Annotated in this window: 52 protein-coding genes and 1 riboswitch (1 of these 53 cut by a window edge); of the genes, 9 read left to right on the top strand and 43 right to left on the bottom strand. The window is 27.5% G+C overall.

Annotated features, from left to right (window positions below):
* The 17 genes from NSA50_RS02940 to NSA50_RS02860 all read right to left on the bottom strand — a co-directional run.
* Window positions 1-5, bottom strand: the beginning of a protein-coding gene (locus NSA50_RS02940) for a DUF262 domain-containing protein (RefSeq protein ID WP_257442822.1). It extends 1,672 nt beyond the left edge of the window; the window shows 5 of its 1,677 coding nt (coding positions 1-5); the start codon lies at window positions 3-5; its stop codon lies off the left edge, out of view.
* 284 nt (window positions 6-289) lie between these two features.
* On the bottom strand, window positions 290-5,440 hold the full coding sequence (gene dptH / locus NSA50_RS02935; protein ID WP_257442820.1) for a DNA phosphorothioation-dependent restriction protein DptH: 5,151 nt from the start codon (window positions 5,438-5,440) through the stop codon (window positions 290-292).
* Window positions 5,421-6,839 carry a DNA phosphorothioation-dependent restriction protein DptG gene (gene dptG / locus NSA50_RS02930; protein ID WP_257442818.1) on the bottom strand — a complete coding sequence of 473 codons (1,419 nt, stop codon included), beginning with the start codon at window positions 6,837-6,839 and terminating at the stop codon, window positions 5,421-5,423. The genes dptH and dptG overlap by 20 nt, the downstream gene beginning before the upstream one ends.
* A gap of 2 nt (window positions 6,840-6,841) precedes the next feature.
* A complete protein-coding gene (gene dptF, locus NSA50_RS02925; protein WP_257442816.1) occupies window positions 6,842-9,196 on the bottom strand; it encodes a DNA phosphorothioation-dependent restriction protein DptF in 2,355 nt (784 codons plus the stop codon).
* Between the two features lie 388 nt (window positions 9,197-9,584).
* A complete protein-coding gene (locus tag NSA50_RS02920) occupies window positions 9,585-11,000 on the bottom strand; it encodes a family 43 glycosylhydrolase (RefSeq protein ID WP_257442815.1) in 1,416 nt (471 codons plus the stop codon).
* Between the two features lie 118 nt (window positions 11,001-11,118).
* A complete protein-coding gene (locus NSA50_RS02915; protein WP_257442812.1) occupies window positions 11,119-13,164 on the bottom strand; it encodes a right-handed parallel beta-helix repeat-containing protein in 2,046 nt (681 codons plus the stop codon).
* 134 nt (window positions 13,165-13,298) lie between these two features.
* A complete protein-coding gene (locus tag NSA50_RS02910; protein ID WP_257442810.1) occupies window positions 13,299-13,625 on the bottom strand; it encodes a DUF1904 domain-containing protein in 327 nt (108 codons plus the stop codon).
* A gap of 567 nt (window positions 13,626-14,192) precedes the next feature.
* Window positions 14,193-14,957, bottom strand: a complete 765-nt coding sequence (locus NSA50_RS02905; RefSeq protein ID WP_257442808.1) for an ABC transporter permease — start codon at window positions 14,955-14,957, stop codon at window positions 14,193-14,195.
* Window positions 14,958-15,719 carry an ABC transporter ATP-binding protein gene (locus NSA50_RS02900; protein ID WP_257442806.1) on the bottom strand — a complete coding sequence of 254 codons (762 nt, stop codon included), beginning with the start codon at window positions 15,717-15,719 and terminating at the stop codon, window positions 14,958-14,960.
* A 181-nt stretch (window positions 15,720-15,900) separates the two neighbouring features.
* Window positions 15,901-16,089 carry a cysteine-rich KTR domain-containing protein gene (locus tag NSA50_RS02895; RefSeq protein ID WP_195266402.1) on the bottom strand — a complete coding sequence of 63 codons (189 nt, stop codon included), beginning with the start codon at window positions 16,087-16,089 and terminating at the stop codon, window positions 15,901-15,903.
* 143 nt (window positions 16,090-16,232) lie between these two features.
* The gene (locus tag NSA50_RS02890; protein WP_195266404.1) at window positions 16,233-16,583 is read right to left on the bottom strand and encodes a DUF1048 domain-containing protein; all 351 of its coding nucleotides are present in this window, start codon (window positions 16,581-16,583) and stop codon (window positions 16,233-16,235) included.
* A 9-nt stretch (window positions 16,584-16,592) separates the two neighbouring features.
* Window positions 16,593-16,940: a DUF1048 domain-containing protein gene (locus NSA50_RS02885; RefSeq protein WP_195430222.1), complete on the bottom strand. Its 348-nt coding sequence runs from the start codon at window positions 16,938-16,940 to the stop codon at window positions 16,593-16,595.
* Complete coding sequence (locus tag NSA50_RS02880; protein WP_195266408.1) at window positions 16,937-17,263, bottom strand: PadR family transcriptional regulator; 327 nt, start codon at window positions 17,261-17,263, stop codon at window positions 16,937-16,939. Before NSA50_RS02880 ends, NSA50_RS02885 begins: the two co-directional genes overlap by 4 nt.
* 354 nt (window positions 17,264-17,617) lie before the next feature.
* The gene (gene uraA / locus NSA50_RS02875) at window positions 17,618-18,907 is read right to left on the bottom strand and encodes a uracil permease (protein WP_195430224.1); all 1,290 of its coding nucleotides are present in this window, start codon (window positions 18,905-18,907) and stop codon (window positions 17,618-17,620) included.
* 377 nt (window positions 18,908-19,284) lie between these two features.
* Window positions 19,285-20,526, bottom strand: a complete 1,242-nt coding sequence (locus NSA50_RS02870; RefSeq protein WP_257442802.1) for a hypothetical protein — start codon at window positions 20,524-20,526, stop codon at window positions 19,285-19,287.
* A 60-nt stretch (window positions 20,527-20,586) separates the two neighbouring features.
* On the bottom strand, window positions 20,587-21,900 hold the full coding sequence (locus NSA50_RS02865) for a sensor histidine kinase (RefSeq protein ID WP_257442800.1): 1,314 nt from the start codon (window positions 21,898-21,900) through the stop codon (window positions 20,587-20,589).
* 106 nt (window positions 21,901-22,006) lie between these two features.
* A complete protein-coding gene (locus NSA50_RS02860; protein WP_257442798.1) occupies window positions 22,007-22,711 on the bottom strand; it encodes a response regulator transcription factor in 705 nt (234 codons plus the stop codon).
* Window positions 22,712-23,367: 656 nt separating this feature from the next.
* Here NSA50_RS02860 and asrA point away from each other — a divergent pair.
* Genes asrA through asrC form a run of 3 tightly spaced genes read left to right on the top strand, consistent with a single transcriptional unit; the run spans window position 23,368 to window position 26,261 of the window.
* Window positions 23,368-24,399, top strand: coding sequence for an anaerobic sulfite reductase subunit AsrA (gene asrA / locus NSA50_RS02855; protein ID WP_257442796.1), 1,032 nt, complete (start codon window positions 23,368-23,370; stop codon window positions 24,397-24,399).
* A 1-nt stretch (window position 24,400) separates the two neighbouring features.
* Window positions 24,401-25,195 carry an anaerobic sulfite reductase subunit AsrB gene (asrB, locus tag NSA50_RS02850; RefSeq protein WP_195430234.1) on the top strand — a complete coding sequence of 265 codons (795 nt, stop codon included), beginning with the start codon at window positions 24,401-24,403 and terminating at the stop codon, window positions 25,193-25,195.
* Between the two features lie 13 nt (window positions 25,196-25,208).
* Window positions 25,209-26,261, top strand: coding sequence for a sulfite reductase subunit C (gene asrC, locus NSA50_RS02845; protein ID WP_195266414.1), 1,053 nt, complete (start codon window positions 25,209-25,211; stop codon window positions 26,259-26,261).
* Between the two features lie 562 nt (window positions 26,262-26,823).
* Here asrC and NSA50_RS02840 read toward each other — a convergent pair.
* From NSA50_RS02840 to hypB, 9 genes are all read right to left on the bottom strand, one after another.
* Window positions 26,824-28,239, bottom strand: a complete 1,416-nt coding sequence (locus NSA50_RS02840) for a DUF4179 domain-containing protein (protein WP_257442795.1) — start codon at window positions 28,237-28,239, stop codon at window positions 26,824-26,826.
* Between the two features lies 1 nt (window position 28,240).
* Window positions 28,241-28,759 carry a sigma-70 family RNA polymerase sigma factor gene (locus NSA50_RS02835; protein WP_257442793.1) on the bottom strand — a complete coding sequence of 173 codons (519 nt, stop codon included), beginning with the start codon at window positions 28,757-28,759 and terminating at the stop codon, window positions 28,241-28,243.
* 538 nt (window positions 28,760-29,297) lie between these two features.
* On the bottom strand, window positions 29,298-30,044 hold the full coding sequence (locus tag NSA50_RS02830) for an energy-coupling factor ABC transporter ATP-binding protein (RefSeq protein ID WP_257442792.1): 747 nt from the start codon (window positions 30,042-30,044) through the stop codon (window positions 29,298-29,300).
* A 9-nt stretch (window positions 30,045-30,053) separates the two neighbouring features.
* Window positions 30,054-30,854 (bottom strand): cobalt ECF transporter T component CbiQ, encoded by an 801-nt coding sequence (cbiQ, locus tag NSA50_RS02825; protein WP_257442791.1) that lies wholly within the window; start codon window positions 30,852-30,854, stop codon window positions 30,054-30,056.
* Window positions 30,851-31,852, bottom strand: a complete 1,002-nt coding sequence (locus tag NSA50_RS02820) for an energy-coupling factor ABC transporter permease (RefSeq protein ID WP_257442790.1) — start codon at window positions 31,850-31,852, stop codon at window positions 30,851-30,853. Before NSA50_RS02820 ends, cbiQ begins: the two co-directional genes overlap by 4 nt.
* A 79-nt stretch (window positions 31,853-31,931) precedes the next feature.
* Entirely contained in the window at window positions 31,932-32,912 is a 981-nt protein-coding gene (locus NSA50_RS02815) for a DUF5692 family protein (RefSeq protein WP_257442789.1), read from the bottom strand.
* 30 nt (window positions 32,913-32,942) lie between these two features.
* Window positions 32,943-33,284 carry a hydrogenase maturation nickel metallochaperone HypA/HybF gene (locus NSA50_RS02810; protein WP_195266426.1) on the bottom strand — a complete coding sequence of 114 codons (342 nt, stop codon included), beginning with the start codon at window positions 33,282-33,284 and terminating at the stop codon, window positions 32,943-32,945.
* A 38-nt stretch (window positions 33,285-33,322) separates the two neighbouring features.
* Entirely contained in the window at window positions 33,323-36,004 is a 2,682-nt protein-coding gene (locus NSA50_RS02805) for an FAD-dependent oxidoreductase (RefSeq protein ID WP_257442788.1), read from the bottom strand.
* A gap of 24 nt (window positions 36,005-36,028) precedes the next feature.
* Window positions 36,029-36,700: a hydrogenase nickel incorporation protein HypB gene (gene hypB / locus NSA50_RS02800; protein WP_257442786.1), complete on the bottom strand. Its 672-nt coding sequence runs from the start codon at window positions 36,698-36,700 to the stop codon at window positions 36,029-36,031.
* A 326-nt stretch (window positions 36,701-37,026) separates the two neighbouring features.
* Between hypB and NSA50_RS02795 the strand changes: the two genes are divergently transcribed.
* A complete protein-coding gene (locus tag NSA50_RS02795; RefSeq protein ID WP_306813893.1) occupies window positions 37,027-37,734 on the top strand; it encodes a FadR/GntR family transcriptional regulator in 708 nt (235 codons plus the stop codon).
* 114 nt (window positions 37,735-37,848) lie between these two features.
* Here the strand turns inward: NSA50_RS02795 and NSA50_RS02790 are convergent, their stop codons facing one another.
* The 4 genes from NSA50_RS02790 to NSA50_RS02775 all read right to left on the bottom strand — a co-directional run bounded on the left by NSA50_RS02790 (window position 37,849) and on the right by NSA50_RS02775 (window position 41,550).
* Window positions 37,849-39,267, bottom strand: coding sequence for a cellulase family glycosylhydrolase (locus NSA50_RS02790; protein ID WP_257442783.1), 1,419 nt, complete (start codon window positions 39,265-39,267; stop codon window positions 37,849-37,851).
* A gap of 400 nt (window positions 39,268-39,667) precedes the next feature.
* Window positions 39,668-39,838: a hypothetical protein gene (locus tag NSA50_RS02785; RefSeq protein WP_195430255.1), complete on the bottom strand. Its 171-nt coding sequence runs from the start codon at window positions 39,836-39,838 to the stop codon at window positions 39,668-39,670.
* A 55-nt stretch (window positions 39,839-39,893) separates the two neighbouring features.
* The gene (gene recA / locus NSA50_RS02780) at window positions 39,894-40,985 is read right to left on the bottom strand and encodes a recombinase RecA (protein WP_374940960.1); all 1,092 of its coding nucleotides are present in this window, start codon (window positions 40,983-40,985) and stop codon (window positions 39,894-39,896) included.
* A gap of 55 nt (window positions 40,986-41,040) precedes the next feature.
* Complete coding sequence (locus tag NSA50_RS02775; protein WP_195430257.1) at window positions 41,041-41,550, bottom strand: CarD family transcriptional regulator; 510 nt, start codon at window positions 41,548-41,550, stop codon at window positions 41,041-41,043.
* A 259-nt stretch (window positions 41,551-41,809) separates the two neighbouring features.
* Window positions 41,810-41,854: riboswitch (PreQ1 riboswitch) on the top strand.
* 329 nt (window positions 41,855-42,183) lie between these two features.
* Between NSA50_RS02775 and NSA50_RS02770 the strand changes: the two genes are divergently transcribed.
* The 3 genes from NSA50_RS02770 to NSA50_RS02760 are packed head-to-tail and all read left to right on the top strand — an operon-like array spanning window position 42,184 to window position 44,425.
* Window positions 42,184-43,158 carry a nucleoside hydrolase gene (locus NSA50_RS02770; protein WP_257442778.1) on the top strand — a complete coding sequence of 325 codons (975 nt, stop codon included), beginning with the start codon at window positions 42,184-42,186 and terminating at the stop codon, window positions 43,156-43,158.
* Between the two features lie 15 nt (window positions 43,159-43,173).
* Window positions 43,174-43,743 (top strand): ECF transporter S component, encoded by a 570-nt coding sequence (locus tag NSA50_RS02765; protein ID WP_195266441.1) that lies wholly within the window; start codon window positions 43,174-43,176, stop codon window positions 43,741-43,743.
* On the top strand, window positions 43,736-44,425 hold the full coding sequence (locus NSA50_RS02760) for a radical SAM protein (RefSeq protein ID WP_257442776.1): 690 nt from the start codon (window positions 43,736-43,738) through the stop codon (window positions 44,423-44,425). Before NSA50_RS02765 ends, NSA50_RS02760 begins: the two co-directional genes overlap by 8 nt.
* 192 nt (window positions 44,426-44,617) lie before the next feature.
* On the opposite strand, the gene NSA50_RS02755 is transcribed toward NSA50_RS02760, so the two are convergent.
* From NSA50_RS02755 to NSA50_RS02745, 3 genes are read right to left on the bottom strand one after another with little or no spacing between them, the layout of a single operon-like run.
* Window positions 44,618-45,835, bottom strand: a complete 1,218-nt coding sequence (locus NSA50_RS02755; protein WP_257442773.1) for a radical SAM/SPASM domain-containing protein — start codon at window positions 45,833-45,835, stop codon at window positions 44,618-44,620.
* Window positions 45,825-46,697 (bottom strand): class I SAM-dependent methyltransferase, encoded by an 873-nt coding sequence (locus tag NSA50_RS02750; RefSeq protein ID WP_257442770.1) that lies wholly within the window; start codon window positions 46,695-46,697, stop codon window positions 45,825-45,827. Before NSA50_RS02750 ends, NSA50_RS02755 begins: the two co-directional genes overlap by 11 nt.
* Before the next feature lie 11 nt (window positions 46,698-46,708).
* Window positions 46,709-47,287 (bottom strand): class I SAM-dependent methyltransferase, encoded by a 579-nt coding sequence (locus tag NSA50_RS02745; protein WP_257442768.1) that lies wholly within the window; start codon window positions 47,285-47,287, stop codon window positions 46,709-46,711.
* Between the two features lie 313 nt (window positions 47,288-47,600).
* On the opposite strand from NSA50_RS02745, the gene NSA50_RS02740 reads away from it, so the two are divergent.
* Window positions 47,601-47,831: a hypothetical protein gene (locus NSA50_RS02740; protein ID WP_257442766.1), complete on the top strand. Its 231-nt coding sequence runs from the start codon at window positions 47,601-47,603 to the stop codon at window positions 47,829-47,831.
* On the top strand, window positions 47,824-48,174 hold the full coding sequence (locus NSA50_RS02735; protein ID WP_195430276.1) for a DUF2085 domain-containing protein: 351 nt from the start codon (window positions 47,824-47,826) through the stop codon (window positions 48,172-48,174). Before NSA50_RS02740 ends, NSA50_RS02735 begins: the two co-directional genes overlap by 8 nt.
* 366 nt (window positions 48,175-48,540) lie before the next feature.
* Here the strand turns inward: NSA50_RS02735 and NSA50_RS02730 are convergent, their stop codons facing one another.
* The 10 genes from NSA50_RS02730 to NSA50_RS02685 all read right to left on the bottom strand — a co-directional run bounded on the left by NSA50_RS02730 (window position 48,541) and on the right by NSA50_RS02685 (window position 57,276).
* The gene (locus tag NSA50_RS02730) at window positions 48,541-49,110 is read right to left on the bottom strand and encodes a dihydrofolate reductase family protein (RefSeq protein WP_195430279.1); all 570 of its coding nucleotides are present in this window, start codon (window positions 49,108-49,110) and stop codon (window positions 48,541-48,543) included.
* Between the two features lie 43 nt (window positions 49,111-49,153).
* Window positions 49,154-49,747 (bottom strand): hypothetical protein, encoded by a 594-nt coding sequence (locus tag NSA50_RS02725; protein WP_257442763.1) that lies wholly within the window; start codon window positions 49,745-49,747, stop codon window positions 49,154-49,156.
* Window positions 49,748-50,148: 401 nt separating this feature from the next.
* The gene (locus tag NSA50_RS02720; protein ID WP_097033432.1) at window positions 50,149-50,343 is read right to left on the bottom strand and encodes a hypothetical protein; all 195 of its coding nucleotides are present in this window, start codon (window positions 50,341-50,343) and stop codon (window positions 50,149-50,151) included.
* Between the two features lie 62 nt (window positions 50,344-50,405).
* Window positions 50,406-51,476, bottom strand: coding sequence for an ABC transporter permease (locus NSA50_RS02715; RefSeq protein WP_195430285.1), 1,071 nt, complete (start codon window positions 51,474-51,476; stop codon window positions 50,406-50,408).
* Window positions 51,467-52,561, bottom strand: a complete 1,095-nt coding sequence (locus NSA50_RS02710) for an ABC transporter permease (RefSeq protein WP_257442759.1) — start codon at window positions 52,559-52,561, stop codon at window positions 51,467-51,469. The genes NSA50_RS02715 and NSA50_RS02710 overlap by 10 nt, the downstream gene beginning before the upstream one ends.
* Before the next feature lie 11 nt (window positions 52,562-52,572).
* On the bottom strand, window positions 52,573-53,508 hold the full coding sequence (locus tag NSA50_RS02705) for an ABC transporter ATP-binding protein (protein ID WP_195265668.1): 936 nt from the start codon (window positions 53,506-53,508) through the stop codon (window positions 52,573-52,575).
* Between the two features lie 86 nt (window positions 53,509-53,594).
* Window positions 53,595-54,239, bottom strand: coding sequence for a response regulator transcription factor (locus NSA50_RS02700; protein ID WP_195265669.1), 645 nt, complete (start codon window positions 54,237-54,239; stop codon window positions 53,595-53,597).
* A gap of 1 nt (window position 54,240) precedes the next feature.
* Window positions 54,241-55,392: a sensor histidine kinase gene (locus NSA50_RS02695; protein WP_257442757.1), complete on the bottom strand. Its 1,152-nt coding sequence runs from the start codon at window positions 55,390-55,392 to the stop codon at window positions 54,241-54,243.
* A 94-nt stretch (window positions 55,393-55,486) separates the two neighbouring features.
* On the bottom strand, window positions 55,487-56,056 hold the full coding sequence (locus NSA50_RS02690) for a GNAT family N-acetyltransferase (RefSeq protein WP_257442755.1): 570 nt from the start codon (window positions 56,054-56,056) through the stop codon (window positions 55,487-55,489).
* 287 nt (window positions 56,057-56,343) lie between these two features.
* Window positions 56,344-57,276, bottom strand: coding sequence for a DMT family transporter (locus NSA50_RS02685; protein WP_257442753.1), 933 nt, complete (start codon window positions 57,274-57,276; stop codon window positions 56,344-56,346).
* Between the last annotated feature and the right edge of the window lie 395 nt (window positions 57,277-57,671).

Genomic DNA, 57,671 nt, shown 5'->3' with positions numbered 1-57,671 from the left:
CCCATAGTACCCTCCATTTTTTACTTAATATTCATATTATATCATAATTATACATAAATACACAAAATATATTATTTATATACTTTTTGCTTATGACAAATATATATTATCTTATTAATATTATATAAATTAATAAGAGTATGGAATGTTTATTTCAATTATAAGTGCTAAATATTCCAGAAAAAATTATAAAAACTCTTTAACATCTTAGTTAATAAAAATTATATTTTTTATTAACTAAGATGTTATGAATATTATTATGATTTAAAATAAAATTAATTTGTGTTTATTATAAAGTTTTCAATTCCCAAAAAGCCCTATCCTTCATATATATAGGTCTATCACTATCCCCCATTTTTACTAAGCTATAATGCTTATTTAAGCCTTTTATCTTGTTAAATAGTGTATCTTCTTCAGCTTTACTTTGAGTATTAAATATTCTCTTTACATCTTTATTGTTTAAATCATCAACTCTATGAATTACCCAACTTAATATATAATTTGCATATTCATTTTCTCCAGTTGAAAAATGACTTAAAAGTTGAGTTGAAAGTACTGTTCCTACCCCAAATTCTCTTCCTTCTTTTAAGATCTTTTTAAGAGATGGAAAATCCTTACTTAGGAAGTTATCAGCTTCATCCACTAATACAACCTTATTCAATTGCCTCAATTGTCCATCTATCTTACTATGTCCATATGCTTGCATTTGCGAATAGAATAAATCTAATGTAATAGCTACTACTAAATTTTGTATTCCTGGATCATATCCAGATAAATCTATTACTGTTACTCCATCAATTAAATCAAATAAACTTTGAGTTTTAAATGGATCTGGTTCAAAAATTTCGAAATCTATAAGATTACTAAATGCTGCATATAAGCTATCTTCCTTTAAATCATCTCTATTTACATAAATATCATAAACATCTTTCAATGTAGGTGCTGGATTATCCCATGTATCAGGTCTATGTTTTATTATTCCTCTCTTCTCGTAAGCTTCCATTATCAAATCTCTAAGTAATGTTTCTTGTTTTATTCCAAGCCCAAATGCTTTTGCTAATGTTTCTTTTAAACTATTTGCTGTATGAAGTGGTAGCATTGGTTTAGAATTAGATCCTTTTATAACTGAAAGAGGATTAAATGGTAAGTGATACAGTTCAAATACTTTTGCATTCGTTGCATCTATAAAATCTTGCTTAGATTTATTATAATCTCCCTTATAGTCAAATATTAATATTCCAACCTTTTTACTATCTACATTGTATACAGATTCTCTATAAATCTGAGTAATCATTGATTTAGTAAACTGAGTTTTTCCAGTACCCATTGTTCCAATTATACCTGTATTAGTATGAAGCAATTTGTTAGTATCATTTGGACACCATAAAACTTCTTTATTATTTTTTTGATTCACTCCAAATAAAATCTCCATATTTCTTCTTTTCTCATCTATAATAGTTTCTTTTTTCAATTGTTCTTCTATAACTTTAGCACTAACTTCATTAGTTTTTGGCTCAAACTTTTTATCATTTTCTTCTAATATATTTACCTCTCCCATTATTTCAATATTATATTTTTCCTTATTTTTAATATTAATTTCATTTACACCTGTTTCTATAACTTCAATTCCATCTACTATTTCACGTATTTCTTCTACAGTTTTTGTTATAAAGCTAATTCCCTCATCCTCTGACATTTCTATTATAGTTACATTATTTTCCTGTCTTACATCATTAAATGTAATTCCTCTTTTAAATGATATTACAGCTGCTTCCCCCATTGATTTATTTATAATATCGATAATTATATATTCTTCATTAAGTAATTTTCTTCTTAACTCTGAATCAATAATATCTTTCCAATTCTCTCCATTACATACATTATACAAGTTAAGCTTTTCTGCACTTGTTACTACTAATTGCATTAAAAAGTTCCTATATACTTTTTGAGTATTAGATAGAACTCCATTTTCATCTGGTAACAATATTTTATTGAAAATTCTTTTGGTTGACTTGGCCTGCTCTATTCCTTTTTGAATAACAGAACTATCATTTCCTCCAATTTTAACTTCAACAGGGTAATAATGTACAAATACTTGCTCAGCTTTTTGTTCTATTCCTACTAATAGAATATCGTCACTTGTTGCCCCATTTTCAAATCCTAAGTTTTTAGCTGAAAATAAACCTTCACTTTGCTTAAGTCCTGCTCCACCAGAAACCCTTAAAATTTCTTCTAAAGATATTGGTACCCAAATAAAGTTATTACTTTTAAATTCTGCTAATGCTAATTTTACTGCTGAAAGAATACTAATTTTTTCTTTAGGAAAGTATGATTTGCTTGATAATAATCTAAGCAACCAATCACCATTTATAGCATTAAACATATTTATTATTCCAGGTGAATAATCATGTGCATTATCTAACCCTTTTTCTGTTAAAAATTCCTCTATAACTCTTTGATATGGCCCTGATTTTCTAGTAACAGTAATAGCATCATATCCTCCAGCTGTAGTATATTGATCACTATAATGAATAATTAATAGATCTTTTGCATCTGGATCATTCTTAAAGAAGTTAAGATCTACTTTTGGATTTATAAATGTTACCCAATGACTAGCGTTATATATATTATCTAAAATCAATTTACTTTTATTTGGTACCGAAATAGCTTTGCATTGATCACTATCAAAAGGCTCTCCAGATGATGCAGCATTTAAAGCATTTAGCTTTATAGCTATATTCATTAGATCACTATTTTTATTAGCATATTTTGTACCGAATCCGGTTCTATATGAATCTCCTAAGAATACTGATGGTACTCCTGAAATCCCGCCATCTAAAATTATCCCTGTTGGTATATCAGACATATTTGATTTAACAACTTTTACATCACTATTCATTTCTAAGAAAGTTATATGTGCATATTCTATGTCTTCATCTAATTTTTTTGAATAGAAATGTACCTTTTCTCTATATAAATTCAAGACATCTTCTTCAGACATATTATCAACACTTAAATCTAAATTATATGACTCCTTAATATTATCAATGTCTTCATTAAATGCTAATTCTTCAAAAGCATTTGTTATACCTTTATTTGAATATATAAATAGATCCATAGGTAAAATTTCACCTGTTTTAGAATATCTTAATTGTTTTACATAGTATTTAAATATACCTTGGAGAATCTCCTTACTATCTCCTGTATTAATTAAATTGATTCTTACCGGTGCATTGTTTCCCATATCAAACATATATTTAAAATGCCCTATGAATTCATCAATTTTTTCATTTACTAGCTTAGATACAAAATCTCTTGAGCTTTTATATCTTGGTAGATTTTCATATACATAATACTTCCATTCTGGAGAATGCTGTTGTTCCATTGGAATAAATAGTTTATCATCATCATCCATAATATATGGAAGTAAATAAGTAGAAGTAAACTTCTTAAGTACTTCATCTACAATAACTTCGCTTCCAATATTATCATTAATTTTTAATTGATAAGCTATATTTAGTGGATGTAATGGAGTAAATAACAATTCTTTATCCTCTATACTTCTTTTTATTAAACCTATCTTAAGCAAATTCTTTTCTCTATTACTTAAATAAGAACCCTCTTTTATCTGGTTAAGTGCTTTCAAATATATTTTTATAAACTGTTTGTAGAGTAATCTTAAGTCATTATTTAAATATGTTAAACTTGGTAATCTACTAGATATATTATAATAATCAATTATCTTATCATAAGCTAGCTTAACATTTTCATCTATATCTAGTTCAACAGATTCTAATCCTTCAGTACTATCAATAAAATATAAACCTTTTAAACGTATTATTTCTCTTTCAAAGTTCAAATTTTTTCTAAATTCATCTCTAGTAAAATACTCTTTAGTTCCATGTTGTAGTTTATTATCACCAATAAATTTAAAATCACTTTTTTTCTCTCTTTTTAGCTTCCATACTTTTAACCCTTCAATAGGGGCTATTTTTTCACTAGTTCCGATAACGCCTATTGGTATTAACTCATCATCTATCTTTAGATCAAACCTAATTAACTCATTATCATTTTCATACTCAAAATTCTCTGAAATGTTAATTGTAAGGATTTCATCATTATTGATTTTAATTACATCATTATTATTATCTAGATTATAAGTTGTATTTATATTACCAAACTCATTAAAAACTAGTTTAGACTCATTTGTTTTTATTGAGATATATTTTTCTTTTTTCTTCATTACTATGGAATATTTTGCTTTTATACTTTCTAAGTATTTAGGATTGCATTTTAACATTAATATCTTAAACTCAAATTTTATCCCTTTATCATTCTTACAAGTTACTTTATAAAAGTTTGATTTTCCCTCTTCATCTCTTATCGATACCTTAATTTTCTTTCCTGAAGCGACTGCTGTTAATTCACCATCGCTAGAAATATATTCGTTCTTAATATAATCATCAAAATTAAATTCTAAATCTATACTTTCATTTTTTTGTTCATTAAATACTATTATATTTCTTACTCTTGATTTGGCTTTAGAACTTCCTTCCTCCTTGTCCCATTCTAAATTTGATGAAATATATTCTAAAGGCTTAATTTTTTTCTTTTCCTCTGCTGACTTTTCAACATCTTTAAAGTCAGTATTCTTCCATTCACTTCCTTTTAATTTTTCAATTCCTTTTTCCTCGAAATACTTTTCAAGGTCATTTTCAGGATTTCCATAGTTATGTATTTCATCAACTATATTATAATAAAATTCATTTTCTTTTAATTTTTTATTTAAATCTTTTTTGTTAACATTTTTTAACCTATTATCATAAAATAGTCCAAAGTTATTATATTCCGTTTTTTCTATATATCCCTTATTTACAATATCTAAAATTTCCTTATACTCAAATACAGAATTGCTATTTTGAAATAAAATATTTTTTTTTCTTTCCAAATCTAAATAAATAATAGCTTCATCTATATCACTAAATCCTGATTTCACCAATTCAGCCTTTATATCCTCTTGTATTGATTCTATATGAAAAGGCATTCCTTCCTTAGCAAAAGATTCTGTTCCTCCCATAATACTATCTAATGTAGTATTATGTATGAATAATATTGATTTATTCTCATATCCAAGTTCAGAACCAACCATATTCCTAAGTCTAGTCAAGAAATCTGGTTGAATATCATCAATTGTTGCAGAAATAATAAGATTTACTCCATTTTGAAATTCTAACTGATATGAATTATATTTTATATCTCCATTAGAATCTTTATATTTATAATCTTTATATAAAGTATTATTCTTTAAGTGTTCATATAAAGATCTAACCTGTTCATCTGTTTCAAATTGTATATTGTATTTAGCTCCAGGTTTTAATGGATTTATTGTAAAAAACTCTACTATTTTGCTTGATAAATAACTATAAAACTGATCTAACATATTGCGCATCTCCACTATCTGATTTTTTTTCTAATAGATTTAATTTTTCATAGAACTGAATTATTTTCATTTTTGAATCTCTATCAAAAAATAATCCTCTTAGTTCAAACTCATCAAATAAAGTATTTAGCTTCATTCTGTGAGAATCTTTTATGCATATCTTAGTCATTAAAATGATATCATCTTCAGTCATATTAAGGTTATAACCTAACGGTCCTCTTTTTTTAGCAAATTTGTGATATATAAACTTTTCAAACCAACCTTTATATGATTTATAAAGTTCTTTTCTATTTTTAGATTTCAAAAATTGAAATTCTATTGCATCGAATAATTTATACACTTCGTTAAATCCATTTATACTAGTTTCTCGGCTTATAAATTTTAATTTCTCCCACGGAGTATCTCTTACATGACTTATGTATTCATAAAAGACAGAGTTAATTTGTTTTGATATTTCATCTTCATTCATACTATTATATATATTAGCTAACTCCACATATCCTAATTGATCTTCAAGTCCATGATGGTTTAGAAGTTCCAATGTTATTGCATGTGCAAACAATGAATTTACTTTTCCTTTAAGTAATTCCCATCCCAATCTATATGCAATTCTATTTTTGGACGTACTTTCCCAACTTAATGTATAATAAATCTTATCAGCTTTACTTAAATCAGCTTGTTCAAACTTATCTAATTTCATAGAAAGTTGTGATACATAAAAAACATAATAATATTCCAAAAATCTTTTTAATGAATTTTTATATAATTCTTCATTTCTTATTATAAACTCAAAATCTTTTATAAATAGTTCTTTTATAAATGGTAAGTAGCACTTATATTCATTGTTTGATATATCCTGTTCCTTTAACTCTGGCAATGCTCTCAATACTAATTTATATAGTATATTGTCAACATCTCTATTATAATTTTTAAGAACTTCATCTTTTAAAGAATTATCAAATAATACAGAATAAAGAAATTTAGCAATTTTATCATCAGTACTTGTTGATGATATATAATTAATTGTTTTTATATCAAAATCGACTAATTCTGTATTCTTTATAAACATAGTCCTAATAATATCTTTAAAAGTTTCTTTACTAATCTCTCCTTCAAATTCTGCTATTTGATCAACAACCTCAGCTATAAATATATCCATGTCAAACGCTTTTTCAAATTTCCTATTAGAGATTAGTCTAGAAAATGCTCCTGTGACACCTTTAAAGTCCACTGCTAAATTATTCTTTTTGGTTGTATATGGCAATAATTTATACTTATTGCCTTGTCTATGTGTTAATCCAAGACCTTTTTTGGAATTTTTAAAGCTATCATCATCTAAAAAGTTAAAGTCTTTTTTTATTGAATCTAAGTATAAATTATATTTTTTTGTTTCACACATATCTATATCTCCATAAACTTATATATTTCAAATTCATCATCATATTCCAGTCTAAATTTTTTATTATTTTCTCTATTTTTTTCAGTAAAGATTAATTGTTCAGATTGAGACCCAGTCCCTTCTATTTTATTAATAAATTCTATAAATTTAATAAAACTATTTTTATCCTTTTTATTAGGTCTATATCCTTTTGTTACATTAATTAATAAATTATATAAAGAAAAGTCTATATCTATATAATAAGATTTTTCAAATTTTTCACTCTTATATTTTAACTCAATAGTAGTTAGAAATTTTTTCAAATTAGTATCCTTCATTGTAGGCAAATTACTTACGTCTGCTTTAAGGTCAATTTCTTCACTTACTTTATATTTCATCTGATTTTGTCCAATAAAAATATTAATAGAGTTTTTATCTGCTTCTCCATTCCACTTTACTATTCCATCTTTGACTTCTCCGTAAAGCTCTTTTAAATTTGATTTTTCTCCTTTATTCCACCAATATAAATTTAACATAAACTTTTCATAAACATCATCTTTAAGTGAAAATAGTTCATTTTTACCACATAAATAATAACTTCTTATGAATAACTTTAAAAGTTCTTTTTTTACCTTCTTTTCTCCATCTTCATTAAATTTAAGATCATAAATTCTTCTTAAATAATTACTTGGATAATCTATATATTCATCGAAAAATTCCATAAAGCTTTTTGAGTTATTAAATTTTAATATAAAATCATCTATCTTTTCATTTCTAATATTTAATGGATCTATATGTGTTAATGCTTCGAATATAAATGATAATTCTCTATGTTCAAAAATCAGATTTGGAGTTAATGATTTTATATATTCATCATTTTTTAATTTACCAATCTTATTTTTAAATATTGGTGAATGAACATCTATATAAGATCTTGCTATTATTAATTCATACATAAAATTTAATAATGCTCTTGTTGAAATAATAATTTTACTTTTTATCATTGCTTGAACTAATAAATCAACTATACCATCTTGAACTTTTTCATCACTAAGTAATTCATAATTAGCTTTAATTGGACAATTCTCTTTATTAACACAATTAGTACAATTTATTTTATAAGACTTATAGAATAAATTTAATTCGGATGAATCTGTTATCTTTTTTATTATAGATTTTATATAGTTTGATTGAACTTTTCCATCTTTTAAAGTAAATAAATGATAATCACTAAAATTAACAAAGTGAATATTACTGTCATCATCAAAATCATTATTAGCTATTCCAGTTTCTAAAATCTTTTTATCACTCACATACGTTTTAAGAGTTTTAAATCTTTCACTATAATCTGAATCTATAAAATTATTTAATGTTCCAAGATTTATCGCTAATATAAATTTTTGTTTGCTATTTTTAATTTTATCATCACTAAATTCATCTAGAACTTCATTTAATGTGTCCATTGAAGTTTTATTAGGTTCTAGACTTTCTGTGGCATCATTGTGTAATATAAAGTTTCTCATAACATCAGGCATTTCATTTTTAAAATATGAAATAATATGTGATTTACCATCACCAACACTTCCACATACTAAAATTAACTGAGCTTTATCTTGTTTATCTGCCATCCTTATAATATTTTCTAGTTCCCTTTGAGCTTCTCTTTCAATATGCATATATTTTTTGAATGAACTAAAATTATTTAAGTTTTCTACCGCTTCTTTGGATGATTCTTTAAGCTTTGATAATTCTTCAACTAAGCACTCTTTATTATCACTTTTTATAGATTTCACAATTTGGTTATCTACAGCAATTTCTTTTACTACTTTTTTTTCAATCATGTCTTGATTTATTTCAGCTTTCTCTTTTGAAATATTCATAAAGGTATCTATCTTATTATGAATATTACTCATGAACTCTTCTATTACTTGAAAATTACTACTTTCCACTTGATTTATTTCAGGTTTTGGATTTTTATATTGTTGTGATTCAAATGTATAATCGATATATGTTTGAACAAACCAACAAGTAATCTTGTAAACATATTTATGTATTCTTAATGCGGCTTCCAAATCTCCCTCAACATCTGCATGTGCTGCTATATTCCCAATTCTCCTTATTTCGTGAAAAATATTTAGGGCTTCTTCCTCTATATCTGTTTTATATTTTAATTCTCTTAATCTATCATTTTGCGTTAAATTAACTAATTCATCTAACTTTTCAAGTTTAGCCACCTCTTTGGATAGGTTTTCTCCAAAAACTCTACCTTTCACTATTGAAGTATGTGACGCTGTAAATAAATATTCATTTATATCTCTTATCAAATTATTTAAATATCCATAGTCTTTTTCTAAGTAGCTAAATACATTTTTCTCCACTTAAGTAACTCCTTTGCTATTATTTTTTTATACATTTAATTCTATCATATATAGACATATTTTTCATTAATAGTTAAATTTATATATAAATAAATATAACCTGAAGAAATAATATATTTCGAAACTTAACTCTTAGAATTCCTTTTGTATCGCTTTTAATTTTATTAAATATATTTTCAAAGACTTTAAAAGTATATTTCCAATTCAGAAGAATAGCACTTAATCATTATCTTACTTCAATAAAATCAAAAAACCAATTTTATAATAGTAAAAAATAAATGTATGATATATGCTTTTTTTACAATAAAAAAGAACATACACACTCTTAACAGAGAATATATGTCCTTTGATATATTTCTAAATTCCTCAGATTATCAGTATTAGCCCCCTATTCCAAAGTAAAAGATGCAAGACTTGCACTGCCCTGACCTCTATAGGTGAAATATAATGCTTGAATTCCATCTGGAATTATAATGTCAGATGAATATTCCTTCCATACATTTGAAAAACCAATGGATATTTTTCCAAGGGCTGGTCCATTCCAGGATGTTTTTACTTCAAAGTCACCTGAAGCATATCCACGGGCTTTAATCTTAACTTTCTTAATACCTTTGCAATTAAAATACTTAAAACCAGCTGTAGCAGATTCTTTCATATTAGCAATATATCCGATTTCTTCATCACCATCTTTTCCATCTTGAGTTATCTTAGGAAATTGGTTATTCATCCATGAAGCGGTAAAATCAGTATAGAGAGATTCTTCTTTACAAAATAGATTACAAGCTAAATAAGCAGGATATTCTCCACGTCCCTCTAATTGTCCATCATTTGCACCACAGGAAGTCATTTCTACCTGTTGAATTGTTCCGTCAGCCAAAATTTCAATTTTCTCCATGCATCCCTGTCTGCTAAAATTGGTTCCATTAGTATGTCTATGATAGAAAATATACCATTGTCCATTAATTTCAACTATGCTTCCATGATTATTGCCACCATAAAACATTGGTTTTTCAGCAGGCTTGTAAGAGTTAATATGAAGGTCACTATTACTTATAATAACTCCTCCATATTTAAAGTCCTTAGTTGGATATTTGCTTGTAGCATAGCATAACTCGTGCATAGAGATAGAAGAATATATAAAATAATAAGTGTCTCCATATTTTCTAATTGAAGGCGCTTCGAAAAATTCAAAACCTTCAAATCCAGAGCCTTTACTATAAGAATCACTTGGTACAATAATTACTGGATCTTCAATGATTGTCAACATATCTGGACCAAGTACTGTTGCCATAGCTCCACTTCTTGATTTGTCACCTCTTGAGCAAAAGCCAGTATACAAATAAGTCCTATCTCCCTCTCTAAGTACTCCTGGGTCAAATTGAGGTTCATCTCCCTCCCTATTTCCAAGATATGTACCATCAGAGTAATGAACATATCCATAAAATTCATATTTACCTGCTGGTGTGTCACATACTGCAACAGAAACAATAGAACGCTTGCTGTCAACATAATATAAATAATATCTACCGTCTGCTCCTACTGCAACATCTGGAGCATATAAACAGCTATCACGATCTTCATTATTTTCTACATCAGTAGCTTTTAAGATAACACCTTCATAACGCCAATCTGCAAGATTATTAACTGGTGCAGACCAGCACACATAATCATTTAAACAATATGCATATCCGTTAAAACGATCATGAGATCCATATACATAAACTCTATTATCAAAAACATATGGTTCTCCATCAGGGATATATTCCCATGATGGTAGATAAGGATTAAAGCCTTGCTTTTTCATTTTTAATCTCCTTTTGTGTAATAGATTTGCCAAACATGTATAAAATGCCTGAAGTTTTAATTTTTCTATTTTAAAGGCATTTAACCATTCAATTATAGTTATAGAAAGCTATAAAAATTTATTTAAAGGAAAATTCAAATTTTTGCTTGCCTGTTACTTGAAATGGCCCAGGAACTGCCTCTTTACCACGTGAATTTCCAAAGAAGTCTGTATCAAAACAATATGGTGTTCCATCAGGCTTTTCAAAAAACTGCTCTGTCTGGAATCCATAACCAAGTATATTTGTGGTGATAATATCCGAAGCATTTTCCATAAGCATTTCAGGGTTTGTTATATCAATAATGACCATTTTTGCTTCCCTGTTAATTTCATATTCAATTCCTGAATTTTCGTATAACTTTGAACCCTTTTCCTTTTTATAAGCAAGTGCCCTATTGAAGTAAACATTGTTTTCAATATAAACTGCAAGTGGGTCTGGATTAGAAAGGCTTGCATATGCTGGCTTTCCTTCTTCCTCTTTATTATCATCTTCCTTTTCTTGCGCTTTTGGAGGCTGACTACTGGAGGCAAGCCTTCTTTGAATTTTATCCCATGGTTTCACATCGTCTGGACCTGGACAATTATTATAAACAGCAGTTCCTACAGGATATGTTAAAACAGGGTTAGTAAATGGAGTTATTTCTTCGGGCTTTAAAATATTGTTTCCAAAAAATGCTTCAAGATAAGGCTCATCTGAGCGTTTATCATCTTTTTCTCGAAGGAAAATATTATTATAATAACGGTCATCCCCACCTGTAAATCTGGTCATACCAGCAATAGAGGTGCTGTGTGGAACGTGGTAAGGTGTATGTCTGTTCAATTCATTTCCTATAGATATTGTTCCTGCAAGGAGGTTATGAACAAGGGCGCAGCTATGACTAAGGGTTTTGAAGGCATGACCAGAAAGTAGAATATTATGGTCTATCATTGTTGGCCCATGGCTAACTTCAACTAATATATCTTCACTGTCATTTCCAAACATCACATTATTGCAAACACGAGTTCCCTGAGCCTGCCAATCTAGCCAAACTCCCCTAAATGAATCGTGAATAACATTGTTTTTAATAATTGTATCAATAGCTGCATGAAGCTTGATTCCTCCAACCTCTGCACCTTCAAATTCTCTTTTGTGTCTTATGTGGTGGATATGATTGTTTTCAATGAGACTGAAAACACAACCCATATGTCCCACAATACCTGCCTGTCCACAATTATATATAAGGTTATTACGAACAACATGACTACCTATATTGTCCTTGTTCCAACCATTGTTAACTGCCCTAAAGATAACTTCCTGTTCTCGCTGATGACCCATTTTAGTGTGAATAGTAGACCATTCGTTTTGGCCAGTACTCTCTTCTTTTCCAAGACTTATTCCACTGCAACGAGAATCACTGATGATATTATTTTCAATTATCCAGCCCTTACTCCAGTGAGGCCCAATAAGACCTTCCTGTAAAGCAGTTGGAGGTGCCCATTGAGTAGCAGCTTGTTTCATTGTAAAGCCACGAACTGTTATGTAGTTTCGTCCTGGATTTTCAGGCCAAAAGCAGAAACGACGTACATTTATCTCAACGTTTCCCTTTGTTGGATCTTCTCCTTGGAAATTTGCATATATAGTTGTATTGTAGTCGTCTACATCAGCATACCAAGCATATACCGAAAATTCCGCCTCTAGCGATGTTTCTGACTTTTTGGGATTGCGTACTGCATCCATAGAAGCTGCTTCATACATAGAGTGTCCATTAAGATAAACATCTCCTAAGTGAAAAACTCTATCTGTTTTAAATAGCCAGTCCCCAAATATAGCTTCAGCAAATGGATTGAAATCCCCAAAAAACTTGTTTTCAATAATAGTTTTCCATATCTCTCCATCTCTTTCCCATTCAGTGATAACTTCAGCACCTGTAATAATTACATTTTCACCTTCAGCTGCCTCATAGATTATTCTCTGTGCAGAAGTTCCGCCACTCTTAGGACTGACCCATTCCCTATAAATGCCCTCGTGGATAGTAATAATGTCACCTGGTTTTGCAACATAAGCTGCCTTGCCAATAGTCAAAAAAGGTTCCTTCTCTGTTCCAGAATTTAAATTACTACCTGTCTTTTTAACGTGATAATTCATGCTTCAAACCTCCCATTTAATTTATATAACTTTATTTTATATTAGCAGAGGAAAAAAACAATGTATTATATTATAATGTATTATATTATCCCTATCATTAAATATATTTAATAGCAACATATTAATTTAAATAACTAAAAATGCTCCCCATTTTCATAATACTTATTTTCATCTAATGGAAAGAATATTACATCTACATTAGGATACTCTAATAAATGTATATATTTAGTTATTATTTTTGCAGCTTTATCTTGAACTTCTTGTCCCCTATCAAACCATGAAACTTCAACTACAGGGTCACCTTTAACAATTTCTCCATCTTTTATATATACAGATTTATCAACTGACAAACTAAAATAATCTCTTGGACATTGAATTAATTCCTGTAATTCGTCTATTAAATTTTTACTTATTACACAAAGATTTTCTGTTTCTATTCCCTTAAACTTTAACATTGGCATTTTAACCACTCCTATCAATATAAATATTAATAATATAATATTTAATCGGAAATTTTACAAAATAATATCACATTAAGTATTAATTAGTGTAGGAACTTGATAATTATAATTAATCAATATAACTATTCGTTGATTAATTCTGTTAATTCCATAATTATTTTCTCTTACCATGTATTTAATTAATCTGTTTTTTATTTGGCTCTGTTTTAAAATAATTTGATAATATCTTATAAATTCTTTGTTTTTCATAAAGTCATCCTTTTAATAATAATACTATTAATAAACAATAAATTGTGATTATATAATAATATGTATTTCTATTATATATTAAAATTGTATCTTAATTCCATAAAAATTAAACCTTAAATAAATGTTGACTAGTTATTTTCCATTTCTTTTTTGTTTAATTTTTAATTTAAGCTTTTCCATCTAAAAACAAATATTCCCCAAGTCTTATCCTTAGGGAATATAAGTAATCTTAAATATTCAAACCATCCTACTAATCATACTATCTAATAATATTACTGTTCTTTAAATTTATAATATAAATTACTATATAAATATAGACTATAACTTTTTATAAACTCTCATTGCAAATATATAAGCAACAACTGTTATTGCAATACACCAAGCAAGAGCAATCCAAATATCATTTCCTACTGGATTATTTGCTAGTAAATTACGAATAGCTTCTACTATAGGAGTTACAGGTTGATTTTCTGCAAAGGCACGTACTACTGAAGGCATCGTATCTGTTGGCACAAAGGCAGAACTTATAAATGGCAAGAAGATAATTGGGTAAGAAAATGCACCTGCACCATCTGGTGTTTTGGCAGCAAGTCCTGCAATTACAGCAATCCAAGTTAAAGCAAGTGTAAATATCCCAAGAATTCCAAATACAGCTAACCATTGTAAGATTCCTACTGAAGAACGAAAACCCATTAATAATGCAACAAGTATGATTACTACTACAGAAATTCCATTAGAAATTAATGAGGTTAATACATGTCCCCATAACACTGTAGAGCGAGATATAGGCATTGAGTGAAAACGTTCAAAGATACCACGTTCTTTATCTATAAACAAACGATAAGCTACATATGCAATCCCACTACCAACAGCCATTAACATTATACCTGGCAGTAGGTAATTAACATAATTTTCTGTACCTGTCTCAATTGCACCACCAAATACATAAACAAATAATAGCATCATTGCAATTGGTGTGATACAAACTGTAATAATTGTATCTATACTTCTAAAAATATGGCGCATAGAACGCCCAAACATAACACTCATATCTTTGAAAAAATATTTATTTGTAGACTCCATTTATTTCTCCTCCTTTTTACCGATAATTGTTAGGAATATTTCTTCTAATGTAGGTTGTTTTTCAACATATTCTACTTTTGCAGGTGGAAATAATTTTTTTAATCCTTCAAGTGTATCTAAAGCAATGATTTTTCCTCCATGAAGAATAGCAATTTTGTCTGCAAGTTGTTCTGCTTCCTCTAAATATTGAGTGGTTAAAAATACTGTAGTTCCTGAAGTTGTAAGCTCCTTTACAATTTTCCAAACTTCTAAACGTGCTTCTGGATCAAGGCCTGTAGTTGGCTCATCTAAGAATATAATCTTTGGATTTCCAACTAAACTCATTGCAATATCAATTCTTCTTTTCATACCTCCAGAGTAAGTACCAACTCTGCGATCTGCTGCCTCTGACATACCAAATCTCTTAATTAATTCATCTGCTACTTCATTTGGATTTTTAAGATGTCTAAGTTTTGCTATCATTTGAAGATTTTCACGACCAGTCAAAATTTCATCAATGGCAGCAAACTGCCCAGTAAGACTAATAGAAGCTCTAATACCTCCTGGATTTTTTTTAATATCAAAACCATTAATTACAACACTTCCAGCATCTGCTTTAAGTAAAGTTGCCATGATTTTAATCATAGTTGTTTTTCCAGCGCCATTTGAACCTAGTAATGCAAAGATACCTCCCTCTTCTACTTCAAAATCTACTCCTTTTAAAACTTCTACATTTTTATAAGATTTTTTTATACCTTTAATTTGAATTATACTTTTTTTCATTTTCATTTCCTCCTCTACAATATAGTAACTTTATTTAAATTTAAATTTACATCTAATCCTTTGAATACAGCTTGACCTTATAAATTTAACTATTTCGAGGTAATTTATAAGTGATTTATATTACAAAGTGATTGAGTAATTAGAATAAAAAAGAGCCGATAACTATGATTTTACTCATATGTTATCGGCTCTGCGTCTTAGCGTCTGGCTCTTTAATAACTGATATATTTAGTTGTTTTACATTTATTATTGTTTCTTGTTTACACTTAGGACAAAATAATGGGAAGTTTTCAAGCACAGTATCAACACCTATCTTGACCCTTGTTTTATTGCCACAGATTGGGCATAATATCCACTCGTATTTAGACACTCTATCATCCCCTTAATTTATGATGTTTTTCACTACTATAATTTTTAAATTCCTGCAACCATTAAGATACTTTTATATACTATACCTTTATTATATAAGTTGACATTTAGCTTTAATTGCTTTTTAAATTTGATATCTTTCTTTTACTTTGTTTTATCTATAGCTTTTTTCATAGCCTTGCTAACTTCTTTATCAACTGATTCTTGATAAATGTCAGCATAAGTTTTGGAATCTTTGATTAAATCGTCACAGAAAGCTGCTACGTCATTACCAGTTACTTCTAATACGCCTTTTCCTAATGCTGCACCTTCTTCAAAAAGATCAACAATCCCAGAAAGTAAATCTGTTCCTTCAGTTAGTTCAACAGGACCTACCTTAAAAAGATATTTTTGGATTTCTTTATAAACAATTTGATAATCTTTTGGTAGCGATTTAACACGAGCTACGTGTGCTCGCCATTCTTTTTTACCTTCAATGATATCTTGTATTTTCATTTTATCCTCCTATTTACCTAATTTTTTAGCTATATTATTATTAAGTTGCTTTCTCCACTTGTCTCGATAATAATCTGAATTTTCTTTACCAACTAAAGCTGAGCAAAATCCTTTGATATCCTCACCTAAAGCTTCTTGTACACTCTGCTCGTCAGAAGCTGTTTCTTCTAGCAATCCAAGTACACCATCAAGAATTGGTATTAAGTTTCGACCAGTAAAATCTGAATACTGCCAAAGATTAGCCTTAATTTCTTCCCATGCTGCTTGATAATCAGCTGGTAGCTTTTGAGCTCGTGATTCAAAGGACTTAAGTTCTTTAGTCATGTCGCTTCCCGTAATTTTCTCCCAAAAATTCATAATTTCATCTCCTTTAATTCATTGATTTTTGATGATACAAATTCCCATTTTTCCCAGAACCTCTGTAGTTCCTCACGTCCTGCATCATTAAGAGTGAAAAACTTTCGTGGAGGTCCCATATCAGATGGTCTTTTTGTGCTTTCAACCAATTTATTTTTTTCAAGTCTTACTAGTATTGTATAAACTGTTCCATCTACAACATCAGTAAATCCAAGGGCATTAAGCCTTTTAGTAATTTCATATCCGTATATTTCCTCATGGCTGATAATTTCAAGAACACAACCTTCTAGTACTCCTTTTAACATTTCCGTGATATTTTCCAAACAGGTCACCTCTTCACTATCTAGTATTACTTGTATTTAGTATTACTTACTACTACTATATAGTAACACTTAATAGTGGCGATGTCAACACTATTATATTTATTTTCTATGTTTATTTTTATTAGTAATATCTAAAATAATTCTAAGGATGATTATAAGCACTTTATAGGCTAAAAGGGCTTTGCGTTTTGTTAAGTCATTTTCAATTTCTTTAATACAGTTTATTTTATTTAATTAACCACATTCATTTTTATTCGAAAATTATAATAAAAAAGCTATGCTCAACCATCACAGTTTCACATAGCTTTAATCAACTCGTTATTATTTATATAAATCTTCTTTAAATCTATCTATTTAAGGCTCTTCATTCATAATTCCTAGTTTATCAAATATTAAAAATGTTAAGTTTAAAGCAATTCCAACTACTGCTGCTAGTCCCATTCCTTTTAACTCTATTACACCTATACTTAATTTTATGCCACTTAATCCTATCATAAATATAACTGATGTAAGTATTAAATTTCTTGATTTTGAAAAGTCTACTTGCTCTTCTATAAAGGTTCTAAGTCCTGATGTTGCTATAGATCCAAATAATAAGAGACTAACGCCACCTACTACTGGAGTTGGTATTGTGTTTATTATAGCTGAAAGCTTACCTGAAAATCCTAATATAATTGATATTAGTCCTGCACCACATATTACATATACACTATATACTTTGGTTAAAGCCATAACTCCTATGTTTTCACCATAAGTAGTAGTTGGAACTGAACCAAACATACCTGAAATCATAGTTGATAATCCATCTCCCAAAAGTGATCTATGAAGACCTGGATTTTTTGATAAATCTTTTCCTACTATGCTACTAGTAACCTTTAAGTGTCCTATATGCTCTGCTATTACTACAAATGTAGCAGGAACTATAGTTAATATAGCTGTCATATCAAATTTAGCTATTTTGAATTGTGGTACTGTAAAGAAAGCTGCATTGCTTATAGAATTAAAATCCACAAGTCCCATAAAGCAAGCTGTTATATAACCAACAACTACTCCTATTAATATCGGTATTACCTTTAAGAAACCCCTTAATAATACATTGCTTAATATAACTGTTACAAGAGTAACCATAGATACTATAACCCAAGTTGTGTTAAGTTCTGGTGAATTTGAACCTCCAACTGGAAAACCTGCCATATCAGCTGCTGTACTAGCAAGTTCTAGTCCTATAATGGTAACTATTGCTCCCATTGCTGCTGGTGGAAATAATTTATTAATCCAGCCTGTCCCTGTATAACCTACAATAATTGCTACTATTGAAAAAACAAGACCTGAAGCTACAAAGCCTCCTTGTACAGTTTGAAAGCTATAGCCTTCACTAAATAATAAAAATGTTGGTGCTAAAAAGGCAAAACTTGATCCTAAATAGGCTGGTATACTTTTCTTTGTTATTATTGCATAAAGCAAAGTGCCTATTCCGTTAAAAAACAATACTGTTGTTGGATCAATTTTAAATAAGATAGGAACTAAAACAGATGAACCAAACATTGCAAATAAATGCTGTATGCTTAATGGAATTGCCCTCCCCATTGGAACTTTTTCGTTGACATCTACCATTAATACTTCATTTTCAGAATTTTTTTTCATATTATTATCTCCCTTCTTAGTCTCTCTGAACTAAATTAAAAGTATTTTTTTTGTTGATATTAAATCTACATTATATATTACACTTTTTTCAATAAAATACAAGTTTTTTTATTAAATGTGCTTAAATATATTATAATTTTATTTTTTATGCCCATTAAATCACTTTATAAATATATATTATATCATTTAAATTATCTAAAATAATTAATTAATATTATATTTTAACAGAAAAATTCCTTATTGGTAATAATCTATATAATAAATTATTATCAATAAGGAGCTTATTTGATTTTATTTAGTTTGCACATTTTTTATAAAACTTTATTTAAGTGAAAATTTTACTATTTAGTATTCTAGATGTTTGTATCTAATTACTTTTATTCTATTATATTATAAACCTCTAAATTATGTGTTCCATTATAATTTCCATCATATATAGTTGATTTTATATAAAACGTTTCTCCATCATTTGCCCAGCCAGCAAATCCTTTATAATGTCTTTCTTCTGTATTAGTAACTATATTAGTTATGTTTGTAAGCTCTAACTTATCATTAATATTTGCAATACTTAAAGTATTATTTTGTTTTTCATCACTTTTTGAAGCTGCTTTCATACTGCTTATAACAACTTTATCTTTATTTTCATTTATATGAAATTCAAAGAATGTACCACTATCTACATCAACAATTTTTGTAAGCTTTTTGTTATCTATATCATAATTCCAAATTCCATTTTTACCTTCTGCTAAACCTGAAAATAATATTCTACCATTTTCATAAATCATTTCTCCACCATGATTAATTTTAATACCATCATCCTCTGATAATATTTTAGTGAATTTATTATTTTCAATATATCCAACAGTAATTTTCACTTCATTACTTATATCTACATCATCACCTTTATTTACCTCATAACTTATAGAATTATCTATATCTGCGTACACATAGCTTACATACATTCTATCTCCGTCTATCCCTAATACTTCACTTAATGCTCCTTCTTTATCATTACGTTTTAATTCTTTTGGAATAACATAATATTTTTCATTTTGGTTATCTATTATAGCTAAATTGGGATCTTGATCACTTCCAAAGAATACTTCATCTATAGTACCATTTCTATAGGAATAATGATAATTAAGCAGATTTCCATGTTCTTCAATAAATTTAGTATATCCAACTAATTCTTCTAAATCCCCTTCCTTATTAACAGTGTATACTTTGTTATCTTTTTTTATTTTAGTTGGGTAAAGCCCATTATAAATGAAGTTTTTATATATTTCACAATCAGCATTCTTATTAGTCCAATTTATTTTATTATCGCTATCTAATTTACCAATTCTTACTTCACCAATACCATTACCTGAATATTGATAAATAAGCTGAATAATATTTTCATTTACGTAAAGCATGGAATTATTAGGTCCAGGTTCTAGATTATCTATTTCTGCCACCTTTTTAATTTGAAAATCTTCATTTTTCTTGTCTTTTGTGTTATCATCAATAACAACTTTTTCTGTTCCGAGTACTACATTTTCACTACTTTCCTTTGAACATCCTACTGGCATCATTGTTGTTACTATAACAATTAATAATGCTAAATACTTTTTTTTCATATTAACCCCTCCAATCACTTAATATACTTAGTATAATAATTAGTTGTTATTGGAATAATATTAAGATGTTTCCAAAGTATTAAAATTTATAAATTTGACAATGAATTTAGATTTATTTTCATCTATCTCTACTTCGATTGTTGCATTATGTGCTTCTGCGATATTTTTGCAAATATATAAGCCTAATCCATGAGAAGTTTTTTTGTTTTTCCTACTATCATCAACTTTAACAAAGGGCTCAAATATTCTTTCCTTCTTCTCAATTGGAATAACCTTTCCTTCTGATAAAATTGAAAAAATCGTATGTTCATTAAGATTTTTTAATTCAATCACAATTTTACTATTATCATTTGAATACTTTATTGCATTTTCTACTAAGTTATTTACTAATATATATAAATATTGTTTATTCCCCTTTATACTAATATCATTAGTTTCATCAATTATTTCTAATGATTTTTCTTTTATATTCACTAAATTAGCTTGAATTATATCATTTAATATATATTTTAAATCAACATTTTCAAAGGAGTAATCTTCTAAATCACTTATTTGCTTTGAAATATCTAAAAGTGTTCCAACTAACTCATTCATTCTTTTACACTCAAAAACAATTCTTTTTATAGCGAGAGCTTTAAATTCCTCATCTTGAAAGTTATCTTCACTTAATATTTGTGCATATCCTGAAATGCTAGTAATTGGTGACTTTAATTCATGAGTTATATTTCTAAATATATTTTTTTCTTGTTCATCTTTCCTTCTTAACTTTTCACTCATTAAATTAAAAGAATCTACCAAAATTCCCACTTCATCATTTGAAGTAATATTAATTTTTGAAGGATATTTACCTTTTCCTACTTCTGAAACTTTATTTTTAAGAAGTATTAAAGGATTAACTATCTTTGATGATAAAAAATATATAGAAATTAATATAATTAAGAAAAGTCCAGTGAAAATATAATTAACTAACTTATTTATACTTTGATTTCTTATATACTCCTTTTCATAGTTGTTGGCTAACATCATAACCCCTATAGCTTGTTTATTCTTACCATATACTAAGTAACTTACTTTTCCAATAATACTATTAGACCTTCTTTCAATATCTATAATAGCCTTATTATCTTTAACTATATTCAATGTTTCTTCTGTTATCCCATATACATTTAAATCTAACTCGTTTTCATCAATAGTTCCTTTTAATAATAAGTTACCATTTAAATCATATAATGCTCCTTGACAATAAACTCTGTTTAAAATAAAGTTAATTACATTATTATTTAAATCACTTGCTGTCATTTCACTTTTATCAATATTATTTATGGCTAAGTAATCATTTAAACTGCTAAATGAAACCTCATAATTTTTCTCCATATCATTTGAAATATACTCTTTAAAATTTCTATAAAAAAATTTATTTAATATTATATTGGATATAACTATGAATACAATAAAAATTAGGGATAGTACTATTCCATATTTACGCCTTATCGTTAGCATTGCTTTCTTTTAACATATAGCCAACTCCAAAAATGGTTTCTATGTTAACTTCCTTTTTTATCTTTTGTCGTAATCTTGTTATATGTACATCTATAGTTCTTGTATCTCCAATAAAATCATATCCCCAAACTAAGTTTAATAACTCATCTCTTGAATAAACTCTATTTTTGTTTTTAACTAAAAATAATAAAATATCAAATTCTTTTGGTTTAAGTTTTATTTCTTCGCCATTGCATTTTACAATTCTACTGTATTCAGAAATATTAATATTGCCGATATAAATATCTTTTTTAGTATTAACTTGTTTTTCTTGATTTGCAACTTCTTTTTTTCTTCTTAAAGCTACTCTAATCCTTGTTATTACTTCCCTAATATCAAAAGGCTTTGTAATATAATCATCAGCACCTAATTCAAGGCCGAGAATCTTATCTATAATATCAATTCTTGCTGTAAGCATAATTATAGGTATTTTATAATTTGAAATTTCTTTGCAAATAGAAAATCCATCTATATCACCTAACATAATATCCAGAAGTATTAAATCTGGTCTAAAGTTTTGTATATCATCTACTACTTTTAATCCATTATCATTTACCTTAACTGTGTACCCCTCTTTAGTTAATGAAAACTTTAATATTTGGCTTATATCTTCATCATCTTCAATTATTAATATATTTTCTTTCAAAGTATCACCTCTTTTATTACCATTATATATTTTATGTAACTTTTTTACTAGTTTTCTATTTATTATAATTTCTAATGCTCTTAAATAAATTTTCAGCACTTCAATTTCTAATTTTCATTCGATTAAAATTCAACGATTCTTTGGTAGTTTTTAAAATTTTTTAGACTTCTAAATATGCAACTAATATGTATGATTTCAAATTTAATTAGCCTGTATCCCAGTAAAATCAATGGCTTAAAAGGGGCTCGCGAAACGCGACCCCCTTTGCTCTTGATTTAAATAGAATTACTTTCTTTATATAGATATTATTTTTTTATTTCTTCGCAATAATCTTCATTGGTAAATAATAATATACAATTATTTAATTTTATAGAGAAGAAAGATACTAAAAATGCTATTTAATGTTTAATATTTAACACAAAATATTAAGGATACTATAGATTGAAATAACCAAATTAATTATTAAACTTAATTTATTATAGCAAAAGCCTAAGGCGTTAGAGCCTTTATAATATTAGCTTTGGCCTCTTTATTTTTATATATAGGTTTTTACTTATCATTAATATATAATTCTCGTATTTTATTTATATAAAAATTAGTACTATAATTTAAGCATAGAGATTGTTAAAAACAAAACAATATTTTGGAGGTATTTTATGGGATATAATCTATCACTACAAGAAGTAAATGCTTTATTTGAAGAGTTAAAGAAAGAATATAAGATTTATGCACCAAAGAGATTTGAAAAACAAGGTAGATATTCTGATACAGATATAATTAAATATAGTGAAGTTTCTAATGTAGAAGAAATTGAGTTTATAGAAAAATCTGATTATCCAGTTAAGGAGGTTATAACTCCTATCACTCAAACTCTGTATTATTTCACTGAAAATGAATTTAGAGAAAGTTCTGTAGGTCATAACAAGAAAATATTAATTTTTGCCAGACCTTGTGATATTAATGCTCAAAGAAGACAGGACATGATTTATCTACATAATGGTAACTTTGAAGATACTTTCTATAAAAGAATAAGAGACAGAGTTAAATTTGTTTGCATTGAATGTGTTGAAGGTTTTGATACTTGTTTCTGTGTATCAATGAATAGTAATAAAACTGATGATTATTCATTAGCTGTAAGATTTAATGGCTCCTCTTTACTTTTCAATGTAAAAGATACTGAATTTACTAAATATTTTGAAGGTAAAACTGAAGAAAAATTTGAACTTAAGTTTATTGAAGAAAATGAAGCTAAAGTAACAATTCCTGAAATTAATGATAAGGAAACATTAATAAAACTTAAGAATCACCCAATGTGGGAAGAATATAATAAAAGATGTATTGGTTGTGGAAGCTGTACATTGGCTTGTAGTACATGCTCTTGCTACACTACTCGTGATATTGTATATGATCCTGCTGGAAAAATTGGTGAAAGAAAAAGAGTTCAAGCATCTTGTCATGTAGATGGTTTTGATGAAATGGCTGGTGGTCATAAATTTAGAACTACTAAAGCAGATAAAATGAGATATAAAGTTCTTCACAAAATACATGATTATAAAGCTCAATTTGGAGATGAACATATGTGTGTTGGTTGCGGTAGATGTACTGATAGATGTCCAGAACATATTTCAATTACAGCTACAATAAATAAAGTAAATAATGCAGTAAATGAAATTATGGAGGGAAAATAATATGGGAAACAATATATTAACACCTAAGTCATATGAAATTATTAGTATTACTCATGAAACTAATTTAGAATATACTTTTAGAGTTGCAACAGATATAGTTCCAGAGCATGGACAATTCTTACAACTATCACTTCCTAAGATTGGTGAGGCTCCTATTTCTGTTAGTGGATTTGGATTAGGCTATATGGATTTTACAATAAGAGCTGTAGGAAAAGTAACAGATGAAATTTTTAAATTAAAACCTGGAGATAGTATCTTTTTAAGAGGAGCTTATGGTAAAGGTTGGCCAGTTGAAAAATTTAAAAATAAAAATTTAATTATAGTTGCTGGTGGTACAGGAGTTGCCCCTGTAAGAAGTATGATTAACAAATTTTATTCTGAAGATAATTATGTAAAATCCTTAAATCTAGTATTTGGATTTAAAAATACAGATGGAATATTATTTAAAAATGAATTAGATAAATGGAAAGATAAATTTAATACTATATATACATTAGATAGTGAAGAAAAAGAAGGCTGGGAACAAGGACTTGTAACAAAACATCTATCTAAACTACCTTTAAATTCTTTCGATGATAACTATGAAGTTGTTATAGTTGGACCACCAATAATGATGCATTTTACTGCTCTTGAAATGCTTAAGCTTGGAGTTCCTGAAGAAAAGATTTGGGTATCCTTCGAAAGAAAAATGTCCTGTGCAGTTGGTAAATGTGGACATTGTAGAATAGATGAAACTTATGTTTGTTTAGAAGGACCTGTATTCAACTATACTAAGGCTAAATCATTATTAGACTAGGAGGATATTTTTTATGAATCATGATATAGATATTAAAAAGGTTAGATTAAATTGTTATCGTCAATCAAAAGTTCCTGGAGAATTTATGCTTCAATTACGTGTACCAGGTGGTCTTATTAATGCTAAATATCTAAGTGATGTTCAATATATTGCAGAAACTTATGGTAATGGTACTTTCCACATGGGAACAAGACAAATGTTTTGCATACCAGGAATTAAATATGAAAATATTCCTTCTGTTAATAAGTATATTGCTAATTACCTAAAAGAAGTTGAAATTGATGAATGTAATTGTGATATGACTGTTGATGAAAATGGATATCCAACTATAGGTGCTAGAAATGTTATGGCATGTATTGGTAACTCTCATTGTATAAAGGGAAATGCTAACACTAAAGAATTAGCAAATAAAATAGAAAAATTAATTTTCCCTTCACATTATCACATTAAAGTATCAGTTGCAGGATGTCCAAATGATTGTGCTAAAGCTCATTTCCAAGACTTTGGTGTAATTGCTCAATCAAGAATGGAATATCACCCTGAAAGATGTATTGGATGTGGGGCATGTGTAAAAGCTTGCGAACACCACGCAACTAGAGTTCTAAGCTTAAATAAAAATGGTCTTGTAGATAAAGATCCTTGTTGCTGCGTTGGATGTGGTGAATGTGTATTAGCTTGTCCTGCAAGTGCTTGGACAAGAAGTCCTAAAAAATTCTACAGAGTTGTTATTGGCGGAAGAACTGGTAAGCAAACTCCTAGAATGGGTAAAACTTTCTTAAACTTCGTTACTGAAGATGTTGTATTAGGAATGTTTGCAAACTGGCAAAAATTCTCTGCTTGGGCATTAGATTATAAACCAGAATACTTACATGGAGGACACTTAATAGATAGAGCTGGATATCATAAATTTAAAGAAATCATTTTAGATGGTGTTGAACTTAACCCTGAAGCTTTAGTTGCAGAAAATATCTTCTGGGCTGAAACAGAATATAGATCAAACTTTAATGTTAAACCAATTGAAAAACATAAAACTATAGAATTAAATAGAGAAATTAAAAACTATTAGAAAAAAGAAAATCTTCCTAAAATTTTTAGGGAGATTTTCTTTTTTAGCAATTTAAATATCTCTTACCTTTTGCTCTATTTCCTCTGAAGTAGTATTTAATAAAAATGCTAGTTTAGAAAATAGTCTATTTTTAATTCCTAATAGCATTTTTATAGACTTTTATTGCAAATATATAAGCTATAACTATTCTTTCTATACCCGAAACAACGGTAATCAAAATGTTATTTACTACTGTTTCTTTGATTTAATTAAATTACGAATAGCTGCTATAAATAAACAGTGAATATTGAATTTTTGTAAAATTTTAAATACTAGAACGGATTCCACCATTTATAAATGATTTAATATATTCTAAATAAAAAGTCATGCCCAATCTTTTTAGTTCTACATGGCTTTTGTCAACTTAATTTATTAGTATATAATTAAATGATAACTACTATATTTAAATATATTTTCCATTACAATAATATTATATTTTAACTATAACATAATATTTTTTAATACATATATACATAGTTCTTATAACTAGTTAATTACTTTTCTTTTGTTCTACAGTCTCTTCTTATTCAAACAATTTAACATCAAATCCATCCACTTTATTATCTTTAACCTTCATCACTTCAAAATATAACTTGTCACAATTTAAATTATCCAATTCATATAGATATTCATTTTCTGGATTCTTACTTATAACTTTAGTAAATTTCATATCTCCATTATCTGATAATATATTATGATCATTAAGAACACCATTACCTTCTGGTACATTTAATACTACTGTATTTTCTTCTATATTCTTTAATGTGATTCCTAAATTATTGTCTTCAACTAATTTATTTACTAAATCTACTGTTATATAGCTATCTTCATTTTTCACATAACTTATTTTATCACATATTAGTTTTATATTTTCAACATTTGATATACCGCCATATAACTCTGCTACAATGGTGTTTTTTCCATTTTCTAGATTATATATTACTTCATCGAAAATTGACTTATCTGATGCTTCAAAGTATATATTATTATCATTATCCATAAGTCTTAAATTTTTAAAGGATATTTTTGCAAGGTTATTATTATTTTCTACATTTAAATATACCTTTGTTCTTGAAAGAGAAGCTTCTATTTTTTCTACTTTTATATTAGCAATATCAGAATTAATATTTTTTTCAACTTTATACTCTTTAGTTAGTGAATCATTAAAAATATTTTTATCTAGTTCAACTAATAAATCTAAACTTGTTATCTTAGCTTTATCCATTTCTTCTAAATACTTTGGAAAGTCTTCCTCTGTTATTTCATTTCCTCTTTTATGGAACATTTCATTATTTTTATAAAGTGTTATTACCATTTTAAAATCTTCTAATTTTTCATTTAGATCTATTTCTGCATACCTTTTATCCCTATTCCCCTTGTCTATCCAATTTAATGGTTTATTATTAGTATTGTAAAACTCTATATTCCACAATATATTAGGATCTTCTTTTACATCATATGATATCCACATCTTAGAATCATCAGCAACAATTACATTTACTGTGAATTCAGTATTATCGTATTTTACAGTTTTATTTATTTCTTGATATTTACCATTTTCTATTAAGTTTTCAAAACCTTTATCATACTTATATGCTTTATCCATCTTAACGATTTGTACTAATTTATTAATAATAGGTACTTTTTCTAATGCATATGCTACACTTGGAAAAAAGTTTATTATAAGGCTAAAAATTAATATGGCTGCAACTATTCCACTTACTCCTTTTATCCATCTATTTTTCCTTATATTATTAATTTCTTTATTATTTCTACCTTCATTTTCAATTTTTATATTTAACTTCTTTCTTATTTTTTCTTTAATCTCATTATCAACAAAATCCTCATTAATATTTTCAATATATAAATCATTCATTAATATTTCTAGGTCATCATCATTAATATTATCTACGATATTAAAAATATCCTTATCATCCATATTAAATCACTTCCTTTTTTAATATCTTCTTTAATTTTAATCTGCATCTATAAAGCTTATTTTCCACTGCACTTGCAGTTGTATTAAATATTTTTGCTATATCCTTAATTTCATAGTTCATAAAATATCTTAAATAAAAATAACTTCTATTAGGTTCTTTAAACTTTTTTATTTCTTGTATTATTTTTTGCTTTTCAAACTTATCAATCACATAATTTTCAGTTATTAAAATATCCTTCTCTGGAATAGAGTTATAATCAATATCTTCAACTTTAATTTGCTTTGTTATAAGCTTTTTTCTATAATTAAGTGCTATAGATCTTGTTTTGACATTTACATAAGTATCATAACTTCCTCTTGAAATATTATATTTATCACTATCTTTCCATAAGGCTAAAAACACATCGCTTACACAATCTTCAATATCTTCATTAGCTCCAACATCTTTAAGAATTCTTTTTACATAGAAAAATACTCTATTAAAATATTTTTCATAGATTTCGTCAATATTTTTATCCACTCTTTTTCCCTCCTCATATAGTAATACAAATAATATTTCAAATCCTCGCGTTTTTTTCTTAATTTTACCATAAATATGAATATGTATTGAGCTTTTTAATTCACATACTGATATGCTTAATTTACGAATTCTTAATATTTTGATATACGTAAAATCCCTATTCATTTGTTTTAAAATGTTTAAAAGAAAGTAAGCTACAGCCTTAATACTTAGTATATTTGAAACAATGTGTGCTTAAGGAGCATCAGGGTATAACGTAGAATTATAAAAAGTCATGTATTACAAGCAAAGTTTGTTACACATGACTTTTCTAATATCTACTTATTCATATAATAATTAAAAATGTTCACGATTTTAATAGTGTTCACTCTTATCTAGAACATAAAAGATGACATCACATTTTTATATCCTACTGAATTAACATATTTGGTGATTATTTTTTCAGTCTTCTCCTGAATATCTTGTAATCTGTCAAACCATGAAACTTATACTATATCTTTACCTTTTACAATTTTTCTATTCTTTACATGTACATATGTCAATGTTTTATATTATTTTCCTGAAAACAAAATGGAAGCTCTAGATTGTTAGCTTCTAAAAGCTTTTTATCAGTAAGAATATCTTTTGTATTTCCATCTTTAATAATTTTCCCATCTGACATAAGAATAGTACGATTGCAGGTATCTAAAATCATGTCTAAATCGTGAGAAGCAATAATCTTTAAGTGCTGAAATTCATTTAGTATATTAATTAAATTTCTTCTATTCTTAGGATCTAAAGCAATAGAGGGTTCATCCATTAAAATAATATCTGGTGTCATAGAAAATATTGTTGCTATAGATACAAGTTTTTTTTCACCACCAGAAAGTTTATGTATCTTTTTATTCTTAAGATTATTAATATGAACCATATTCAAGGCATTTTCTACTCTCTTTTTAACTTCCTCTTCTGAAAGTCCATAATTACGTGGTGCAAAAGCTATATCTTCATATACATTAGACATAAATAGTTGATTATCAGAATCTTGAAATACATATCCTATTCTTTCTCTAATTATACTTAAAGTATTCTTCTCTACTGGAATATTTTCTACTCTAATGCTACCTTCATAAATTAAATTTAATCCTACTAATAATTTCAATAAAGTTGATTTTCCAACCCCATTAGCTCCAATAATACCTATAGAATCATTTTCCTTTGCAGTAAAGGTAATATTTTTAAGTATTGGTTGTTCTTTTTCATAAGAAAAACATAGATTTTCTACATTTATATGAATATGGCTCATATCTTCCTCCTAAATAAATATATTTCCTACTATCTGTAATATAGGGAAAAACCTCATAGTACCAAGTATAACTATCCATATAATAAAATAAATATAATCTTTTTCATTATATCTAATTTTATAAGAATAATAAAACTTACCAGAATATCCACGTAAACACATACTTTCGTATATATTTTCTGCTTTATATATACTTCTAAGTAATAGTTGTCCTATAAGGGAACCCCAAACCTTATAATTTATCCCTTTCTGATTAGGGGCACGTAAGCTATATGATTCTGTAATTTTATTTGCTTCCTTAAGTAATACTGTCACATATCGATAAATAAACAAAATTTCAGTTATGAATATCTTTGGTATATGAATTTTATCCATTGCATAGCAGATTTTTTCAATAGTTGTTGTAGCAATTAATAGATAAGATGCTAAGATAGTTAAGATTCCTTTAATTATCATTGTAATCATAGAGATTATTCCTCCAGAAATACTAATACAATTTATATTAATTAGTATTTTACTATCAAAAAATGGATTGAATATCCCCATAAGGAATACAAATGATAATACTATTTTCAATTTCCTTAAGCTATCTTTTAACGATATATCACAAGTTATTAAAAGGAATATTGGATAAATACTCATTCCTATAACTCCACCTAGGTTATATTTATCAATAGATACAACTAAAGAAATATAAGTAACTGTTAAAATAAATTTAATTGATGGATGAATCTTATTTACTAAGTAATCTCTATTTGCTAAATCCTCTATACCTTGGATTTCATAAAGTGCTTTATTTAATTTATTCAATTTATGAATTCTTTTCTAAAAAATTTAAATAAATAACATCCACTTATACAGATAAAGGCAACTACTACTCCTCCAATAATTCCTGATAAAGATGTACCTATAGCTAAATCAGAATCTTTAAAATTATAATCAGGTAACACTGAAGTAGTTTCTTGTACTTTTTCAAAACTATCATATACTTCACCTGATACTTCTATTTCAGTAGAATTTGTAATCTTTTCAATAGACCATTCTAATCCATCTGGATACTCAGAAGCTACAAGTGAAACTCCTCCTGCTATTAAAATTGTAAGTAATGAGAATATAACCATCACTTTTCTAAATGAAATTCTTCCTATTTTTTTATTTAAGGATTTATCTATGCTCCATAGTAATTCTGGTCTAGCTTCATATATAGAACATAGAACAGCTGCAGTAATGAGCCCTTCTATAAGTCCAATTACTAAGTGTATTGGTTGCAAAACTGAAATAAAAGTTAAAAATGGTAAATCACTAATTCCTGATTCTAGTGTTTCAATTGCAACAGAAAAAGCACCTATTTGTAATGTAAGTATAGACCCAATTATTGATGCTAAAATAATTTTACCTTTGGAAGCTCCGTTCTTCATAATAGGCTTCCATATTAATAAACATCCAATAAAACATCCATAAAATGCTATATTCCATATATTGCAACCTAATGCCAGTATCCCCCCATCAGCAAACATTAAGCATTGTATAGCTAAAACCCCAATCATTGTAATAAATCCTGCAAATGGTCCTAATATGGCAGATAGTAAAATACCTCCACAAAGATGTCCAGAAGAGCCTGTTCCTGGAACTGTAAAATTAATCATCTGGGTTGCAAATACAAATGCTCCCATAACTCCCATTACAGGGATTTTTTTAGGCTCATTTTCTATTCGTATCTTTTTTATTGAATAACCTGCTGCTATTGCAGAACATCCATACATTAATCCAGCCACAGTAGGATTAACAAGTGCATCCGCCATATGCATAAATAAACCTCCTCTTTATAAAATTAACTTCGATTTAATAAGGATATCAATTATTTTGATATCCTTATTAAACTAAGAATTATTCTGCCAGTACGTTTACTTCCGTATATTTCTTTAAGTCTATATAAAGTTCATCCTTATATGGATTACGCTTTGTTTTTTTAGCTTTATAAATCATATATATAGCAACACCAATATTAGAAAGAAGTGCTAATAAACTGAAAATAAATAAATAGTTTTCATTATAGGTAGATGAAACAGCAAATTTACCTTTATCAATAAATGCTGGAAATGTCTGTGCAAACATACACCATAATGCTAATGTTTGTGCACGGTGTTGAAGCCATGCACCTTTTCCTATAGTAAAAGCACATACTGTTGGTGCAAGTAATAGTGCAAACCCACAATACCATGAATGTCCTGGTAAAGCATTATAAGTATAAGCAAAATTCCATAAATCATAAGCTATTATCCAAAACCAAAGCATATCGGGCCATAGCATATCCTGACTTCTATCTTTATTAGTTTTTTTACGAATACATATACCAAGCCATCCTGTAATTGTAATAATATTTAAAATCCCTGCAATTGCATTCATAAAGTTCCAAGGACCACCTAAGACATACATACTTCCATCTTCAAGAATTCCACCTCCAGCATATTGAAGTCCAACTTGAATATCACGTGTAACTGCTTCTAAAATATTAATTGCAAGAATTAGCGGTGGAAAGCATAATGCTAGCTTATTATCTGCCAATCTCCACTCTTTCCCTGTGCTTTTACTTTTACCATGTAAATGTCTTATGCACCAAAACCCAATACATCCTGCTACTGCTGAGTACACCTTAGCCAAATGAAACCAATCTGTATAAGTAGTATCTTTTAATACTGTAAACCATAATATAGATAGTCCAATTGGTAATACTACAAAACATAAAAAACCCCCAAATTTAGAACGCCTTGAAAATTCATTTAATATAAATAAAATTAAAAATACTGCAATCCAAACACCCCATACTGAAAATAAGGATGCTCCTCCTTCATAGTTAAAACTAAACATAATCTTTCCCCCTATTATAGTTATTCATTTTTAATAACAAACAATTTCTTTTATATAAAACTCTTTCCCGCTTAATATTTCACAGTTTTTACTTTTGCAATTAGGGCATATTCCTTTATCAAAGATTATATTAAATACATTATTGCAACTTTTACACAAAGCATTAGCTGGTAATATTTCAATTTCTAATTCTGAACCTTCTAATATAGTACCTACAATTGAAGCAGGATATAAACTCTTCATATATTTAGGAATCATTGAAGAGAGTTCTCCAATTTGCAAAACTAATGTATCTATTTTTTTAACATTATTGACTTTTGCAAATTTTTCTACGCTCTTAACAACTTCAATTAAAACCCCTATTTCATGCATATAGACTCTCCTCTATTTATAAATAGTAAAATATAATATTATTTGTTTGACTTGAATATATTTATAGCTTTTTTAATAGCTATTTTCCCCTTACGTTTAAGAACTTGCTTAACAATTACAGGTTTTAAATTTTCATATGCTACTCCTTCTCCATCATATTTTCTAACAAGTGATATAGCATCAAACTTACATCTTGTTACACATGCTCCACAGCCTACACATAAAAATTCATCTACAACAGTAGCACCACAGCTAAGACAACGTTCTGTTTCTTTCTTTATTTGATCTTCTGTAAAAGTTCCTCGTAAATCCTTAAATGTTTCTTTTGATTCTTTTCCATCGCTATGACTTGCCTTTTGTCTTGGAAAATTATTATATCCCTTAAGTTCAATATTTTGTTTATCTAATGAGCGATATTCTTTTCTATCTCTTCCTATAATTAAACTTTGACCTTGATTAACATAACGGTGTATTGAAATAGCTCCTTCTTTACCTGCTGCAATGGCATCAATAGCGAATCTTGGTCCTGTAAATGCATCTCCACCAACAAATACATCTAATTCTCCTGTTTGATAGGTAAAAGAATCTGCCTTAATTGTATTATTAGGATTAATCTCTATATTGCTATCTGAAAGTAAATTTCCTAAATCAATTGATTGCCCTACAGAAAGCAATACTGTATCTGCTTTTACAAATAATATATCGTTTTCATCATAAATTGGATTAAATCTCTTATTTTTATCAAATACTGATATACATTTTTTAAATTCTACACCAACAACTTTCCCATCCTTTGTAATAATTCCTTTAGGACCCCAAGAATTATTTATATTGATTCCTTCTGATAAAGTTTCTTCAATTTCCTCATTAAGAGCTGGCATTTCATCTCTTGTTTCAAGACAAAATATATCAACTTTTTCTGATCCTATTCTTTCAGCAGTTCTTGCAACATCTATTGCAACATTCCCCCCACCTATAACAACTACATCTCCATTTAGTTTTAAATCTTCACCTAAGTTAACGCTGCGTAAGAAATCTACTCCAGTCATTACTCCATTAGTATTTTCTCCTTCAACACCTATTTTTCTACCTGACTGAGCTCCAACTGCAATATAGAAAGCTTCATACCCTTGATTTCTCAATTCTTTTAAACTTATGTCTTTTCCAACTTCAATTCCATTCTTAAAGTCAACACCTAATTCTTTTAATATATCAATTTCTGCATTAACTACATCTTTTTCTAGTCTAAAGGATGGAATACCAAGTGTTAACATACCACCAAGTACTTTTTGTTTTTCAAATACTGTTACCTTATAACCTTCAACTGCTAAGAAAAATGCACAAGAAAGACCAGCAGGCCCTGCTCCTACTACAGCTATTTTCTTATTATAGTCATGCTTAATTTTAGGTACATAGCGATTTTCTTTATTTAAGTCTTGATCTGCAATAAATTTTTTAATTTCATCTATAGCTATTGGATCATCAATATCTCCCCTTGTGCACGCTGATTCACATTTCCTTGGGCATATACGTCCACATACTGCTGGAAATGGATTTTCATGCTTTATTAATTCAAGAGCTTCTTTATATCTTCCTTGAGAAGCTAGTTTTATATATCCTTGAATAGCAATATGAGCAGGACACTCTGTTTTACAAGGGCTTGTTCCACTTTCTACAACATTTTTTCTATTAATTCTATAATCTGGATTCCATTTATCTTCTCCCCACTCTGTATCTCGTGGAGTCTCAATTTTTTTAACAGGAAGTGGCTTTGTTGAGCATAATTTTTGGCCTAATTGTAGTGCATTAACTGGACAATTTACAACACATTCTCCGCATGCAACACATTTTTCTTTATTTACACTTGAAACATAATTAGAACGTACCATATCAACATTTTTAAACATTCCAGCAGTTCTTAATGAAAGACAAGAACAACCACAACAATTACAAATTGCATGAGTCTTTCCTGAACCATCAAGATTTGGTATTTGATGCATTAAACCATTTTCTTCAGCTCTTTTAATTATTTCAAAAGCTTCTTCTCTAGTAATTTGTTTTCCTCTACCTGTACGGATATAATATTCTGCAGCATGTCCCATTTGAATACACATATCTTCTGCTAAATGACCACATCCTTCTCCCATTACTTTTCTCGCTGTACGACATGAGCAATCTGATACTGTGAAAATATCGTTTTCATTAAGATATTTAGAAACTTCCTCATAAGAAGCTTTTCTAGTTTCTCCATCTATAGCTTGCTCTATAGGTATAACACGCATTAAACCTACGCCTACTGGGAAAGCACCTGTAGTCTTTGGTCCTCTTACTCTTCCATATGCTTCAAAAGCTTCTGCAATTTGAGGATATTTGTTAACGTTTTCCTTGTTATTAACCATCATCTCCATAATTCCTGGAACCCATGTGTCATACCAGTAGGTATCAATCCCGTTAATAGTATTTACAAAACAGATACCTGCAACAGCTAAATCCCATAATAATTTTGCTGTTTCATCTACAGATTTACAACATAAAGGAGCAAGTTCTTCTGCCGTAGCTTTTTTACGTATCTTCATACAAAGTGCTACTTCTGCCATTTCCTCTGTAACAACAGGCTCTAAAATTAAATATTCCGGATCTTCTGGCCTTATTTCATTTTTTGACCCACGTTTTTTCCCACTAATATGATTAGCAAGATCCAACACCTTTTCTTTTACCATTTCTATCCTCCTAGTCTAATAATATTAATTTTCATTCCATTCTTTAATTTCTTTTCTAAGCCACTCTGCAAATTTATCAATACCTTCACCTGTTCTTGCAGATATAGGAATAATTTCAATATTAGGATTTAACTTTTTTACACGTTCAATGCAAACTTCCAAGTTGAAATCAAAATAATTAATAACATCCATTTTGTTAATTAGTAACACATCAGCAATTGAAAATATTAAAGGATATTTTAGTGGTTTATCATCTCCTTCGGGAACACTTAAAATCATGGCATTTTTTGATGCTCCGGTATCAAATTCTGCTGGACATACCAGATTACCTACATTTTCTAAAATAGCAAAATCAATATCTTCTGTTTCTAAACCTTCTAAGCCTTGTTTTGTCATATCTGCATCAAGATGACACATTCCCCCTGTATGTAATTGAATAACTTTTGCTCCAGTTTTAGAAATAGTATGAGCATCAACATCTGAATCAATATCTGCTTCCATAACTCCTATTTTTATTTCATTTTTTAATGTATTAATTGTTTTTGTAAGAGTAGATGTTTTACCTGAACCTGGTGATGACATTAAATTTAGTAAAAATATTTTCTTTTTTCTAAGTTCTTCTCTCAATAAATTAGCTTGATGGTCATTGTCTTCAAAAACACTTTGTTTAATTTCGAGAATTCTAAAATTCTCCATATGCTTATCCTCCTTCATTATAAAGAATATTTAATTTAAACTTTTAATTGTATTCTTAAATCCTTTTTTATTTCTAATATTAATTCTATGAAATACTCTTTATTTAATAAAAATTTTTAGATCATATTAATCTGGTATGACCAGATTAATAATCTTGATAAAATTTTAACATGATTATTAATACAAAGTCAATATATTCCTTTAATGCTAATATATGTTTGAAAGAATCTTAAGATATTTACTTTTTATTGATTTTGGAATAATATTGAAATAGAATTATAATCGGTATTTGGTTGAACCAGATTCAGCTTAGAGAGGTGCATTTTATGATAGAATTTTCAAAATTAAATTCTCCAACATTAAAAGATTTATTTATTAAAGAACTAGAAAATATGATTTTATCTGGAAAACTTCAAATTGGTGAAAAGCTTCCTTCGGAAAGAGAACTTGCTAAGTCTATGCAAGTAAGTAGAGCTGTTGTTAACTCTGGAATTTCAGAGTTATCTAGGAAAGGATTTTTAAATATAAAACCAAGGATCGGTGCTTTTGTAGCTGATTATCGTAGAAATGGAACTATGGAAACACTAATTTCTATTATGAAATATAATGGCGGAAGGTTAAGAGATGCAGAAATTCGTTCTATTCTTGAACTTCGTATAGCATTAGATACATTAGCAGTAGAACTATGTATTCCAATAATTAAAGAAGATGAAATTGAGATATTAAAAGGATATGTTAATAAAATGAAAGAAACTGATTCTGTTGAAACTGCATCTAATTTAGCATTTCAATTCCAACATGAATTGGCTTTTCTTTCTGGAAATACTCTTTTACCATTAATTTTCCATTCATTTAAGGTACCCATTTTATCATTGTGGGAACGTTTTTGTATATTATATGGTATAGATTCCTTAATAAATAATACATCTATTTTGTGTGATTACATAGAAAAAAAGGATACTAAAAAAGCTATAGAATGTTTAACTACAAATATTAATGATACTATAAATGGTAATAGACAAATATATTATTAATTATAAATGTTTAGGATACACTAAAATCAACAACTTAAAAGGACGTCGCGAAACGCGACGCCCCTTTAATTTAATAAATATTTTGCTCAAATAATTGATTTTCTGGTTACAAATCTATTTCTTTGTAACTGTAAATACATCAATATCATAATATCCCCAGCTGTGTTGAAGCTTAATCTTATTTTGACCAGCATTTAAGTATACTGTGTCAAGATAAGCATCAGTAAAGCTGTATGATTGTTTTAATAACTTATCTCCACGATTGTTATTATTTATATAAAGTGTAGTATATTTATCACCGTATTCAGAAGCATATTGTACATTAATGTGATAATCACCTGATGATGGAACATTAACAGTTACTTCAATATAATCATTACTGTTATCAAATCCAGTTACGTATCCATTTCCTGAGTATCCAGAGCGTGCAGTGCTATTATAAATACCATTTTTGCTTCCATTTTCTGCTTCTATTGTAAACTTAGTAGTTCCCCCAGGTTCTTCTCCATTTCCAGGATTTGATCCTGTATATACTGAACAAATCTTTGATGTATTTTTTATGCCATTTTTATGATTTAATAATATATTCCCCCACTCACTAAAAGATGTTCCAGACCAATCATTAGATATATCAAGGTACTTCCATTGATCACCATTACCATACCAAGACCAGCCTATATATCCTACTGATTTTTCCTTGGAATAATTCATAATAGTATCTTCGTCAACATCACCATCTGTATGTCTTAATCCAAATTCACCTATAACTAGTGCTAAATTTTGATTTATAACATTATCTATATTAGATTTAACTATGTTTGCATTTCCACCAGCATACTCATACATGTGTATTGAAAACATTGTATTTTTTTGAGAATCCGAATTAAACACTTCTTTTCCATAATCAGCTATAGATTTAGGATATTGTCCCCAACCTGCAGCATCAACCATAATAGTATTTTTGATTCCAGCAGCTCTTAATTTAGGAATTGCTTGTTTATATCCTTCTGCCCATTGCTTACCATCCCAAGTTCCATACCACTCATTTGCAATATTTAATATTACAGTAGATTCTTTTCCTATCAATGCATCTTTAATCCCTATCCAATAGTTAACTGCATTGTTTAACTTTGAAACATCATCAGCACCTGTAGCATCATGTACTTCTAAAACTGCTACAAGCTTGTTTTGTTCACATAAAGAAATTATATTTTTTACAGTATTTATATTATCATAACCCCACTGATCGCCATCACCAAGAGCAACTCTTACAGTGTTTGCACCAGTTTTTGCTATGGCAGGTATAGCTATTGATTCTTGTCCTTTGTACCATGCATGGGCATGATTTATTCCTCTCATAATAAATTCATTTCCATTTGCATCATAAAGTTTAGTACCATTTACATGAAACCCACTATTAGAAGTAGCTGCAAATGCTGATACCTGCATCATTGATGTCAATGAAATTGTTTGAGCTAATACTAATGCGCCAGCAATAATACACTTTTTAAATTTTCTTAAAAATCTACTCATTTTAATATCCTCCCTTATTTACATTTTAAATTTCAATAGACTTTAATTAATAAATCTTCATTTGTTTCTTAAAAGTATATTTCTAGCCTACATTTAGTTAATTTAATACTTTTGTTGATTACGTTTACAGAAGATATAAATATATTCACTCCCTTCAAATTTATTTATCATTTTTAGATTATCATAAATTTTTAATTAATAAATTTGTAATTGGTCACTGATTAATAATTGTTTCAAATTGGTAATATTTGTTTATTGGCAAATAAAAAACACGCTTACTTTAATGCAAGCGCGTTATAATTACACGTGTTTCATAATTGTCGGGTTCTTCCATTACAATCCTAGTATATTTAATCACTGTTCTCATAAAATCTAAATATTCCAATAATCATAAGAAAACTTAATCATTTTCTTTTTTCTCTATTAAATTTCCAATAATATTTCCTACAACTAGTCCTACTATTAATATTATTCCTGCCAGAATATTTTTATTAAAATATAAAAATATTCCTCCTATTACAGCACCTAATAAACTGCCAATTATACAACCTTGTGTTTTATAAGTTTTCATTGAGCACCTCTAATAAATTCTTTTTTATCCTTATTATACAAATAATTTTATATATTCACCATAAGTTTTTTACTTTTATTATTTCTTCTAATTCTAATTTCTCTTCATTTTTAGCATCATTCTTTGTTCTATCATCTTGTTCAAGTTTATTATCTTTTCTAGATTCATCTTCTTTAATTTTGGAAGCCTTTACTAATGGTAAGTTGTGCTTTTCTCTTATTGCATTTTCTACTTCAAGGGCTAAATCTTTATTTTCTTTTAAATATGCCTTTGAGTTTTCTCTACCTTGTCCTAATCTTATATCATTATAGGAAAACCATGTACCACTTTTGTTTATTATATCTTCATTAACAGCTATATCTAAAAGGTTTCCTTCTTTTGAGATACCTTCATTGTACATAATATCAAATTCTGCTTGCTTAAATGGTGGTGCAACTTTGTTTTTTGTTACTTTTACTCTTGCTCTGCTTCCTAAAATGTTTTCTCCTACCTTTATAGTATCAATTTTTCTTATATCTAATCTTATAGATGCATAGAATTTAAGTGCTCGTCCACCTGTTGTTGTTTCAGGATTTCCAAACATAATTCCAATTTTTTCTCTTAATTGATTTATAAATATTACAATACACTTAGATTTATTTATTGATGCTGTAAGTTTTCTTAATGCTTGTGACATTAATCTTGCTTGAAGACCTATATGTGAAGCTCCCATTTCTCCCTCTATTTCCGCTCTAGGAACAAGTGCTGCTACAGAGTCAACTACAAGTACATCCATAGCATTTGATCTTACAAGGGCTTCTGTTATTTCTAAAGCTTGCTCACCAGTATCTGGTTGACTCACTATTAAGTCATCAATATTTACTCCTAAGTTTTTTGCATAAGATGGATCTAAGGCATGTTCAGCATCAATAAATGCCGCCACGCCACCTATCTTTTGTGCCTCTGCTATTATATGAAGAGCAATAGTAGTTTTACCTGAACTTTCAGGTCCATATACTTCTATTATTCTACCACGGGGAACTCCACCAACTCCTAAGGCTATATCTAATGCTAAGCATCCTGTTGATATAGTTTCTATATCCATTGTTGGATTAGACCCAAGTTTAATAACTGAGCCCTTTCCAAATTGTTTATCTATTTGTTTCATAACTGAATCTATTACTAAAAGTTTTTCATCATTAATGTTCAAAAATTTTTCACCTCTAATTTAAATAATTTGTTTCCTTTAAATAGCTATTTACTATTTTAGCTATTTCTTCAGGGGTAGTATCTAGAGAAAATGCTAGTTCTGAAAAAAGAATACTTTGAATATCTGCTAAAATCTTTTTATCCTTTTCATGAAATTTCTTTCCGTTCTTTTCTAAATTACTTTTAGTTCTCATTAAAGTGGTAGCTATCCCTACGATTTTTTTTCGATTTCCACTTTTTATAATCTCGCTATATACTTCTCCTCTTTCTCTATCTACTTCTATCCAATCTATACCTGGCTTTTTAAATGATTCTAGAAGTTCTTCTGCTTCTTCCTTTGTAAGAAGATCTAACATTGCCACCTTATCATTATCCACTGGAGTACTTATACTCAAATTCTTATCATTCATAGGATGTAAGATATAATATTGCTTTTTTACATGAGAAATTGTCTTTTCACATATATCATCTACCTTACAAATACCATGAACTGAATATAGAATTAAATCACCTTTCTTAAACATTTAAATACCTCCTGTTAAAAAGAAGTTTAGTAAACGTTTACTTATGCACATTTACAAAACTCCTGAATTTATTAGTTGCTATTCCTTTTATTAAATAAAACACACTAGAGCCACTAATATTATTTTATCACAAAAAAAATGATGGATGTAAGCAAAATTTTCACAAAATTTAAAAAGATATTTTTTAGTAATTAGTAATTGAAAAATCTAATCTTTTGTTATACACTATTACCATAAAATTTATATACTCAGAATAATTCTGAGAGAGGTTCGTAACCATCCCTCTATAAAAAACTAGGACCCTAATTTAATGTATTTTAAATTAGATTAATTTTGTTGTTTAAATTTCAATAAAATAATAAGCTAGATTTTTGTAAAGGGCTATTAGTAATTAATAGCTCTTTTTATATTCTAGTGTTTTATAGGTTTACTCTGTTAATATCTTTTTATAAATTACGTCTTTCTATTTTTAAGTGGACATATGTAAGTTTGTGTTTACTTGAATGAAGGATGAAATAAGTAAACTTATTTATGTCCACTTTTTTATTTGTGATGGAATGAACTTTATAGTTCGTTCCTTTTTATTTTTCTGAATATAAATTTTGCATATTATTCAATAAAGGAGAAATGAAAATGAAAAGAAAAGTAATAATTGATTGTGATCCAGGTATTGATGATTCTCTTGCTCTACTTCTAGCTTTGAATTCACCTGAACTAGATGTTATAGGAATTACTATTGTATCTGGAAATGTTTGTGCTAATCAAGGTGCTAAAAATGCTTTAAAGGTTTTAAAGCTTCTAAAAAGAGAAGATATTAAAGTTTATGTTGGGGAAAGTACTCCTTTAGTTAGAGATTTAGTTACTGCACAAGATACTCACGGGGAAGATGGATTAGGTGAAACTAACTATGCAGAAGCTAATATTGAAATTAATCATAATGGTGTTGATTTTATATTAGATAGTGCTAAACAAGGTGATGTTAGCATCATTGCCTTAGGACCTTTAACTAACTTATCTAGAGCTTTAGAAAAAGATGAAGCTGCATTTAATATGATTAATGAAATAGTATCTATGGGTGGTACATTTAAATCTCATGGTAATTGCTCTCAAGTTGCAGAATTTAACTATTGGGTTGATCCTCATAGTGTAAAAAAGATATTTGATAATAGCAAAGTTCCTTTTTCAATGGTAGGTTTAGACGTTACTCGTGAAATAGTTTTAACTCCTAACCTTATAGAAGTTATTAATCAATTTGATGATGTAATAGGAAAATTTATTGTAGATATAACAAGATTTTATGTTGATTTCCATTGGAATCAAGAAAGAACTCTTGGATGTGTTATTAATGATCCTTTAGCTGTAGCATATTTTATAGATAGAAGTATTTGTGAAGGATTTACTTCTTACTTAGACATTGTTACAGATGGAGTAGCTATGGGACAAACCTTAGTTGATGTAGGCGAATTTTATAAAAAAGATCACAATGGATTAGTTTTAACTAAAGTTAATTCTAAAAAATTCATGGAGATGTTCTTATATAGATTGTTCCCAAACAATAAAAAAGATATAGAGTTAATTCTTAATAACAAAAGATATTACATAGGTTAAAGCACTGGAGGATATATGAAAAAAAATAATATTTTTAAAATAACACTTATGTCTGTAGCAATTGTTATAAACATTCTTGGAGGATTCATTGCTATTGCTCTTAAGCTTCCAATATTTATAGATACAATTGGAACTTTCTTAATTGCTTTTTTATTTGGTCCAATAAGTGGTGCAATAACTGGTTTGGCTACATCATTAATAAATGGCTTTACTTTTGATCCATATTCATTGTACTTTTTCCCAGTTCAAATAGTAATAGGATTAGTTGCTGGTTTATGCTATAAAAAAGGATTATTTAAGGGCAAATTCATAGTTTTAGGGATTTTAATTTCAACTATTGCAGGTTCACTAGTTGCATCACTTATTTCTGCATATGTTTTTAGTGGAATAACATCATCTGGAACCTCATTTGTAGTTATGTATTTGAAAAATGTTGGTGTAAATATAGTAGCTAGTGTTTTCTCAACTCAAATATTATTTGATTTACTAGATAAAGCTTCCACTATATTTATTGTATTAATGCTAATTAAATCCCTGCCAAATAATATGAAAGAAATTATAAATAATAGGTGTGTAAATGGATAGATATAATAAAATAACTAACAAAAATATTCGAGAAATTGTATTATTAAAATCATTCCCTTGTATTTGGGGTAAATGTAGTTTTTGTGATTATATAGATGATAATAGCTTAAATGAAGAAGAAATAGTAAAGCTAAATAAAGAAGTATTAAAAAATATCACTGGAGAATTCAAAGTATTAGAAGTTATAAATTCAGGTAGCTGCTTTGAAATCCCCAAAGAAACACTAAATGATATAAAGAAAATAATACAAGAAAAAAACATAGAAAAGTTATTTCTAGAAAGTCATTGGTGCTATAAAAATAGATTACAAGAAATGAGAGACTTCTTTGGTATTCCAATTATATTTAAAATAGGCGTGGAAACCTTTGATAATAACTTTAGAAATTTAGTATTAAACAAAAATGCAAACTTCAAAACTCCAGATGACGTAAAAGCACACTTTGAATCAGTTTGCTTACTAATCGGAGTAAAAGGCCAAACTAAAGAAATGATAAATAAAGATATAGATATAGTCCTTAAAAACTTTAAATATGCAACATTAAATGTTTTTGTTAATAATACAACAGATATAAAAAGAGACGAAGAATTAGTAAAATGGTTCATTGAAGAATATAAATATTTAAATGACTACGATAATATCGAAGTGCTGTATAACAATACAGATTTTGGTGTAGGAAACTAGTTGATAATATAAAGGCTACGATAAATAGATATGCTTATTCCACAGTCTATTTATCGTAGCCAGATTATGTTTTCTCCACTAAAAAATTATTAATTGTGGAATTAACCTCATTAATGATATGTATTAAGTTGGGGATATTATATAAAAACGGAAAGTTAATACATATCATTAAGTGTAGTTATCAATTCATAATTATCTCCCACTAAGTAATTTATAGTATTTAGGTAGCTCATTTTCGCTGCATTTATCGCATTTTTTTGCATAACAATATGTCTTAGCTTTACCTAATTTACTATGCATCTTATCCCATACATCTTTTATTTCTTCATTTAATACATTTCCAAAGGATTCAGGAACAAAATCACAAGGCAAAAAGTTTCCTTCATTGTCTATATATGAGTGTTGTACCCCTGCTCCACATCCAAATTGGTCTTTTGATTCAACATATGGAAATACTGATGTTTTAGGATATGCTTTATCTCTGTTAAATTTTATATGGAGATTTATAAGCTCCTCTTTATCTTCTTTTGAGAATATTTCATTTGACTTTACTAAAAGTGATCCACATGGGATAGGTTCCAGTATTCTAACTTCATCTACACCTAAAGTTTTTAGGAATTTGCCTATCTTATATATTTCTCCACTTTTAAGCATTTCTTTTGTACATACAGTTTGAGCCATAGTATAAAGGCCTGCTTCTTTGCAATTTCTTATTGCTAAAATCGAGTTTTCATAGGCCCCATTATATCCTCTCTTTTTATCATGATTTTCCTTATATAAGCTATCTATACTTATTACTACTCCAAAAAGGCCAGCTCTTTTTAATTTTTTTGCTTTATCAAGGCTTAGTGAATACCCATTCGTAAATAAATATGAAATACTTCTATTATCTATACTACTTATTATTTCTTCTAAATCACTTCTAAGAAGAGGCTCTCCACCTGTAAATCCAATTATTCCAACTCCTAAATCTTGAAGTGATTTTATTATTTTTTTTATTTCATCCGTTGTTATTTCTTTTGATTTATCGTCCTTATTTTTAATAAACCTTTTAGCACTGCAATGCCAACAGTTATACATACATCTTCCTGTGATAGCTATATATGTAGAAATTGGAGCTAGTCTTTTGCCAGTAGTATGATTGTAAAAGAATTCAGCATTTTCTCCAGGAACTGCATCTACGATACTTTTATAAGCTATGCTATTTAAAGGTGGCAAAAATGAATTAACTATAAAGTTACCATTATGAACTGCTAATCTATCATTTTTTATGACATTCATCCCACATTTTATAACATTTATAGGTTTATAATCTTTACTTTTCTTAAATCTACTATGTATATAAAAGAAGTTATTTCTTACATCTTTATTTAACATTGCTTTTATAATTGGCATTGTATTACTTATCATTTTTAAAAATCCCCCAAACATATTTATGAGTAATTGTTTTAATTCCTTTTTCATCAAATAACTTAATCATTGAATTTTTGACATCTTCATCTGTCATATCTATCATGGCATCAAACCCTGCTAAAGCACCTGTAGATGTTACAAAAGAAACTAAAGATTGTGTATCATCAAAAGTAAATACATGAGAGCCATCTTTTACTTCTATTTTTGAAAAACTTTCTTTTTCAAACCATCTTGTAAAGGTCTTATGATGAATTGGATTAGGAAGCTCTTTCATTATTTTATTTACCTTACTATAATTTTTTAAAATAAGTTTTGGATAAATCTTTCTAACTTCTGGCAATGTATCTTTTAAATTAACTATTACTGCAAAATATCCACCTTTTTTTAAGACTCTAGAAACTTCTTTAATAATTTCATGAGGATTTTGATATTTTATTGCCCATGAACATACTACAATATCAAAACTATCAGTTTTTAAGCTTTTTAAGTAAGATACCATATCATTCTTTATAAATTCAGCATTAAAACTTATATTTTTTTTAGCTTCATTTAACATTCCTTCTGATATATCTACTAAAGTAAAACTTGAGTTATTTATTTTAGAATTTATATACTTACTGTTAAAGCCTGTCCCGCAAGCAATATCTAGAACTTTAGGAGATGAATTAACTTTATTATCAATATATCTTATAATTAGTTTATCTAACATTTCTTTGTTGTACTTCTGCATTTCTTTTAAGAATAAATCATTATAACTTTTACTTACTCTTGTATAAGAATTTGCTATATCATTTAAATTTGTGTACTTTTTAGATAGGAATAATTTTATAATTTTAAATAACCCTTTTAAAATGCTCATTAATAACTCCTTTAATTTGAATTTTCTCCTAAATATATATATTCATAACTTGATATTTTAATTATTTCTCCATTATCAAAATACTGTGAAGCTAATTTCTTAATTTCATTTTTAGATAGCATTTTAACCTTTTCAAAACAAATTCTTTCAAAAAAATATATAAGCTTAGTTATTATATGAGTTCTATCAAATTCATAAATTAAAATTTTTCCATTATTGTTAAGTAATCTTTTACATTCTTTTAAAGTTTTTTCTTTATCTTGTATGTGATGAAATGAATCTCTCATTATAATTAAATCAAATAAATTATCATTTAAATCTATATTAGTTGCATATCCATTAATTATCTTGATTTTATTGTTTTTTTCTTTTGCTATATTGGTCATTTTAACTTCTGGGTCAAGAATAGTTACATTTGCACCTAAATTTATTAGTGCATCTGCAAGAGTTCCAGTTCCCCCACCAATATCTAAAATCTCTAAGTTGTTAAGCTCTTTAATCACTTTTATAATTTCTTTATTCTTGTCTAAATTAAATATTTTCATAAACTTATCATATTGCTTACTGTAATATTTAAATAAGTAACTCATATATATTTCCTCACAAATTATCTGTTAATTTTTACTAATTATATGATAACATAGAACTCTTACGAACTTTATATATATTTCTTAAATTTTTCTAAAATATATTTTTATTAATTCTAATAGCCTAAGTTAGAATAATAATAAATTCAGATAATACTAATTAGTATAATTGATATTTATAAAATAGTATCTTTATTTAATACTTCTATTATTTTATCTCATGGCCAATGAATAATTATACAAAATACCTATATAATGGTATAATTTGATATATAAGTAAAAGTATAATTGAGTAATTTTTTTGGAGGATTTAAAAATGGATGCCAATAATTCAAAAGAAAATGTTGAGTGCCCCTTTTGTAAAAGTAAAAATATAAAAATCATAATCGAAAAGAAAAATGAGAACTTTGATATAACAAGTGGAGTTATAGGAACTATATGTCTTGGCCCTATTGGATTATTATGTGGACTATGTTGTGCTGACGGTGAAAAAGAAAAAGCAACTTGCATTTGTAATGATTGTGGAAAGAGATTTATAGATGAATAAAAAGGATAAAATTTGGTTATTTTTTATGAAGCTTTTTTCTAAAACTTGTCATCAAAAATCTGAAAGAAGCTTTTTCTTTTATAATTATCAGTTTCCTATATGTGCAAGATGTACAGGTTTGTTAATAGGATATCTTTTAGGTATACTAGCTTTATTTTTTAATCTTAAAATCTCCATTAGTTTAAGTTTAATTTTTGCAATAATTATGTTTATAGATTGGTTTATTCAACATAAAAAAATATATCCTTCAAATAATACAAGACGAGTTATTACTGGATTTCTTTGTGGATTTGGTATAATAAGTGCACTAGCTAATTTTTATTTAATACTAGTTAATTTATAACTATATATTTCTTTCAATAAAAAATAACATAGAAAGACCTATTTTATAAAATTTACTCATTTTAGATAGCTTAAATTTAGACTTATATCCTAAATTATATAAAAAAATAAAAAGTTAATTTATATTATTAATGAAAATAAAACTTCATTTGTTAGTTTAAAATGATAAATATAAGTGGCGAATATAAATAGCTTATAGAACATATCCATTTATACTTACATTTATATTCACCTTTATATTCGTAATAAAAATATTTGCTTTATTTTACTTAATAATTTTCTTTTATAATTTTTTATTATTTAAATTATCACCTTTAATATAAATTCTATCTAACATTAAGACATTTGCTTTTTCCTTCGTTAAAAATTAATTGCCATTCCAATGATAGATTAGTTGTACAACACCAGAAGAAAACGCTCTGGCATTAACCATTTTTAAATTCAATCTTTGTTTTATATCAGTAAACAACGCTTTTCCTTCTCCTAAAATAACAGGGTGAACAGATAATCTAAATTCATCAATAAGCCCCAAATTTATAAAAGTTGTAATAAGACTAGCCCCTCCATATAACCAAATATCTTTACCTGGCTTATTCTTCAGTTTTTTTACTTCTTCAAGAATATTTTCCTTTATAAATGTTGCTTGATTACCAGTACCTATTTTTGTTCTAGAAAACACATACTTCTCTTTACTATGAATCAATGCCCAAATTTCTTTTTCATTATCAGAATCTTCGTCCTTAGGAATGTATTGTCCCCATAAATCGTAACTTTTTCTACCATATAAAATAGTGTCAATTTCATTTAAGAAATTAGTGAATCCCATATCAGTGTCCATAATACACCAATCAACTTCTCCATTTTTCCCTTCAATAAAACCATCTAAAGTAGTTGCTAAATCTAAAATTATTTTTCTCTGTTTTGTATTATTTGCCATAACTCTTCCCCTCCTTATATCTTGATGTTATAATTTATAATTTCTAATTTTTTTGACTCATTCCTATATACTTGCTTATAGTTTCTGTTATCTTTTTATCGTGAATTCTATTTATAACATCTATATTCATAGTTTCAGATGCACTTTTAAAACAAGGTATATGTTCTATATCAGATTGGAATATAAGTTTAAATATAAATATATGTATTTCTTTTATTTCTTCAGTATTCAAATCTCTACATTCTTGAATAATTGATGTTACTATTTCATGAATATATTTTGATATTTTCTTATTATTTTCTAAAATTTCTTCCTCTGTATATCTAGTTTTTCTATCATCTCTAAATTCTTCGCACTTTAACATCTTTTCATGAAAATGAAAATTCGCCATAAACTTAGATTTAATATCTTCTAATAATTTTTCCTCTCCTATTTCAACTACTATCTTTTGTAGAGAAGGAATATTATTAATATAAGCATAGAATACATCTTTAACATGATTTTCATGTAACCTTACTATATCCTCATGACTTAAGTTCTCAGTGTATTTATGTGCTTTTTCAAAAAGCTTTTCCATTTTCTCTTCAATGCTTTTCTTTAGCTCATCAATATAATCTTTTCTTTTCATATTACACATAAAAAGTCCCCCATCTTTTATAATTCTATTTACAATAATATACTATAAGTAAAAATTCTTCAAATATTAGCAACTAACCTTTATATTTACTTTAATAACTTCATCATGACATATACTAAAATTACTCTTATGGTTCAAAATATCTTTTTTAAGTTGTTCTAAAAACTATAAGTTGTTAAAATAATATTTACGTATAATATGATACTAAACAAATATTCTATAGTATTATTGTCTATATATGTAAAAAAGAAATAAATTCATAAGTGATTTTGAAAATAATATTAATGATTATATAAAAATACTATATGGCTTATCCCTATTAGCATATTATCTAGGTTATATTCTTCTGATTGATAAAATGTATTAACTTAAAAGTGGTGAAATATTAAATTTCACCACCTTTATTTGTATAAATTATCTTCAATTATTTTATTTGCAATAAGCCCTATATTAACTTCTCTAATGTCCATATATACATCAATAATTCTATCAGTAAGAGTAACTTCAACATATTCCACTTGCTTTCCATCTTCATCTTTGTAAGTTATTATGTCATAAGTTATTATTTCATCTTTAAGTTGTTTTTTAGAAATCATTTGATTTTCCTCCATCAGCTTTTATTCACTATATTTTAGCAAATAATTTACCTGATGTCTATTTACTCCTTCGCATAATCTCTAAGTCTAAAGCTTCCTGCCGTAAATAATACTGCTGACATTAGTATTATTACTATAATCGGCACTACTATTTTGCCTTCATTTATAATTTGTACCATCCATGAAAATGGTGAGATTATACTTAAACTGTTTATTATTTGAGGTACATTATCAAATTCTTGAAGTCCGCTTCCTAGCATTGCAACACCAAATGACAGTAAGCCAAAAACTACAATAGCTAAGCTTGATATTGTTTGATTTTTAAGCCATCTTGTGGCAGCTATAATTAATGAGGTTGTAACTAAGCTACTTAGAATAATAACTAGTATTCCTTCACCTAAATTATAATTTTCTATTTTAAATATATTAATTGCTAAAATTAATGTTATTGAGCTTATTACACTTTGAAGTATAAATGCTGATAAATATAGAGAACCTAAAATAACTTTATCTGAATTTCCAGTTGATATTGTTCTTCTTAAAACTTTTTGAGCTTTAAGTTTAATTATATCATCAGTTAATATAGATCCACCTATCATCATAAAATAGCATATCATTAGGACGGTAAGAACATAATCAGCTTTATTTACTTCAAATTTGTCTGTTATTACAGCTTTTACTGTATTAGTACTAAGGCCATCATTTATTCCTTCTTTAAGCAAATTATTAATGTAATTAGCTATAATATTTTCTGCAACAACAGATCCCATCCCAGCTTCATTAGTATAACTTTTTACCTTAGGAATTTCACCACTATCTATTTCTTTTTCGAAATTCTCGTCTATTACATATATAGCTCCAAGCTTTTTATCTCTTAAATCATTATAGCTATCTTCTGCTTCACCCTTTAGCTCTTCTATAGAGTACTTTTCTGATAAATCGCTTATTAAATCCTTTGAATATTTACCAGAAGATTTATCTAATATTCCTATCTTACCTAAGGATGATTCTTTTGAACTAGGTCCAACTACTCCAAATAAAACTACCATTGGAAGGAAAAATGTCATCATTAAAATTGCTGGATTTTTTAAACTTCTTCTTAAATTAATTATGGTTAATCTTATTAAGCGCATCTTCTTTCCTCCTTAGATAAACTTATTTTTAATATTGCAATTATAAATAGTATTATTGAAATTGAAAGAATTAATATTAAATCCTTATTATTAGCACTAAAGCTTCCATTTAAATTATATAAAGTAAATAACTTTGAAATATAATGTGTTGGTGATAAAACTTTTAATGCATTTCCTTCTCCAGTGAACATTTCCATTCCTATTATAGGAAGTGTAAATATTAATGCTCCCACAACCTTACCGTACTTCGCTCCAAAAAAAGTATAAACAAACTTACTTAATGATACTACTAGCATAGATGAAGTCAAAATTAATATTAATAAAGGAAAAATGCCTCCAGTAAAGCTTATTCCTGAAATTCTAAAGAAAAATACATATCCTGAAATAATAACAGTTGAATATACAAATAATGCAAAGGAATCATAGTAAAAGTATTGCTTTCTAGTTACAGGTGTTGATGCAACTCTTTTATCAAGATTTACACTTACCTCTGCATAATTGGATTGTATAAGAGTAAAAATCAACATACTTATTACAAATGCTATCATTGATGCAGCCATTTTTTCATAACTACTAGACGTTTTTTTAGAATCTATATCTATTTTTTCAATAACAGTTTCTCCAGAAACTTTTGCTAAGTCTTCAGTAGATCCTCCAGATAAATTAACATAAAGACTTTCATGATATTTATCTAAAATAGTTTTTAAGGTGTTTGTGGAATTACTATATCCTTCTTCTAGCTTATTTATATTTATCTCGCCTCTTTTTAAAGATACAACATTATTTTCATATCCTTTTGGGATTGAAATTTCTACATTTGCTTTTTTATCAGTTAATTCAACAAGCTCTTTCATATCATTACTTTCTAAAAATGATACTAAATTTTTAGACATAGTGCTATTATCCATATCATTTATTTGAACTTTTAAAGTTGTTAATTTTAATGGACTATCCATAAGTGTTTTTTGGAAAAAGCCCATGAAAGCTGCTAACAAAACTGGAAATAGTATATAATATAAAAGTGTTACAGCTCCATTAGAAACCATTCCTTTTAAGGTTGTCTTTGTATAATATATCAATTTCATTTAACTCACCTCTAATCTCTTAACATTTTTCCTGTTAAAGCTAAGAAAACATCTTCAAGTCTTGCATCTTCATAACTTATTTTTTTAACATTAACTCCATATTGTTCTATTATACTTAGTACATTATGAAGTTTAAAATTTGAGTCTATAGTTAATGAAATAATATCATCTTGTTCCTTAACTTTTATTACTCCTGTTAATTTTTCTATATTTAAAAGAACTTCCGCTGTAATATCACTAGCTTCTATTATCACCTTATTATTAGGAAATACCGAAGATTTTATTTCTTCTTTTGTTCCATAAGATACTTCTTTGCCTAAATCTATAATGAATACTCGCTTGCATAGTTCTTCAACTTCTTCCATGTAATGAGAAGTATATATAACTGTTGTACCCCATTCCTTACAAATATTTTTTGTAAAAGTGAATATATGATTTCTTGATTGAGGATCAACTCCAACAGTAGGCTCATCCATTATTAATACTTTTGGATGATGCATAATAGCTGCTGCAATATTAAGCCTTCTCTTCATTCCACCTGAAAACTTCTTAACTTTTTCTTTTTTCTTATCTTGAAGGCCTGTAACTTCTAAAGCTTCATTTATTCTTTCTTTAAGTTCTTTTCCTTTTAATCCATATAAAGCACCGAAAAACTCTAAATTGTCATAAGCATTTAACTCTTCTATTAAAGAAATATCTTGTGGTACATATCCTATACATTCTTTAGCTTTTATTGGCTCTTTTAAAATATCATAACCACAAATTTTAACTGTTCCACTATCTGGGGTTAAAAGACTAGTCATTATATTTATTAAAGTAGATTTTCCTGCTCCATTAGGTCCTATAAATCCAAATATTTCTCCCTTATTAACTTCATAGCTTACATTATCTAAAACTAACTTGTCATTGAATCTTTTTGTGACATTTTTTACTTCTATGATACTCATTAAAAATACCCCCTAGCTTTATCTTACTTATATAATAAGACAAAGCTAAGGGGCTTGCTATCACTCCAAGTCACTAGATGAATGACTTAAGTCACTATTCCATTTTTAAATGCAAAAATTGCAATTTGTGTTCTATCTCTAAGATTTAACTTAGATAAAACATTTGTAATATTATTCTTTATAGTTCCTTCTGATAAATAAAGCTTTTCTGAAATTTCTTTATTAGTTAATCCTTCAGCTATACATTTGATAATTTGTAATTCCTTATCTGAAAAATTATATTTATTTAATTCTTTATTATTTAAGTTATGACTGTTATTACTAAGTATTTCATTTGCAACATCAGGATGAACAACCATATTTCCCATATAAGCTGTTTTTATTCCTTCATAAATAACTTGATGAGAACTATCCTTTAACAAATATCCAAAAGCTCCATATTTCAATGCATCTTGAATATATTCTTTATCTTTAAATGTAGTTAATATAATAACTTTAATCTTAGTAAATTGCTCCTTAATAAGCCTAGTACCCATTACTCCGTCACAATCTTTCATTCTTATATCCATAAGTACTACATCAACATCTTTATTTTTACATACTTCTAAAGCTTTATATCCATTTTCAGCAGTATCAACAACTTCTATATCATCAAAAGTTGAAAGCATAATTTTTAAGCCTTCTCTAATTAGTTTTTCATCATCCACAATTAATATTTTAATTTTCCCCATCCTAATTCTCCTTATCTCTCGGGATTACAAGCTTTATAAAAAATCCCTTTCCAACTTCTGAGCTAACGTCAATTATTCCATCTATTTCTTCAGCTCTTTCTCTTATATTCTTAAGTCCAAAACCACTTTCTTTTATAATATCAGTTCCTATACCATCATCTTTAAATGATATTACAAAATCATTTTCTGTAAAATTCATAATTACTTTAACTTTAGATGCTTTTCCATGTCTTAAAGCATTTGACAAAACTTCTTGAGTTATTCTATATAAGTGAGTACTTTGTTTAATAGAAAGAGTCCAATCACCTTTTGATAAAATAATATTTACTTCTACACCTGACATCTTTTCAAAATTCTTACATAACTCTTGAATTCTAATTAATCCTCTGTAATTATCATAATCATCAGATTTAAGTTCACTTACAGCCTTTTTAACATCTTGAAAACTCTCGTTTATAAAATTTCTTAAGTTACCTGCCATATCTTTTAGCATACTGCCTTCTTTATCTGCTATACTTTCCATTGCAGATAGCTGAATCATAGCTGTAGATAAAGAATGACCAACGCTATCATGTATTTCTCTTGATATTCTATTTCTTTCCTTAATAACTGTTAATTCCTCTATTGAAGTAAGACATTCTTCAAGATGATTTTTGGTTTCAATTAATTGTTCTTCCGATATTCTAAGCTTATCGTATAACCTTTGAGCTTCTTTCTTTGTATTATACAGCCTAGATATATAATTTAAAAGAATTATAAAAATAAACATAATAACTAAATTGATAAAACCACTTTCTATATTTTTATTAAATTTACTAGATAATGATATTAAAGATATTATAAATAAAAATATATATTTCATTTTTTCATATTTTAGTGTAAAAGCATCTATAGTTATACCTATTAAATAAAATAAAATGCTTCCACCAAAGTTTAAATAAGCTATTGGTGATATTATTATTTCAACCATCATTGAAAAAATAGTTAATTTATCATTTCTAAAGTAAAATACCCTAAGATTATTGTTTATTATAAATAACAAAATAAACATTATGCTATAAATACTTGTATTTTTTTCTTCAATAAAAATTTGAGCTATTAAAATAATAAATGATATATATCGTATTAATAATAGTTCTTTACTTTTTCTCATAGTTCTCTCCAAACTTTTTTATTATAGTTTCTTCACTCCAGAAAAGATTGACAGTATTAAATTTCACTTCTCCTTTGGTGATATCTCTGTTGTACTATTTCTTAATATTATCTTCATTAACCAATGCCATTACTATAGTATCGTGAAATTCTTTGCCGAATAAACATTTTCTTAAAAGACCTTCTTCAAGATATCCTACCTTTTTTAATACTACTAATGATGCTGTGTTTGTAGGCATAACCTTAGCTTGTATTCTATGCAATTTTAAATCAATAAATCCAAATCTAGTTACCTCTTTTACTGCCTCCGTTGCAAATCCTCTCCCCCAATACTCTAGCGAAAAATAATACGATAGCTCTGCTATTGATTTCTTTGAAAATCCACCTAAATCAATGCGACCTATAACTTTATTATCTATTTTACTCTCTATACACCACGTAAATGCTTTCTTTGACTTGAGCAAACGTCCATTAATGTTGTTCAACCAATTTGATATATGTGGTTCTTCATTAAAAATACTTAGGCCCCCACCTAAAAACCTTTGTACCTGGAGGAGATTTATAAAACTTAAATATTCTTCTATATCCGCACGGCAAAATGCACGTAAAATCAGCTTGTCTGTTTCTAAGTAAGGTATTTCATTAAAATAATCATTAAATTTCATAATATACTTTTCTCACTTTATTACTTTTAATTATCAACAGGGATTCTAATCTTTTTATTTTGTTAAAATTATATCATTTTTGTAATTTGAAGTCATTAGAAAATCTATATATTTACATGATCCTATGGAAATGAACTTCATACTAATACTTAATCTATTCCTTTTTCTATCATTGCTACAATCCTAAAAATAAATTGTTTTTAATACCAAAGCCAATTAATATACAAAAAATAACTGTAACAAAGCTATAAACTTTATTACAGTTATTTTATTTATAAACTACATATCTAATTTATACTTTCCTTCCTTTTATACACTAAATAAATTCCAGCGCAAACTAGTATTAAAGCTATAAGTATCTTTATATCAAAGATATTTTCTTTAAGGACTATAGCTGAAAGTGTAGTTCCAAAGACTGGAATTAAAAAGTTGAAAACAGAAATCACTCCAACTTTATTGTATTTTAAAAGTTGTGACCATAATGCAAATGCTACTGAGGATAGTAATGCCATATATAACAATAAGGAAGTAGATTTAACATTAAAGTTTGTAAGATGCCCTCCTAATAAATACCCTATTATTATTAAAGCTAGTCCTCCTATAGCTAATTGATAACCAGTTATAGTATAGGCATCTTTATTTTGGCTTATCTTTTTACTGTATATTGATGAAATTGAAAGCATAAAAGCTGCAAGCATTATAAATCCTTCACCTTTAAAAGAAAAACCTCCTTCTAAAACTGAAGATCCTCCAAGGTTTACAATTATAACTCCAACAAATCCTACTATGCAGCCTAAAACCTTATTGAAATTTAACTTATCATTTTTATAAATAAAATGCGCTAATATTATACTAAAAAATGTACCTGTTCCATTTATAATTGAACCTCTCACACCAGTAGTATATGTCATTCCTAAATAGAAAAATATATATTGAAGAGTTGTTTGTCCAAGTCCTAATATTGTAATTTCCTTCATATCCTTAAAAGTTAAATCAAAGATACTTTGCTTCATCAATAGCTTTATTATTAATACAATAATTCCAGCCAAGAAAAATCTATATCCAGCAAATATAAATTTTGCACCTACATCACTGCTTGCTATATTAAAAATTTCATATCCTACTTTGATAGCAGGAAAAGCACTTCCCCATAAAAATGTACAAATTACTGCTATTATAATTATATTTATTCTATTAGTGTAAAATTTTGATTTATCCAAATACCTTCATCCCTTCTAGTAACTCCTTATAATGTTTATAGAATTTATTATACACTTATTTATATAAAAAAAATGCCTTATCCTAAAAATATGTTTATTCAAATTTAAAAGACAGCCAAGTATTTTTAACTCAATAATTGAATTAAGTTCAATTATTACTTAAGTAATTGTATCTATCCTAAACACTATCTAGTAATTAATATAGAACTTTTATTAATTATAAATATAAAAATAGAGTAAAGATAACACTTCACCCTATTTTTATATATTATATAATCAAATTGATTAGTATATAAAATTTAATTTATGTGTTTTATAAGATTAAAAATTAATTCTATACTGTCTATTTCTATATTTAAAATCATATTCATCTTTATCACATAACTATAGTTTAT

The organism is Clostridium mucosae (assembly GCF_024622765.1).
Classification (GTDB): Bacteria; Bacillota; Clostridia; order Clostridiales; family Clostridiaceae; genus Clostridium.
Note: the sequence above shows the minus strand (reverse complement) of the source record. Positions and strands in the feature narration are given on the sequence as shown.

Bases quoted from the DNA above. Each gene is read 5' to 3' on its own strand.
- dptH (WP_257442820.1), bottom strand. From the start codon at position 5,440: ATGTTAGATCAGTTTTATAGTTATTTATCAAGCAAAATAGTAGAGTTT.
- dptG (WP_257442818.1), bottom strand. From the start codon at position 6,839: ATGTGTGAAACAAAAAAATATAATTTATACTTAGATTCAATAAAAAAA.
- NSA50_RS02920 (WP_257442815.1), bottom strand. From the start codon at position 11,000: ATGAAAAAGCAAGGCTTTAATCCTTATCTACCATCATGGGAATATATC.
- NSA50_RS02915 (WP_257442812.1), bottom strand. From the start codon at position 13,164: ATGAATTATCACGTTAAAAAGACAGGTAGTAATTTAAATTCTGGAACA.
- NSA50_RS02910 (WP_257442810.1), bottom strand. From the start codon at position 13,625: ATGCCAATGTTAAAGTTTAAGGGAATAGAAACAGAAAATCTTTGTGTA.
- NSA50_RS02905 (WP_257442808.1), bottom strand. From the start codon at position 14,957: ATGGAGTCTACAAATAAATATTTTTTCAAAGATATGAGTGTTATGTTT.
- NSA50_RS02900 (WP_257442806.1), bottom strand. From the start codon at position 15,719: ATGAAAAAAAGTATAATTCAAATTAAAGGTATAAAAAAATCTTATAAA.
- NSA50_RS02890 (WP_195266404.1), bottom strand. From the start codon at position 16,583: ATGAAAATACAAGATATCATTGAAGGTAAAAAAGAATGGCGAGCACAC.
- NSA50_RS02885 (WP_195430222.1), bottom strand. From the start codon at position 16,940: ATGAATTTTTGGGAGAAAATTACGGGAAGCGACATGACTAAAGAACTT.
- uraA (WP_195430224.1), bottom strand. From the start codon at position 18,907: ATGAAAAAAAATTCTGAAAATGAAGTATTAATGGTAGATGTCAACGAA.
- NSA50_RS02870 (WP_257442802.1), bottom strand. From the start codon at position 20,526: ATGAAAAAAAAGTATTTAGCATTATTAATTGTTATAGTAACAACAATG.
- NSA50_RS02865 (WP_257442800.1), bottom strand. From the start codon at position 21,900: ATGGAGAAAAATTATGAGGTTTCATTTAGCAGTTTAAATGATTACTTA.
- asrA (WP_257442796.1), top strand. From the start codon at position 23,368: ATGGGATATAATCTATCACTACAAGAAGTAAATGCTTTATTTGAAGAG.
- asrB (WP_195430234.1), top strand. From the start codon at position 24,401: ATGGGAAACAATATATTAACACCTAAGTCATATGAAATTATTAGTATT.
- asrC (WP_195266414.1), top strand. From the start codon at position 25,209: ATGAATCATGATATAGATATTAAAAAGGTTAGATTAAATTGTTATCGT.
- NSA50_RS02840 (WP_257442795.1), bottom strand. From the start codon at position 28,239: ATGGATGATAAGGATATTTTTAATATCGTAGATAATATTAATGATGAT.
- NSA50_RS02830 (WP_257442792.1), bottom strand. From the start codon at position 30,044: ATGAGCCATATTCATATAAATGTAGAAAATCTATGTTTTTCTTATGAA.
- NSA50_RS02820 (WP_257442790.1), bottom strand. From the start codon at position 31,852: ATGCATATGGCGGATGCACTTGTTAATCCTACTGTGGCTGGATTAATG.
- NSA50_RS02815 (WP_257442789.1), bottom strand. From the start codon at position 32,912: ATGTTTAGTTTTAACTATGAAGGAGGAGCATCCTTATTTTCAGTATGG.
- NSA50_RS02810 (WP_195266426.1), bottom strand. From the start codon at position 33,284: ATGCATGAAATAGGGGTTTTAATTGAAGTTGTTAAGAGCGTAGAAAAA.
- NSA50_RS02805 (WP_257442788.1), bottom strand. From the start codon at position 36,004: ATGGTAAAAGAAAAGGTGTTGGATCTTGCTAATCATATTAGTGGGAAA.
- hypB (WP_257442786.1), bottom strand. From the start codon at position 36,700: ATGGAGAATTTTAGAATTCTCGAAATTAAACAAAGTGTTTTTGAAGAC.
- NSA50_RS02795 (WP_306813893.1), top strand. From the start codon at position 37,027: ATGATAGAATTTTCAAAATTAAATTCTCCAACATTAAAAGATTTATTT.
- NSA50_RS02790 (WP_257442783.1), bottom strand. From the start codon at position 39,267: ATGAGTAGATTTTTAAGAAAATTTAAAAAGTGTATTATTGCTGGCGCA.
- NSA50_RS02785 (WP_195430255.1), bottom strand. From the start codon at position 39,838: ATGAAAACTTATAAAACACAAGGTTGTATAATTGGCAGTTTATTAGGT.
- recA (WP_374940960.1), bottom strand. From the start codon at position 40,985: ATGAAACAAATAGATAAACAATTTGGAAAGGGCTCAGTTATTAAACTT.
- NSA50_RS02775 (WP_195430257.1), bottom strand. From the start codon at position 41,550: ATGTTTAAGAAAGGTGATTTAATTCTATATTCAGTTCATGGTATTTGT.
- NSA50_RS02770 (WP_257442778.1), top strand. From the start codon at position 42,184: ATGAAAAGAAAAGTAATAATTGATTGTGATCCAGGTATTGATGATTCT.
- NSA50_RS02765 (WP_195266441.1), top strand. From the start codon at position 43,174: ATGAAAAAAAATAATATTTTTAAAATAACACTTATGTCTGTAGCAATT.
- NSA50_RS02760 (WP_257442776.1), top strand. From the start codon at position 43,736: ATGGATAGATATAATAAAATAACTAACAAAAATATTCGAGAAATTGTA.
- NSA50_RS02755 (WP_257442773.1), bottom strand. From the start codon at position 45,835: ATGATAAGTAATACAATGCCAATTATAAAAGCAATGTTAAATAAAGAT.
- NSA50_RS02750 (WP_257442770.1), bottom strand. From the start codon at position 46,697: ATGAGCATTTTAAAAGGGTTATTTAAAATTATAAAATTATTCCTATCT.
- NSA50_RS02745 (WP_257442768.1), bottom strand. From the start codon at position 47,287: ATGAGTTACTTATTTAAATATTACAGTAAGCAATATGATAAGTTTATG.
- NSA50_RS02740 (WP_257442766.1), top strand. From the start codon at position 47,601: ATGGATGCCAATAATTCAAAAGAAAATGTTGAGTGCCCCTTTTGTAAA.
- NSA50_RS02735 (WP_195430276.1), top strand. From the start codon at position 47,824: ATGAATAAAAAGGATAAAATTTGGTTATTTTTTATGAAGCTTTTTTCT.
- NSA50_RS02730 (WP_195430279.1), bottom strand. From the start codon at position 49,110: ATGGCAAATAATACAAAACAGAGAAAAATAATTTTAGATTTAGCAACT.
- NSA50_RS02725 (WP_257442763.1), bottom strand. From the start codon at position 49,747: ATGTGTAATATGAAAAGAAAAGATTATATTGATGAGCTAAAGAAAAGC.
- NSA50_RS02720 (WP_097033432.1), bottom strand. From the start codon at position 50,343: ATGATTTCTAAAAAACAACTTAAAGATGAAATAATAACTTATGACATA.
- NSA50_RS02715 (WP_195430285.1), bottom strand. From the start codon at position 51,476: ATGCGCTTAATAAGATTAACCATAATTAATTTAAGAAGAAGTTTAAAA.
- NSA50_RS02710 (WP_257442759.1), bottom strand. From the start codon at position 52,561: ATGAAATTGATATATTATACAAAGACAACCTTAAAAGGAATGGTTTCT.
- NSA50_RS02705 (WP_195265668.1), bottom strand. From the start codon at position 53,508: ATGAGTATCATAGAAGTAAAAAATGTCACAAAAAGATTCAATGACAAG.
- NSA50_RS02700 (WP_195265669.1), bottom strand. From the start codon at position 54,239: ATGGGGAAAATTAAAATATTAATTGTGGATGATGAAAAACTAATTAGA.
- NSA50_RS02695 (WP_257442757.1), bottom strand. From the start codon at position 55,392: ATGAGAAAAAGTAAAGAACTATTATTAATACGATATATATCATTTATT.
- NSA50_RS02690 (WP_257442755.1), bottom strand. From the start codon at position 56,056: ATGAAATTTAATGATTATTTTAATGAAATACCTTACTTAGAAACAGAC.